The sequence below is a fragment of the Pseudoduganella namucuonensis genome, from assembly GCF_900116645.1.
GTDB lineage: Bacteria > Pseudomonadota > Gammaproteobacteria > Burkholderiales > Burkholderiaceae_D > Rugamonas > Rugamonas namucuonensis.
This window is the reverse complement of sequence record NZ_FPBO01000053.1, coordinates 1-40887: the sequence shown is the minus strand read 5'-3', so window position 1 is coordinate 40887 and position 40887 is coordinate 1. Positions and strand designations below refer to the sequence as shown.

At 55.6% G+C, this 40887-nt stretch carries 36 protein-coding genes, 1 tRNA gene and 1 pseudogene; 15 read left to right on the top strand and 23 right to left on the bottom strand.

Annotation, left to right across the window (positions count from 1 at the left end):
* Nucleotides 1-444: pseudogene (locus BM436_RS33205) on the bottom strand (transposase); the annotation flags it as partial.
* 694 nt (nt 445-1138) lie between these two features.
* On the opposite strand from BM436_RS33205, the gene BM436_RS33195 reads away from it, so the two are divergent.
* Nucleotides 1139-1309, top strand: coding sequence for a Fe-S-cluster oxidoreductase (locus tag BM436_RS33195; protein ID WP_229490975.1), 171 nt, complete (start codon nt 1139-1141; stop codon nt 1307-1309).
* Between the two features lie 243 nt (nt 1310-1552).
* Here the strand turns inward: BM436_RS33195 and BM436_RS33190 are convergent, their stop codons facing one another.
* Complete coding sequence (locus tag BM436_RS33190; RefSeq protein WP_093560934.1) at nt 1553-2533, bottom strand: aldo/keto reductase; 981 nt, start codon at nt 2531-2533, stop codon at nt 1553-1555.
* A gap of 214 nt (nt 2534-2747) precedes the next feature.
* On the opposite strand from BM436_RS33190, the gene BM436_RS33185 reads away from it, so the two are divergent.
* Both BM436_RS33185 and recQ read left to right on the top strand, forming a co-directional pair.
* Nucleotides 2748-3581 (top strand): undecaprenyl-diphosphate phosphatase, encoded by an 834-nt coding sequence (locus tag BM436_RS33185; RefSeq protein WP_093560932.1) that lies wholly within the window; start codon nt 2748-2750, stop codon nt 3579-3581.
* Nucleotides 3582-3588: 7 nt separating this feature from the next.
* Nucleotides 3589-5415: a DNA helicase RecQ gene (gene recQ / locus BM436_RS33180; RefSeq protein ID WP_093560930.1), complete on the top strand. Its 1827-nt coding sequence runs from the start codon at nt 3589-3591 to the stop codon at nt 5413-5415.
* 3 nt (nt 5416-5418) lie between these two features.
* Here recQ and BM436_RS33175 read toward each other — a convergent pair whose 3' ends face one another.
* A complete protein-coding gene (locus BM436_RS33175; protein WP_093560928.1) occupies nt 5419-6339 on the bottom strand; it encodes a helix-turn-helix domain-containing protein in 921 nt (306 codons plus the stop codon).
* 262 nt (nt 6340-6601) lie between these two features.
* Between BM436_RS33175 and BM436_RS33170 the strand changes: the two genes are divergently transcribed.
* A complete protein-coding gene (locus BM436_RS33170; protein WP_093560926.1) occupies nt 6602-7498 on the top strand; it encodes a DMT family transporter in 897 nt (298 codons plus the stop codon).
* Between the two features lie 22 nt (nt 7499-7520).
* Nucleotides 7521-9299, top strand: a complete 1779-nt coding sequence (locus tag BM436_RS33165) for an amidohydrolase (RefSeq protein ID WP_093560924.1) — start codon at nt 7521-7523, stop codon at nt 9297-9299.
* On the opposite strand, the gene trmB is transcribed toward BM436_RS33165, so the two are convergent.
* Nucleotides 9286-9966 carry a tRNA (guanosine(46)-N7)-methyltransferase TrmB gene (gene trmB, locus BM436_RS33160; RefSeq protein WP_093560922.1) on the bottom strand — a complete coding sequence of 227 codons (681 nt, stop codon included), beginning with the start codon at nt 9964-9966 and terminating at the stop codon, nt 9286-9288. The genes BM436_RS33165 and trmB overlap by 14 nt on opposite strands.
* Nucleotides 9967-10128: 162 nt before the next feature.
* Between trmB and BM436_RS33155 the strand changes: the two genes are divergently transcribed.
* The 3 genes from BM436_RS33155 to BM436_RS33145 all read left to right on the top strand — a co-directional run bounded on the left by BM436_RS33155 (nt 10129) and on the right by BM436_RS33145 (nt 13133).
* A complete protein-coding gene (locus tag BM436_RS33155) occupies nt 10129-10635 on the top strand; it encodes a hypothetical protein (protein ID WP_143133429.1) in 507 nt (168 codons plus the stop codon).
* A 100-nt stretch (nt 10636-10735) separates the two neighbouring features.
* Entirely contained in the window at nt 10736-12214 is a 1479-nt protein-coding gene (locus BM436_RS33150; RefSeq protein ID WP_093560918.1) for a DUF4214 domain-containing protein, read from the top strand.
* A gap of 31 nt (nt 12215-12245) precedes the next feature.
* Complete coding sequence (locus BM436_RS33145) at nt 12246-13133, top strand: substrate-binding periplasmic protein (protein WP_177307719.1); 888 nt, start codon at nt 12246-12248, stop codon at nt 13131-13133.
* 11 nt (nt 13134-13144) lie between these two features.
* Here the strand turns inward: BM436_RS33145 and BM436_RS33140 are convergent, their stop codons facing one another.
* From BM436_RS33140 to BM436_RS33095, 11 genes are all read right to left on the bottom strand, one after another.
* Nucleotides 13145-13387 (bottom strand): hypothetical protein, encoded by a 243-nt coding sequence (locus BM436_RS33140; protein WP_093560914.1) that lies wholly within the window; start codon nt 13385-13387, stop codon nt 13145-13147.
* Nucleotides 13362-13667, bottom strand: coding sequence for a hypothetical protein (locus BM436_RS33135; protein WP_143133428.1), 306 nt, complete (start codon nt 13665-13667; stop codon nt 13362-13364). The genes BM436_RS33140 and BM436_RS33135 overlap by 26 nt, the downstream gene beginning before the upstream one ends.
* A gap of 7 nt (nt 13668-13674) precedes the next feature.
* A complete protein-coding gene (locus BM436_RS37595) occupies nt 13675-13938 on the bottom strand; it encodes a hypothetical protein (protein ID WP_218164982.1) in 264 nt (87 codons plus the stop codon).
* 394 nt (nt 13939-14332) lie between these two features.
* The gene (locus BM436_RS33125; RefSeq protein ID WP_093560910.1) at nt 14333-16657 is read right to left on the bottom strand and encodes a glycoside hydrolase family 31 protein; all 2325 of its coding nucleotides are present in this window, start codon (nt 16655-16657) and stop codon (nt 14333-14335) included.
* Between the two features lie 28 nt (nt 16658-16685).
* Complete coding sequence (locus BM436_RS33120; RefSeq protein WP_093560908.1) at nt 16686-18257, bottom strand: GH39 family glycosyl hydrolase; 1572 nt, start codon at nt 18255-18257, stop codon at nt 16686-16688.
* A 151-nt stretch (nt 18258-18408) separates the two neighbouring features.
* Nucleotides 18409-19563 carry a helix-turn-helix domain-containing protein gene (locus tag BM436_RS33115; RefSeq protein ID WP_093560906.1) on the bottom strand — a complete coding sequence of 385 codons (1155 nt, stop codon included), beginning with the start codon at nt 19561-19563 and terminating at the stop codon, nt 18409-18411.
* Between the two features lie 99 nt (nt 19564-19662).
* Nucleotides 19663-19736: transfer RNA gene (locus tag BM436_RS33110), tRNA-Gly, on the bottom strand.
* 356 nt (nt 19737-20092) lie between these two features.
* Nucleotides 20093-21100 (bottom strand): hypothetical protein, encoded by a 1008-nt coding sequence (locus BM436_RS36665; protein WP_143133427.1) that lies wholly within the window; start codon nt 21098-21100, stop codon nt 20093-20095.
* A gap of 53 nt (nt 21101-21153) precedes the next feature.
* On the bottom strand, nt 21154-22785 hold the full coding sequence (locus tag BM436_RS33105) for a restriction system-associated AAA family ATPase (protein WP_093560904.1): 1632 nt from the start codon (nt 22783-22785) through the stop codon (nt 21154-21156).
* A gap of 2 nt (nt 22786-22787) precedes the next feature.
* Nucleotides 22788-24326: a restriction endonuclease subunit S gene (locus BM436_RS33100; protein ID WP_093560902.1), complete on the bottom strand. Its 1539-nt coding sequence runs from the start codon at nt 24324-24326 to the stop codon at nt 22788-22790.
* Nucleotides 24323-25810, bottom strand: a complete 1488-nt coding sequence (locus BM436_RS33095) for a class I SAM-dependent DNA methyltransferase (protein ID WP_229490970.1) — start codon at nt 25808-25810, stop codon at nt 24323-24325. The genes BM436_RS33100 and BM436_RS33095 overlap by 4 nt, the downstream gene beginning before the upstream one ends.
* Nucleotides 25811-26577: 767 nt before the next feature.
* Here BM436_RS33095 and BM436_RS33090 point away from each other — a divergent pair.
* On the top strand, nt 26578-26868 hold the full coding sequence (locus BM436_RS33090; RefSeq protein WP_093560898.1) for an H-NS histone family protein: 291 nt from the start codon (nt 26578-26580) through the stop codon (nt 26866-26868).
* Nucleotides 26869-26982: 114 nt separating this feature from the next.
* Here the strand turns inward: BM436_RS33090 and BM436_RS36660 are convergent, their stop codons facing one another.
* The 5 genes from BM436_RS36660 to BM436_RS33070 all read right to left on the bottom strand — a co-directional run bounded on the left by BM436_RS36660 (nt 26983) and on the right by BM436_RS33070 (nt 30015).
* Nucleotides 26983-27396, bottom strand: a complete 414-nt coding sequence (locus BM436_RS36660) for a hypothetical protein (RefSeq protein ID WP_143133426.1) — start codon at nt 27394-27396, stop codon at nt 26983-26985.
* Between the two features lie 120 nt (nt 27397-27516).
* Nucleotides 27517-28407, bottom strand: coding sequence for a restriction endonuclease (locus BM436_RS33085; protein ID WP_229490969.1), 891 nt, complete (start codon nt 28405-28407; stop codon nt 27517-27519).
* 255 nt (nt 28408-28662) lie between these two features.
* On the bottom strand, nt 28663-28956 hold the full coding sequence (locus tag BM436_RS33080) for a hypothetical protein (RefSeq protein ID WP_143133425.1): 294 nt from the start codon (nt 28954-28956) through the stop codon (nt 28663-28665).
* A gap of 111 nt (nt 28957-29067) precedes the next feature.
* Complete coding sequence (locus BM436_RS33075) at nt 29068-29301, bottom strand: hypothetical protein (protein WP_093560892.1); 234 nt, start codon at nt 29299-29301, stop codon at nt 29068-29070.
* A gap of 267 nt (nt 29302-29568) precedes the next feature.
* Entirely contained in the window at nt 29569-30015 is a 447-nt protein-coding gene (locus BM436_RS33070; RefSeq protein ID WP_143133424.1) for a hypothetical protein, read from the bottom strand.
* Nucleotides 30016-30495: 480 nt separating this feature from the next.
* Here BM436_RS33070 and BM436_RS36655 point away from each other — a divergent pair, with 480 nt between their 5' ends.
* On the top strand, nt 30496-30930 hold the full coding sequence (locus BM436_RS36655; protein WP_143133423.1) for a hypothetical protein: 435 nt from the start codon (nt 30496-30498) through the stop codon (nt 30928-30930).
* 12 nt (nt 30931-30942) lie between these two features.
* Nucleotides 30943-31668 (top strand): Lcl domain-containing protein, encoded by a 726-nt coding sequence (locus BM436_RS33065; RefSeq protein ID WP_093560889.1) that lies wholly within the window; start codon nt 30943-30945, stop codon nt 31666-31668.
* 25 nt (nt 31669-31693) lie between these two features.
* Here BM436_RS33065 and BM436_RS36650 read toward each other — a convergent pair whose 3' ends face one another.
* From BM436_RS36650 to BM436_RS36645, 3 genes are all read right to left on the bottom strand, one after another.
* Nucleotides 31694-32029 (bottom strand): hypothetical protein, encoded by a 336-nt coding sequence (locus tag BM436_RS36650; RefSeq protein WP_143133422.1) that lies wholly within the window; start codon nt 32027-32029, stop codon nt 31694-31696.
* 163 nt (nt 32030-32192) lie between these two features.
* Nucleotides 32193-33347, bottom strand: a complete 1155-nt coding sequence (locus BM436_RS33055) for a tyrosine-type recombinase/integrase (RefSeq protein ID WP_093560885.1) — start codon at nt 33345-33347, stop codon at nt 32193-32195.
* A gap of 639 nt (nt 33348-33986) precedes the next feature.
* A complete protein-coding gene (locus BM436_RS36645; protein WP_143133421.1) occupies nt 33987-34757 on the bottom strand; it encodes a hypothetical protein in 771 nt (256 codons plus the stop codon).
* A gap of 191 nt (nt 34758-34948) precedes the next feature.
* Between BM436_RS36645 and BM436_RS36640 the strand changes: the two genes are divergently transcribed.
* From BM436_RS36640 to BM436_RS36630, 4 genes are all read left to right on the top strand, one after another.
* Nucleotides 34949-35758, top strand: coding sequence for a hypothetical protein (locus BM436_RS36640; RefSeq protein ID WP_143133420.1), 810 nt, complete (start codon nt 34949-34951; stop codon nt 35756-35758).
* A 93-nt stretch (nt 35759-35851) separates the two neighbouring features.
* Nucleotides 35852-36589, top strand: coding sequence for a hypothetical protein (locus tag BM436_RS33045; protein WP_143133419.1), 738 nt, complete (start codon nt 35852-35854; stop codon nt 36587-36589).
* A gap of 132 nt (nt 36590-36721) precedes the next feature.
* The gene (locus tag BM436_RS36635) at nt 36722-39556 is read left to right on the top strand and encodes a plasmid replication protein, CyRepA1 family (RefSeq protein ID WP_143133418.1); all 2835 of its coding nucleotides are present in this window, start codon (nt 36722-36724) and stop codon (nt 39554-39556) included.
* Nucleotides 39557-40353: 797 nt separating this feature from the next.
* Nucleotides 40354-40752, top strand: a complete 399-nt coding sequence (locus BM436_RS36630; protein WP_143133417.1) for a hypothetical protein — start codon at nt 40354-40356, stop codon at nt 40750-40752.
* Nucleotides 40753-40887: the final 135 nt, after the last annotated feature.

Genomic DNA, 40887 nt, shown 5'->3' with positions numbered 1-40887 from the left:
CCGCCATCACGCACACGTTCGAGCGCGCCACGCCCAGCGCCGAGCAGACCGCCTTCACTGGCCGTCCTTGTCCAACAAGGGCGAGCGCGCAATCCACTTTTTTTCTCGAGCGAACTCGACTGCCTCCTTCAGGATCTCCGCTTCCATCGTCTTTTTGCCAAGCATCCGTTGCAGCTGCGCGATCTGCGCGCGGGCGGCCGCCAGTTCGCTTGCCGGCACCACCGATTCTCCAGCAGTCACGGCCGTCAGCGCGCCTTCGCGCTCAAGCTTGCGCCAGTTGAACAGCTGGCTCGCGCCGACGCCGTGCTTGCGTGCGACCAGCGATACGCTCATGCCTGGTTCGTATGTCTCGCGCACCAGCGCAGCTTTTTCCTCGGCAGACCAGCGCCGGCGGCGTTCCTGGCTCACGGTTACCACTTCGATCGTTTGCTTGTTCCTAGTCATATGCACAGTCCTATTTCTATCCGTAAGAATAACGCATAGGCCGTGTCCGGTGAATCAGGGGGCTATCTCACTGGCATACCAAGCGTTCGCTGATGGCTTGAACGCGGCGGGGAAACCTGTCCCCGAGAACAGGCCAGCAAGCGATACCGACACCGACGTCATTTACCGAGCATTAGACAATGCCGTGTTTACTTGGCTTCATAAAGCACGGGAGTCGCAAGACCCGCCCCTTCCATCGTTTCAGGCCGTACGGGCGGCTTTTCACCAAGGAGAGGCGGTCGCACCTACCTCCGGATTCCACGCCAATACGCATATCCAGATTTCGCTTCGTGACAATGCTTGCGTCATCGGCTGGTTCCTTCCTGCCGGCGCCGAATTGCTAACGGAGCATCAGTATGCCGAGGCAAAAGACAGGTTAAGTGCAGTACATGCGTCGAACAAGAAACCACGTATTCGTGCCGAGAACAGATAATCCCTTTAGGTGATGAACACTCAACGGCAAGCCGGTTGTCAACTAAAGGACGTCCGTTAGCAGAGCTTGGTCACAGCCTGAGTATTCGCCATCACAGCTAGCGAAGTTTCTCCGCGGCGCGGATTTTCGAACTTGTTCCTTCTGGGCCTCCGTCAGCAGAGAATCCACGCAGCCAGAGTAGCCACCATCGCAAGCGACGAAATTTCTTCGGAGTGCCGACCGGTGTACCGCTGCGTCCAGCTGGCGGACGGCAACCGCTGCCGCGTCTTCGGCAAGCCGGAACGGCCCGCGTTCTGCGGCGGCCTGCAACCGTCCGGGGAAATGTGCGGCGACAGCCGCGAGCACGCCATCCGCTGGCTCGACGAGCTGGAGCGGGTGACGGCGCCGGGCTAGGCGCCGCGGCAGCGCCTCAGTAGCTCAGCCGCGCCATTTAAATGGCTTGGGCTCACTAGTCCTCCTGCCTGCGATCCTGTCGCGAACGTAGGCATGAACTTCATTCGCCGCGTAACCCAATCCGCTCGCCAGCGTCGTTTCGCGGGCGGCTTTGGCATCGGCCAGAAACTGCTCAGCCGCGACAGTCGCGCAGGAGTGCCGCTCCGCAGGCGATGGGCTCTCGGTCGCCATAATATTCCCTCCTTAGTTGAACCCCGCCACCGCGTGCGGGATGTAGGCCGATTCCAGCAGGGCGACCTCGTCCGGGGTCAGCTTCACCTTGAGGGCGGCGACCGCGTCGTCGATGTGGGTGTTTTTCGTCGCGCCGATCAGCGGGGCCGTCACCACCGGGTTGTGCAGCACCCACGCCAGCGCGACCTGCGCCCGCGGAATGCCGCGCGCCTCGGCCACCCGCTTGACGCGCTCGGCCACCACGCGGTCGGCCGCCTCGGTCGCCGTGTACATCTCCTTGGCGATCTGGTCGGTGTCGGAGCGCTTGCTGGCCACGTCCCAGTCGCGCGTCAGGCGCCCGCGCGCCAGCGGGCTCCACGGGATCACGCCGACGCCCTCGGCCGCGCACAGCGGCAGCATCTCGCGCTCCTCCTCGCGGTTGATCAGGTTCAGCTGGTTCTGCATGCTGGTGAAGCGGGTCCAGCCGTTCAGGTCGGCCGTGTACAGCGCCTTGGCGAACTGCCACGCGTACATGGACGAGGCGCCGATGTAGCGCGCCTTGCCGGCCTTGACGATGTCGTGCAGCGCCTCCAGCGTCTCCTCGATCGGCGTGTCGTAATCCCAGCGGTGGATCTGGTACAGGTCGACGTAGTCGGTGCCCAGGCGGCGCAGGCTGTTGTCGATCTCGGCCATCAGCGCCTTGCGCGACAGGCCGCGCTGGTTCGGGCCCTTGCCCTGCGGGAAATACGCCTTGGTGGCGATCACCACCTCCTCGCGGCGCGCGAAATCGCGCAGCGCGCGGCCGGTGATCTCCTCGCTGGTGCCGTCGGAATAGGAATTGGAGGTGTCGAAGAAGTTGATGCCGGACTCCAGCGCGTGGCGGATCACGGGACGGCTGCGCTCCTCGTCCAGCGTCCACGGATGGCCGCCGCGCTCGGGCACGCCGTAGCTCATGCAGCCCAGCGCCAGGCGCGACACTTTCAGGCCGGTGCGGCCCAGGTTCACGTATTTCATTGCGATAACTCCTATTTTTCCATTTGCATAGGGCAGCACAATATACCCCGGCTCCCCCGGTCCAGATAGTGGTTTGTGGTGATAACACCAACAACGGCCGGTTGCGAACGCGATCACGCCGAAGCCGCGCACGGTTCAAGAGGAACCCATCGGCTCGTGGTAAGCTTCGACGCCGAATTTCCCTCCAACTCAACAACGCAAGCAAGCACACCTCATGGACATCACACTCGCGCTACAGGCCATCATCATGGGCCTGGTCGAAGGCTTCACCGAATTCCTGCCGATTTCCTCCACCGGCCACCTGATCCTGGCCGGCAGCCTGCTCAATTTCGTCGGCGAAAAGGTCAAGGTGTTCGAGATCGTGATCCAGACCGGCGCCATCCTGGCCGTCATGTGGGAATACCGCGCGCGCATCGCCACCGTGCTGTCGGGCATGTTCTCGGACCCCAAGGCGCAGAAATTCATCGTCAACCTGATCATCGGTTTCCTGCCGGCCGCCATCCTGGGTTTCATTTTCAGCAAGGCCATCAAGGCCTCGCTGTTCCACCCGATGCCGGTGGCGCTGGCCTTCATCGTCGGCGGCTTCGTCATCCTGTGGGTGGAAAAGCGCGCCAAGGCCAATCCGCACGCGGTGCGCGTGGAAACCGTGGACGACATGAGCTACCTGGACGCGCTCAAGGTCGGCTGCGCCCAGGCGTTCGCGCTGATCCCCGGGACCAGCCGCTCGGGCGCCACCATCATCGGCGGCATGATGTTCGGCCTGTCGCGCAAGGCGGCCACGGAATTTTCCTTCTTCCTCGCCATTCCCCTGCTGCTGTCCGCCACGGTATACTCGCTGTACAAGGAACGCGCGCTGCTGTCGGCGGCCGACTTGCCCGTCTTCGGACTGGGCCTGCTGGCCGCCTTCGTGTCGGCCTTCCTGTGCGTGCGCTGGCTTTTGCGTTACATCAGTTCGCACGACTTCACCATTTTTGCGTGGTATCGCATCATATTCGGACTGGTGGTTATCGCCAGCGCCCATTTCGGCCTAGTCAACTGGGCCGCCTAAAGAAGACATGACCAATCAGGACACCAGCGAACGCGCCCTCCACCTGCTCCAGACCGTATTCGGCTACCCGGCCTTCCGGGGCCAGCAGGCGGAAATCGTAGAACACGTCAGCAACGGCGGCGACGCGCTGGTCCTGATGCCGACCGGCGGCGGCAAGTCGCTGTGCTACCAGATCCCGGCGCTGGTGCGCGACGGCGTGGGCGTGGTGATCTCGCCCCTGATCGCGCTGATGCAGGACCAGGTCGACGCGCTGGCCGAGGTCGGCGTGCGCGCCGCCTTCCTGAACTCCACCCAGACCTACGAGGAGGCCAACCGCATCGAGCGCCTGGTGCGCACCGGCCAGATCGACCTGGTCTACGTGGCGCCCGAGCGCCTGATGACGCAGCGCTGCCTGGACCTGCTGCGGGATTCGAAAATCGCCCTGTTCGCCATCGACGAGGCGCACTGCGTGTCGCAATGGGGCCACGACTTCCGGCCCGAGTACATCAAGCTGTCGGTGCTGCACGAACACTTCCCGGAAGTGCCGCGCATCGCGCTGACGGCGACGGCCGACCACCAGACCCGCGCCGAGATCGCGCACCGCCTGCAGCTGGACGACGCGATGCAGTTCGTGTCCTCCTTCGACCGCCCCAACATCCGCTACCAGATCGTCGAAAAGGCCAACGGCCGCAAGCAGCTGCTGGACTACATCACCACCGAGCACGCGGGCGACTCCGGCATCGTGTATTGCCTGTCGCGCAAGAAGGTGGAGGAGACCGCCGAGTTCCTGTCCGAGAACGGCATCCGCGCCATGGCCTACCACGCCGGCATGGAGCACGCCAAGCGCGCCGCCAACCAGGCCAAGTTCCTGCGCGAGGAAAACATCGTCATGGTCGCCACCATCGCCTTCGGCATGGGCATCGACAAGCCGGACGTGCGCTTCGTCTGCCACCTGGACCTGCCGAAAAGCATAGAGGGCTACTACCAGGAGACCGGCCGCGCCGGCCGCGACGGCATGCCCGCCAGCGCCTGGATGGCCTACGGCCTGCAGGACGTGGTGCTGCAGCGGCGCATGATCGACGAGTCCGAGGCCGACGAGAACTTCAAGCGCGTGCTGGGCGCCAAGCTGGACGCCATGCTGGGCCTGTGCGAAACGCTCAGTTGCCGGCGGGTGCGCCTGCTGGACTACTTCGGCGAGGCCGCCATCCCCTGCGGCAACTGCGACACCTGTTTGATCCCGCCGATCTCCTTCGACGGCACGGTGCCGGTGCAAAAGCTGCTGTCGGCCGTCTACCGCGTCGACCAGCGCTTCGCCGCCGGCCACGTGATCGAAGTGCTGCGCGGGGTGGAGACGGACCGCATCAAGACCTGGCACCACGATTCGCTGTCCGTGTTCGGCATCGGCGCCGACCGCAGCGAGCAGGAGTGGCGCGCCATCCTGCGCCAGGTGATCGCGCTGGGCCTGGTGACGGTGGACCACGAGAATTACAGCTCGCTGAAACTGACGGACGCGGCGCGGCCCGTGCTCAAGGGCGGGCAAAAGGTGCAGCTGCGGCAGTACCAGAAGCCGGTCAAGCCCAAGCGCTCGACGTCGGCCGCCGCCAAGGGCTACGCGGAGACGGAGCTGTCCGGCAAGGAGCAGGCCATCTTCGACAAGCTGCGCTGGTGGCGGGTGGAGACGGCGCGCGCGCACAGCGTGCCGGCCTACGTGATTTTCGTCGACGCCACGCTGCGCGAGATCGCCAAGGCGCAGCCCGCGTCGCTGGACGACCTGCGCGGCATCAGCGGCGTGGGCGAGAAGAAGCTCGCCTCCTACGGCGAGGAGATCGTCGCGCTGATCGCGGAGATGCTTTAAGCGTTACGCCAAGGCTTGCCGGTAGCGTCCCGGCGGCGCGCCGGTGGCGGCGCGGAAGCGATGGCTGAAGTGGCTCAAGTCCGCGTAGCCGCAGGCATCGGCCACCTGCTGCAAGGGCAGGTCGGTGGAGACGAGCAGCGAGCGCGCCCGGTCCAGGCGGCGCTGCGCCACCCACGCCGACGGCGGCATCCCGAACGACACGCGGAACATGCGCGCCAGGTGGAACTCCGACATGCAGGCCAGCCGCGCCAGGTCGCCCAGGGTGATGGGCCGCGCCAGGTGCGCCTCGACATAGTCCGCCAGACGGCGCCGCACCACCGGCGCCAGCCCCCCGCGCGGGCGCGCGCCCGGATCGGTCATCGACTGCGAGCGCAGCAGCTCGCTCAGGGCCGTGTGCGTGATCTCGTTCACGCGCAGCAGCGCGTCCGGCCCCTGCCAGGGCGTGCGCACCAGTTCCTCGCACAGGCTCACAAGGCGCGGGCTCTCGAAATAGGTGCGGTCCGCCAGGGTCAACTCGCGCGGTTCGCGGTCCAACTCCACCACGGCGCGGCGGGTGAAATGCTCGGGCATGAAATACACGTGCAGCAGGCGCAGACGGTCCCGCACCACCCACTCGGACTCGTGCCAGTCCGGCAGCGAGCACAGGCGGCCCGGCGCGCCGTACCGTCCCGGCGCCCCGCCCCGTTCGGTGCGATAGCCGCCGCCCAGGTAGCAGGACAGCGTATGGTGTCCCGGCTGGGTATAGGAAGTGATCGACTCGTCCGTTTCCCGGTTCCAGATCGCCACCGCCAGGCCGTCGCCCAGCCAGGCGAAGCGCTCCAGCGTCGCGTCCGTGCCCGACATGGTCTGGAAAACCGCGTGGGATATCGCCTCCGTCCCAGGGGGCGGAGCCGCGTCGAGCGTGGAAGGGGGAGTAAAGTCCATGGCAAAAAGTCTAGCACGCCCCCGCCCCGCCCGCGCCCCGGTCCACCGAAATGCGCAATCCCAGACAACCAGCCTTGCCAAAATTACATCGGTGTCAGGCGCGACATTCGGACATTTGACTCGGCGTCCCCGTCCGCATGTCCGAATGTCGCGCCTGACACCGATGTGAGTTTGACAACTTGGTTTGCGCAAGGGGAGACAAGCGCGATGGGACGCGGAGGGGGATGCTGGGGACTTTCCCACCTCGCCGGGCCACGCCGCCATGAACGCTTTTCTTTATCTGCTCACCGTATTGATCTGGGGGACGACCTGGATCGCCATCAAATTCCAGCTGGGCGTGGTGGCGGCGCCCGTTTCCATCGCCTATCGCTTCTGGATCGCGGCGGCCGTGCTGTTCCTGTTCCTGCTGGCGACCCGCAAGCCGATCTGGCCGCCGCGCCAGGCGTGGCGCTATCTGGTGGCGCAGGGGGTGGCGCTGTTCTGCTGTAATTTCCTGTGCTTTTACTATGCCAGCCAGTGGGTGCCCAGCGGCCTGGTGGCGGTGGTCTTTTCCACCGCGCCGATCTGGAACGCGCTGAACGGCCGCCTATTCCTGGGCCGCGAGATCCGCCGCCAAGTGCTGGGCGGCGCGCTGCTGGGCCTGGCCGGCATCGCCATGCTGTTCCTGCCCCAGATGCGGGGGCACTGGAACGACAGCGGCATGCTGGCCGGCCTCGGCCTCGCCCTCCTCGGCACGCTGTGCTTCTCCACCGGCAACCTGCTGTCCAGCCGCATGCAGTCGCTCGGCCTGGCGCCTTGGCTGACCAACAGCTGGGCGATGCTGATCGGCGCCGCCATCCTCACCGCCGGCGCGCTGGCGCTGGGCATGCCCTTCTCATTCGAGCCCACCACGCGCTACGCGGCGTCGCTGCTGTACCTGGCCATTCCGGGCTCGGTGGTCGCCTTCACCGCCTACCTGCTGCTGGTGGGTCGCATCGGCCCTGACCGCGCGGCCTATTCCACAGTATTATTCCCCATCGTGGCGCTGACGATGTCCACCTTCTTCGAGGGCTATCACTGGACCGCCACCGCCGTCTGCGGCCTGGCGCTGGTCCTGGCGGGCAACCTGCTGGCCTTCATGAGGCCTTTGCAACAACCGGCGCTGGCCGGCGCGAAATGAAACCATCACCAGGAGTTTGCGCATGACCCTTTCCACCCGCCGCGTGCGCGCCCTCCTGCTGGCCCTGCTGTCCGCGCCCGCCTTCGCCGCGCCGCCGGCGGACACGGTCTACCGCAACGGCTACGTCTACACGGTGGACGCGCGGGACAGCGTGCAACAGGCGGTGGCCGTCAGCGCCGGCCGCATCGCCTATGTGGGCGACAACGAGGGCGCGCTGGCCCACACCGGCCCGGGAACGCGCGTGATCGACCTGCAGGGCCGTATGCTGATGCCGGGGCTGGTCGACGGCCATATGCACCCGCAATCCGGCGGCGCGCGCCTGCTGAACTGCAGCCTCGATTACGCGTCCCTCACGGTGCCGCAATTCCAGCGGCGCATCCAGGCCTGCCTGGAGAAGGACAAGAACCCGGACCCCAGGCGCTGGCTGATCGTCGTGAACTGGTTCCAGCAAGGCATGCTGCCGGCCGGCGTGGAGACCACGCGCGCGCTGCTGGACAGCCTGCCGACCAGGCGCCCCATCGTCGTGCGCTCCTCCTTCGGCCACTCGGTGCTGCTCAACACCGAGGGCCTGCGGCTGGCGGGCGTGAAGCGCGGCACGCCCGACCCGGCCGCCGGCAAGATCGCGCGCGACGCCCATGGCGACGCCACCGGCCTGCTGGAGGATTCCGCGCAGGACATGGCGATGAACCTGCTGCCGGCGCTCACGCCGGCGCAAAACCTGTCCGCCTCAAACGCCGCGCTGGAGGCGATGCGCAAGCGCGGCATCACCTCCTTCCTCGACGCCTACACCGATCCGGAAACGCTGACCGCCTTCCGCCAGCTGCAGCGCGAGGGCAAGCTGACGGCGCGCGCGCATTTCGCGGTGCTGGTGGACCACAACGCGAAGGCGCCCACCGCTGGCGTGGCGGAGGTGGTGAAACTGGCCCGCCGCTTCGACCAGGGCGCCATCCGCGTCGCGCCCTCGATGCAGGTGCGCCACGCCAAGCTGTTCATGGACGGCGTGATCTCGGCGCCCGCCTTCACCGGCGCGATGCTGGCGCCCTATCACGAGAACCAGGGCACGGCGGAGCGGCCGCGCTGGGCGCCGGGCGCGAACCAGGGACCGCCCAGCTATTTCTCGCCGAAGCTGCTGCTGGCGACCCTGTCCGCGCTGGCCAGGGCCGACATCGACGCCCACATCCACACCGATGGCGACCGCGCCGTGCGCGACACGCTGGACGCGCTACAGGCCTTGCGCGCCACGCCCCGCGGCAAGGCCATGCGCCCGGCGTTGGCGCACGATGAGATCGTGCATCCGGCCGACTTCCCCCGCTTCGCGCAACTGGACGCGACGCCGGTGCTGTCGCTGCAATGGGCCAAGCCGGCGCCGGACACGGTGGGCGCGCTGAAGGACTACATGGGGGAGGAACGCTACGCGCTGGTGGAGCCGCAGGCGCTGCTGCGGGAGGCCGGCGCGCGCATCGCCTTCGGCAGCGACTGGCCGGTCGATCCGCTCGATCCCTGGTTCGCCTTGAAGGTGGGCGTGACGCGCACGGCGGCGCCGGACGCGGGCGCGGAGTACGCCGGCCGGCTGGGCTCCCAGCCGGGCCTGACGCGGCAGGCGGCGCTGCGCGCGATCACGATGAACGCGGCCTACACGCTGCGGATGGAGAAGGAAGTGGGATCGATCGAGACCGGCAAGCTGGCCGACCTGATCGTCCTGGACCGGAACCCGATGGAGGTGCCGGCCGAGGACATCGCCAACGTCCAGGTGCTGCAGACGATGGTGGGCGGGAAGATCGTCTACTTTACTTCTTGGTGAACACCAGGTCCCACACGCCGTGGCCCAGCTTCAGGCCGCGGTTTTCAAACTTGGTCAGCGGACGGTAGGCCGGCTGCGGCGCGTAGCCCTCGGCGGTGTTTCGCAGGCCGGCCTCGGCGCCCAGCACCTCCAGCATCTGCTCGGCGTATTCCTGCCAGTCGGTGGCGCAGTGCAGGTAGCCGCCCACCGCCAGCTTCTTGACCAGCAGTTCCACGAACGGACCCTGGATCAAACGGCGCTTGTTGTGGCGGGCCTTGTGCCACGGGTCCGGGAAGAACACGTGCACGCCGGCCAGCGAGCCGTCCGGGATCATGTTGTTCAACACTTCGACCGCGTCGTGCTGGATCAGGCGCAGGTTGCCCAGTTCCTGTTCGCCGATCTGCTTGAGCAGGCTGCCGACGCCGGGCGTGTGCACCTCCACGCCGATGAAGTCCTTCTCCGGCATGCCGCGCGCGATGTGCGAGGTGGTGTCGCCCATGCCGAAGCCGATTTCCAGCACCACCGGCGCCTTGCGGCCGAAGGCGCGCTCGTAATCCAGCGGCGCTTTTTCATATTCGATCAGGAATTTCGGACCCAGTTCCTCCAGCGCGCGCGCCTGCGCGGTGGACAGGCGGCCGGCGCGCGTGACGAAACTGCGGATGCGGTGCTCGGTCGGGTCGTACAGCATGGCCCGTGCCGGGTTGGTTTGGGAATCTTTAGGCGTATCAGAAGACATGGGGGATCAGCAAAATTCAAAGGACGATCCGCCATTATACGTGAAGCGCTTTGCCTTCCCGGCGGGTGCTGCCTGCGATAATACGGCTTTCACCGCATCCGCACCTTGCCAAAAATGATAGACGCACTCCTGATCGCCCTCATGGCGGCCTCCCTGGCCGCCATGTACCTGCTGCTGAAAAGCGGTTTCCGCGCGCCCGCGGCGCCACCCGCGCCGGCGCCGGCCAAGGCCTACGAGCCCGCCGCGCCGGGCGCGCCCGCCAGGCACTGGTCGGACGAGGGCCGCCTGCAGACCGAGGTGCTGGCCGAATCGCGCTTCCACGCCACGGTGCGGGAACTGGCCGGCGAGCACGGCGACCAGGGCGCGGACACGCGCCTGCCGGCGGTGCTGGCGGTCGATGCCGCCAATCCCTATGAAGACAAGCCGGTGGCCGTGTTCGTGGCGGGCCGGATGGTGGGCTACCTGGGCCCCAGGGACGCGCAGTACTTCCGCGAGCAGCAGACGCGCCAGGAGATAGCGGGCCAGCCCGTGTCCTGCGACGCCGCCATCCGGGGCGGCGGCCTGTGGAACGGCAAGCGGCTGGCCTACGCGGTGTGGCTGGACATCGAGCCGGCGCGCTGAGGCCACGCGCCGGGCCGGCGCGCGCCGCCAGCGGTGTGGCTCGTCCCCGGATGCCGCTCTTATAATCGGAGCCTGGAAGGTACCGACGAGGAGCGAGGCCATGACCACCGTTGCGATCAATTTGAGCCAGGCGGCGCTGGACAATCTCGCCGCCCACCGCGCGCAATACGGCGCCGACACGCTGGCCAGCTGGTTCGACCAGTTCATCAAGGCCGGCTACCGCTTCGCCGCCGATCATTACTATTACGACAGCATCGCGCTGACGCCGCCCACCGGCACGCTGACCTATGCCGACGGCGCGCGCCAGACCTTCACCGGCCTGGCGCTGGACACGCCCGGCGCGGCCAGCGGCAGCTACACGGCGGCCACGCTGGAGGACACGGTCCCCAACGGCTACCGCCTGCTGTACGAGGGCCAGCTCAAGTTCGGCTACACCACCACCCCGGCGAACGGCGTGGCGATGAGCAACCAGGGCGGCCAGGTCGCGGCGATCACGCTGCAGACGATGGCGCCGGCGGGCGGCGCGCAGTACGACAACATCCTCGGCAACACCACCGCCACCGTGCGCGGCGCGCTCGTCTCGGACGGCCAGCGCTTCAGCGGCGCGGTCGGCGCGCTGGAAGCCCGCGCCGACAAGTTCCTCGTCTCCAGCGGCATCACCGGCGGCTTCCAGGTCTCCGGCGACGCCGTCGCCATCGGCCAGAACACCGCCGGCACCACCGTCGGCGGCACGCTGGCCACCTTCGCGCAGCGCTACGCGGACGGCAGCGCGATCGACGTGCGCGGCGCGCTGGCCGTCACGGGGGACACCGTGTTCGACGAACGCGTGCTGTCCAACGCCGCCCACTTTTCAGGCAATGACGACATCAGTGTCACCCTGCCCGCCACCCTGGCCACGCCGTGGGTGGTCATGTCCGGCGAGGGCGACGACAAGGTGACGCTGACCGGCGGCGGCATCCAGCTCTCCGTGTACGCGGGCAACGGCGACGACACCGTCGTCCTCGGCAACCACAACCACGCCGTCGACGGCGGCGCCGGCCTCGACACGGTCATCGCCGCCGGCGGGCGCGGCGCCTACGCCATCGCGGCGCGCGCCGGCGGCGGCTACATGCTGACCTCGCTCGCCGGCGGCGGCGCCGATACGCTGGCCGGCGTGGAGCGCCTGACGCTGGACGACGCCAGCATCGCGCTCGACATCGACGGCAGCGGCGGCCAGGCCTACCGCCTGTACCAGGCCGCCTTCGACCGCGCGCCCGACAGCGCCGGCCTGGGCTACTGGATCAAGATGATGGACAACGGCCTCGCCCAGCGGGAGGTGGCGCGCCACTTCGCCGCCTCGGCCGAGTTCCAGGAGCTGTACGGCGTACGGCTCAGCAATTCCGAACTGGTCAACAGTTTCTACCGCAACGCGCTGCACCGCGAACCGGACCAGGCCGGCTATGAATACTGGCTCGACGTGCTGAACCGCAAGCTGGTCACGGCCGCCGACATGCTCGCCATGTTCAGCGAAAGCCCGGAAAACCAGCACGCCATGGCCGCCGTGATCGGCAACGGCTTCGCCTACACGCCCTATGGCTGAGCGCGAAAAAACAATGGTATATTGCGATTCCATGTTTCCAATATTCAACTTCCGCCGCAGGGCGACACTGCTCTCCATGGCCGCCTGCGCCCTCGCCGCCGCGCACGCCCCGGCGTGGTCCGGCGCCATGGTGTACCGCTATTGGGACTGGGGCAAGACGCCCAGGCGCGATGACTACCAGGTGGCGGTGCTGGAACTGGCGCTGAGGAAGACCGAGCCGGCCTACGGGCCGTACTGGGTGGTGCGCGTGCTGGACAACCTCAGCACCTTCCGCGCGCGGCGCGAGGTCAATTCCGGCAAGCGCATGAACGTGCTGGCGGGCCCGTGGCGCGACCAGCGCGGCATCGGCCCGCTGGACCGCAATTTCCTGATCGACATCCCCATGCTGCACGGCCTGCTGGGCTGCCGCCGTCTGATCGTGCGCAGGGAGGACCTGCCCCGTTTCAGCCAGATCACCAGCTCGGCGCAGCTGAAGCAATTGAAGGCCGGCATGGCGCGCGGCTGGGTGGACGTGGACGTGCTGCGCCACAACGGCTACAAGGTGGAGGACAGCGGCAACCTGAACAATCTGTTCGACATGCTGGCGAACCAGCGCTTCCATTACCTGCCGATGAGCGTGATCGAGGTGGAGTCGGCGCTGGCCCAGCACCCGGGGCTGGCGGTGGTGCCGGAGCTGATGCTCTACTACCCCCTGCCCACCGTGTTCTACGTGAGCGACCACGAACCCAGGCTGGCCGAACGCCTGGAGGCCGGCCTGGCCATGGCGAAAAGGGACGGCACGCTGGACGAGTTGCTGGCGCGCCACTTCCAGAAGGAATTGCAGGAAGTGAAGAGCGGTCCCGGCAGGTATTTCGTCCTCGACAATCCCTTGCTGCCCCAGAGCTACGCCGCCGCCACGCCGGCGTTCCAGAGCCGCTAAGGCCGGGATTGCTACCGCGGCGGCGTTTTCTTCTTCTCTTCCGCGCCCAGGTTCTCGTCGATGTCCGGCGACGCCGACCGCACCCGCTGGTACGTGAGCGCGCCGGTGTTCGGCGCCAGCCTCGGTCCCGTGTAGAGCGGCGCCAGCTCGGCGATGTCCCGGTCGAACCGGATCGTTTGCTGTTCATACGTCGAGACCAGGGCGCCGCGCTTGAGCTCGCGCCTGTCGTTATCTAAAGCTGATGACCGAATCATTTGCGTGCATTCGAATGATCTCGGCCATTTTGGCGTCGTGCTTGTATTTCGCCGTAAGCTGCTTGAGCTGTCTCTGCGCAAGCTGACAGTGCTTAACGACGCCCCGCTCAATCTCCTGTTGTCGCTTCTCATCCAAGCCGCCATCGAACTCACCAGCGAAGTGGTCACAGGCGTCTGCGGTTTTGATGAAGAGTTGGACATCCTTAGGAATTTTCTCTTTGGCGAGCACCGCGCCGGAAGCCACCAAACAGGCGACAAAAACCGCTGTTCTGATCGTCATAATTTGCCTACCGTCCATCGTTCGACCAGTGGGGCTCATCCCTGCCGTTGCCAGCGTACTTTTTCACCCCATAGGTGGCGCCAATTTCAATGAGCTGCCGATTCATGCCGGTGCGCGGAGCCGTTTTGATCTGAACCAGTTTGCCTTTCGCATCCATCACGCTCACCGTGCCACTCCAGGAAAGTGTCATATCGATTGCCAAACCTACATTGTGCTGGGAACGCAGCGCGGGCTTGGTACGAAGCCTGCGCAGCGACATGACTTCGACCATATCCTTGGCCGCATTGATTGACCGGCGTTCCTCATCGCGTAGATGAAGTCGTCCACGGCCTGCCGAAAAGTTCCGCGTAGATCTCTAGTGTCATTGCTGCCTGAAAAGCGATTTCCCCATTTAGCGCCGCTCAGCTCCTTATTGCTCTGCCGTCGTGCATGGTTGGTTTGGGATGCGAGGCTAGCTGTAGTCATGTTGAACCTCCGTAGTCGCGAATGGGTGCGTCTGTTCGTGGAGGTTCAAGAATAGCTTGGCGACCAGATGCCGCCGTTGATTTGGGCCCAAAGAAGTGACGAACAAGGCGTCGCCAGCCGCGCCCGATGCGCGGCGTTGGACGAAGAGTTCAGCGGGTGGACAGCACTCCGGCCGCGCGCGCCGGAGTGCTCCGCCCCCTTTATCGGCCCACCACCTTGACCGGCCCCGGCACCTTGCGGCCGTCGCCCGCCGTCAGGCTGCCTGTGGCGTCGTTCCAGCGCAGCTTGGTGATGGTGGCCTTGCCCTTCTCGTAGTCGTAGGTCCGGCCATCGTCGTCGTACAGCGTGAAGTCGACGTCCTTGCCCGGATAGACCTTGATCTCGGCGATCGCCTGCTGCGTCGCGGTCGACTGGATGTCGGCGCCGATCGGCAGGATGGAACCGGCCTTGACGAACAGCGGAATCCGGTCGATCGGCGCGGCCACCTTGACCCAGCGCCCGCCGGCCAGCTTCTCGTTGGTCCAGTAGTTGTACCAGTCCGCGCCGGCCGGCAGGTAGACGTCCTTCTCGGTCTGGCCCTGCTGCGTGATCGGCGCCACCAGGAAGGCCGGGCCGAACATGTACTGGGTGCCGATGTCGGCCACGTTCGGGTCGCCCGGGAAGTCCATCCACAATGGCCGCATGAACGGCGCGCCGGTGTCGTAGGTGATCTTGGCCTGGCTATAGATATACGGAATCAGCTGGTAGCGCAGCGTGTTGTAGCGCGCCATCACCGCCTCCGCCTGCTTGCCGAAGGACCAGATCTCGCTTTCCTTGCGGTCGCCGTGCAGGCGCAAGGTCGGCGTGAAGGTGCCGTACTGGAACCAGCGCGTGAACAGTTCCGGGTAGTCGTGGTTGTTGCCCACCACGCCGCGCGCGTCCGACGGGTCCAGCAGCGGCGGCTTGGTGGCCGTCGTGGTGGACGGCAGGTTCTGCCAGCCGCCGATGTCGTTGCCCCAGTAGGCGATGCCGGAGGCGGTCATGTTCAGGCCGGTCGGGATCTGGCGCGCCAGCGCTTCCCAGGTGGGGTGGATGTCCGACGACCAGAACAGCGCGCCGGTGCGCTGCGAACCGAGGTAGGCGGCGCGCGACAGGATCATCACGCGCTTGTTCGGCTTCCACGCGCGCATGTTCTCGGCCATGCCTTCGACGTGCACCAGCGGGAACAGGTTGCGGTAGCGGTCGCCCGTGCCGATGGAGTAGTGGAAGCCGTCCGGCACCAGGTCCGGTTCGGTCTCGTCCAGCCACGGATAGTCGAAGCCCTTGGACAGGATGTTGTCGCGCGCCTTTTCCCAGAACCACTTGCGGGCCGCCGGGTTGGTGGCGTCGATCAGGCCGCCGGTGCGGTCGGAGCGGAACGGCAGGCCGTCCACGGTCTTGCCGTCCTTGTCCTTGAGCAGGTAGCCCTTGGAGTCGAGTTCGTTGAAGTAGCGGCCCGACGTTTCGAAGCGCGGCCAGATCGAGATGATGCTCTGCATGCCCATGTCGTGCAGCTGCTTGTTCATGCCTTCCGGATCGGGGAATTGCGCCGGGTCGATGTCCATCTGGCCCATGCGGGTCCAGTAGAACCAGTCAACCACCATGATGTCGAGCGGGTACTTCTTCTGGCGATAGGTGTTCGCCACGCGCATCACTTCCTGCTGGCTCTCATAGCGCGCCTTGGACTGGATCAGGCCGAAGGCGGCCTTGGGCGGGATGGGCGTCTTGCCCGTCACGCGGGCGTAGCCGGAATACAGTTCCTGCGGGTTGTTGCCGGTGATGACGAAGAAGCTGACGCGCTCGCCCACGTTGGACTGGAAGCCGGTGCGGCCGTTGACGGCGGCGATGAAGCGCGTGGCCGACGGGTTGTCCCACACGATGCCGTAGCCCTTGGACGAGACCATGAACGGCACGCACACGGTCTCGCCGGCGGGCGCGTCGTACCAGTGTTTGCAGTCGATCACGCGGCCGCGCAGGTCCAGCGACGACATCGATTCCTGGTTCTGGCCCATGCCGTAGTAGTGCTCGTCCGCCGGCGCGGAGAAGGAGGCGCCGACCTGGAAGGTCTTCTCGCCGTTGACCGTCTGCGGCGACATCTCCCAGCCGCCCATGTTGAGCACTTCCTCGCCCTTGGCGTTCTTCACCTGCAGGCCGACGCTGGCCAGCGACGGGGCAAAGTATTTTTCGCCCTGGCTGGGCACGCGCGGAACGGAGGGCGGGTTGACGCGCAGCGTCATGGCCGAGGAGGTGAAGACGTCGCCGTCCTTGCCGCCGCTGTGGCGGAAGGCGCTGTTGTCCGCGTTCCCGGCCAGGATGCCGTAGCCGGGGCCCTTCAGGACCTCCGCCTTGTCCACCGCGATGGTGACGTGCACGATGTTCGGGCCATAGGCCTCGATGGATACGAAGGCGCCGTTGCGGTCCAGCGTGGTGAGGGGGGCCGCGAAGCCGGCCGGCGCGGTGGTAGCCACCAGCGCGCCGATAATGGCGCGCATCGGAGTGAGTCTCATCTATATCCTTTTTTTATCGGTCAGGTTGTTATTTCGAGGCGTTCAGCTTGAGCAGATACACGTCGTTTTCGCGCAGCGGCAGTTTCATGCTGAGCCGCCCGTCCGCGCCGACGCTGACTTTGCGCTGTTCCTGGGGCTTGCCGGTCGCTTCCGCCTTCAGGGCGGTCACCTGCGGTTTGCTCAGCTGTTTCGGCGAACCCATGCCGATAAAGGCGGTGTAGGCGTCGTTGCGCTTATAGCCGACCTGGGAAATATCCAGCGTGTAGCGGCCCGGTTTCAACCCGCGCATATTGACCGCGACCTCGCCCTTGTTTTTCGGCGGCAAATCCTTGATGAAGAATTGCTGGTTGTTGATGCCTTCCGGAAGGGTATGGGTGTAATCCCACAGGACCATCTGGACATTGCCCTTGCCATCGGTGGTGGCGAACGAATGCTTATCCTTGTTTTCCAATTCATTGGCCGCCAGCTGGTTCATGAATTGATAGGCGAAATAACCCGGCTTTTTAATACCCTGCGTGTTCATCAAACCGAAACCACCGTGAAACGCCTCGAAACGCGGACCCGGCTCTTCGAATATGTCGGTGAACACCCAATAGGACATCGATTGCGCGGCGGTGCCGACCTGTTTCAGCTTTTGCAGAATATAGGCCGCCTGGTGATAACTGTCGTGGGTCGGATCGGCCGGGGTATAGGAGGAACTCCATTCGGTATAGTGCAGCTCCAGATTCGGCATGGCCGACTCCGCGATTTCCTTGCGATTCTTGAGCACGTCGCCGCTGACCGCTTGCTCATCCTTGTTCAGCACCGTGCCTTTCGTGCCGAATTCGTCGAGATAACCCTCGCCCACGCCGTAGGTGTGGGTGCTGACGAAATCCAGCGGCACCGCGTTCTTGGCGCAATAGGCGATCATTTCGGGAATCCAGGCCGCGCCGGCCGTGGCGGGGCCGCCGACCTTGTAGCTCGGGTTCACGCTTTTGACGGCGCGCGCGGCGTAGGCGTACAGCTTGAAGTACTCATCCTGCGTGCCGGCCCAGAAGCCGTCCAGATTGGGCTCGTTCCACACCTCGAAGTACCAGCTGGCCACTTCCTTGCTGCCATAGCGCTCGGTCCAGTGTTCGGTCAGGGCCTTTACCAGCTTGCCCCACTTGTCGTAGCTGTGCGGCGGGGTGACGTTGCCGCGCCACCAGAAGATGGTCTTGCTGCCGCTGGCCAGCGCCTGCGGCATGAAGCCGAGTTCGACGAAGGGTTTGACGCCGATGCTGAGCAGATAGTCGAACAGCGAGTCGATGTACTGGAAGTTGTAGCGTTCGTTGCCCTGGGCGTCCGTGCCGCCATAGACTGCCATGTCGTCGGTGAGCAGCCCGTGCATGCGGATGTACTTGAAGCCCGCGTCGCGCTTGATCTCGGCCAGCTGCTGCTGCCAATCCGCGCGCAGGCCCTCGTTCGCGCGACCGGCGCCGACGGCCAGGTTGAAAGTTTGGGGGAGCTTGCCCTGGACCCGCTTGACGTCGACGTCGACAACGCGCTCCTGCCCCCAGCCGTGCAGCGGCAGGGTCAGCAAGGCGCTCAGCGCGAGCATGGCTATTTTATTAACACTCATTTGTCTCTCTCTATTGGTTGGAACAAAGCCGAACAGCCGTCCACACTACCGGGGCGGGCCTGCCTGGAGGTAACGTTTGCACTGAAACTTCTACAGAAATGCGAATAGTTGAAGAATTCGGGACGCAAGTGTTAGCGCGCCGGGGTCTCCGCTACTTGCCGCTCAGCGTGCGGAAGGCCTTGGGCGTGCACCCGTATTCCTCCTTGAACAGCTTGTTGAAGTAGGAGACGTTCGCGTAGCCGACCGAGTAGGCGATCTCCGCCACGCTGGCCGTGTTCGTTTCCGCGAGCAGGCGGGCGGCCTCGGTCAGGCGCAGCTTGTTCAGATACGCGCTGAAGGTGAAGCCCAGCTCCGCCTTCAGGATGTCGTTGATCTTGTTGCGGTTCGCGCCGGTCTCGGTCATCACCGCGTCCAGGTCCAGGTCCGGCTTGGCGTAGCTGGTGGCGATGAAACGCAGGATGGCGGCCTTCTCCTTGTCCCGGTGCGGCTCCAGCGACAGCTGCTGGTAGGCGACCAGCGGCAAATCCCGCTGCAATTTGTCCTTCACGTCCGAGATCAGGGCCAGCGCGTGGCGCCGGAAAAACCACAGGCAATAAGCGCCCCACGAGATTATCAGGAACATGGCGAGCGAATAGAGATAGGAGAATTCACGGCCTTTCAGCGTGATCTCGCTTAACTCCACCGTCGAATCCACAAACGATGGGCTCTGGAATGTGCTGCTGAAGGCGATCCTCGGCACTTTATCGAGTTTATATGCCTGCCGCGACAGATTGAGCTTGAACATGTCGAACCACCATTGCGCCGTTTCCAGGCGCGTCAAATCGAGTTCGGTGTGCGCGCCATCCTCGTCGCAAGAGAAAAAGGCCGACGGCGTGCGGAAACTGACCAGTTTATCCGGCTTGGTGACATTGGGATCGAAAGTGGGAATACCCAGCATCAGCGTATTGGCCGGGGCGCATTTGGCATTGAGCGAAATGGAGGTGTAGCGGGATAAATCGACCAGCACCGGTTTGCCGTTTTTATCCTGGAACACCAGGGCGGCGGTGGCGTACGGATGGACGGCGGTCTTGGTGAGGATGAACCGGAATCGCAGCCGCGACGTGGCGTCCACGATTTGAATCGCCGAGTTTCCGCCGCCATCGAGCGCGTCCGAACTTCCCTCCCCGCGCCAAGGCATGGAACTGTCTTGCGCGGGCAACAGGGGAAGACGCAAATGGCTGAGGCTGACGCACCAGTAGCCGACAAGAAGGCTCACGCCGGCGAGGGACACGAAGGCGATCAGCGCCTTCTTATAAAATTCTTGCATTTTTAATCAGAGGAGCGCTGGGGCGGCGGGCCGCGCATGTGGCGTACATTGCGATCGCTGGCCTCACATTCAGAGCGTAGGTGCTTGACTTGATTTGACTGGAGCGGGTGAAGGGGATCGAACCCTCGTCGTAAGCTTGGGAAGCTTCTGCTCTACCATTGAGCTACACCCGCGACACCCGCATTCTACGCGGGATTGCACGCTGTTGACAACATTGCAGTATGGTTGCTGTGATGGAAAATGGGATGGCCGATTTCACCGAGGTGTGATGGCCGCACAGCACCACCTACACATCGCGCAGTAGCTGCCGAGATTGAGCAATTAGTCGACAACCGTGGCGTAGGCCACAGCGGTATGCGTGAGGGCAAGCTTGCGTACGAGCTTGTAGCGTGCGTCCATGCTGCCGCGCAGCTTGTAACCGAAGGGGTTCTTGCCGTGTTTCTTGTTCCACTCGCGTCCACGTCTTTCTGGGCAAGTTTGAGCAATTTCCAGTCCTGTGGCATCGTGCCTTCAAATTAGCAATCAGCAATTAGTTAGCGGGAACTCCAGCCAATCCACACATTACTCCTCTTACTCGCTGACATCCAGTCCTAAAACGATTGAGGAAAAATCGAAAAACCGCCGCCTTAATAAACGCCCGATCATTGAAGCCACAGTCGCCCAAAAAACCACCATACGCTTCGATTGCTGATGCCACCGAATGATGATCAGTTAAGACCTGCTTACTTCGCAAACACCAGCTTCTAAACTCCCCCATCCACTGCTTTATAGTTTCCTCATTCAACACGTCGTCCCTATAGCGTTTTCGCAATGAGAAAACCTCATCCCAAGTAGATACCTCTTCACTCAGATCGGAAAAATCAATAACCCACTCAGCGACTAAAGGGCCCACTAACGTATTGTTTATCTTGCTATTGTCCAACGATAAAATCTGCTGCCCAGCCAGATAGGGATCAAAAACCATTCGACGAGTTCCATCCGCTCTCCACATGACATCTTCAGAACGTTTGTACTGCGAGTTGCACTTCCCCCCCATCGGGACCAGGTTTCTAAGGTTCGCCGCGGCAAATGGATATTTACTCTCGGCCAAATAGTGATCAAGTGCTTCGCGCTTACTGGTAGGTGCACTAAAGTACTCAAAACCGCAAAATGGACAGACCTTACTATCAATTTTTTTATGAATTAACCTATACTGACGATCACGTATTCCAAAGTCTGTAAGCAGGCCAAACGCGAACTCAAACAGCTTTTTTATCGGTTCTTGAATGCTGACCGGGAGATCAGTAATTTTTCCGCAATTTGTGACAGCAGGAAGAAGCGTATCGATTGAGTTTTGCTCATTGAGCATTAGCAAAACATCTAACCTTTCCGCGCTAGAAAGCTTCGATACGCTTTCTTTGTAAGTGAAAAATCTATCTTTAAGTCCGTATTTTGCCTTAACTTTTCCCCTATACTTCTGCGGCAAAAAATCTGGCCACTCAGCCAATACCACTCCATCATCAATACTTTGATGAATTATTCTAATAGCATCGATCAAACACTCATGAAGCCAATTCTCTAAGGTAGAGTCTAACGGGTATCCAAAAAGCATTATTTCCCCGTCTTTTCCACAGCTATTTGCCTGAGACGATCTGCCAACAGCACTTTCTCAACAGAGCTTCCCAAATTGACCATTTCATGTTTAATATATTCAGCATCAGTTGACTCCATCAACTCATCAATTTTTGATCGCGACTCTTGAGAAATCGGTGGACTAACATCAAAACACTCCGATAAGATAGCATCAAAATTGGCTCCAAAAGTTTCAATATCTGGGGGCGCAACCTCAATCTTGCCAAAATCGGATTTTCTCCTGAATAACAAGACCTTCTCCCTGGACAAGTCCGATGGGACAAAAGGTGCATGAGTAGTTAAAAGACAATCCTGTTTCGCAGCGTGTGAATCGTCGCGTCGTTTTCCTTGTGCAGTAGGCAAATCAAGGAGCTGAGACAAGAATTTCACCCTCCAGCGGGGATTAAAATGTGATTCGGGTTCGTCCAATAAAAATAATACCCCTGGGAACGCAATCATACTAAACGTTCCTAGCAGCTGTGCAAGTTGGTGTTCACCATCAGATAGGGAAACATAATCTACAATCGAACCAGTTTTTTCTGAACGAAATCTTACACGCTCAAAACGAAATACCTTATCCTCATCTTGCGGCTCAGGAAGACGAGATGCAAATCGTCGCGCTTTAGTGTCTTTACTGAACCGTACTCGTGTCTTCTTCGGAATAGCGAGATCATTTAGCATTGCAAGCTTATGCAGAGCCGTATAAAGATCAAGGGCGGATTTCCAATGTTCTTTAAAAGCCCGTATAGTTGCTTCGTTCACAAAGAAATCAAAAATATAAGTTTCGGTATCTTCATTAAAACTAAAGCAAGTAGCGCATTTTTCCAAACTTTTAAGATACTGTTCTAACTCATCAGTAAGTTGAATCCCTTTGCGCAGAGGAGGTGGCTCTCCTTTTCGTCTTGGGTGTTTAGGAACGGCACTATGAGCTAGCTGAATTACGCAACGAAAGGAGTGCAGATGAGTAACACGAGCATGCGAAAGAATTTCCGTCTGATGCTTGTTTTCACCCAAAAGCAGATTTGCAACCAATACTTCTAGATGAGTACCGTAATCTATTAACATTAGTCGCGTCTCGGGCAAAAAGGTCTTGTTACTTTTCCCATTTGCCATATCTGCTACATCTTTTGCGTACCCACTTCTGCTGATCAAAAATGGAAGACTCAGAGTTTCATTATCTCCCGACGAATATCCCACTATTAGAGACGGCAAAATTTCCTTTGCACGATGCGATTTCAAGTCGCACTTTACTTCATCTCCATCAGTGAGTTCATATAGATCAAGAGAAGTCCTACCAGAATCGTCCTTAAGACGGGTTGCTTTTATATGGCAATCAGCACCATTCACTGACATCAAATATTCTAGCTCAAAGAGTATTTCTGGGTTACCCTCAGATCGCTCCTCATCTGGGACAATTGCATGAAAAATGGACTGAAAAATCTCAGCAATGAGCTGCAAAAATTGTGACTTCCCAGCACCGTTTGGGCCAATTAAGCACAATGGATCAAATGACGAAACTGGATCAAAAATATTTCTAAAATTTAAATCCAATCCATCGAGCAATCCACCGCAAGTGTCTGCCGCAACAATATTCAATCGAATTAGCCGCATAATCAGATTCGCTCCAAACGTATTTCACGACTCACAGTGTCAAAAATTTGCCTGATTGGAGGCGAATCGGAGTCTAAAAAATCGAATACCAATTCTTTTAGAGACTCATAATCATATCCTGAAGACTCCAGCAAATCCGCGAAAGTGAATTTCTCTGAGGATTGTTGGTCAATTATCTCTTTTAACGACTCTTTTGTGGATTTCATTTTTTTACGCTTTTGATAAGATGACTCTTTAGGCACATCTGAAACTGAAGCATAATACGATTCAATTCCAGCCAAAAGAATTTCCGCCGGCTCATCCTTCTCATTTTGCGGAAGTAGTCCTCCGCCAAATGCTTTTGACAATAAAGAAGGAATTAGCTTATCAAGCCTATCTAGAGTCGCCTTGTATCTCGATTCAATGTTCTCGCCAAAATCCAATAAAATCTTTACCCGACGACATATTTCTATTTGCTCATCCAGCGGAGGAAGACAAAATTTAAATCCAGCCAATTTTTTTGCATTTATATTGGACTGACTTACACCATCGGCCTTTACTTGCCAACAAAAATCACGCCCTTGAGGGCTACCTAAACAATAGTTCAAATATTCGGGATCTAGTGCGTCACCACAACGAATGCGAATGAGGTATCCGGCATAAATTGCCGCTCTCTCCCCTTTATACACAGCAGTTTTACCAACCAATTCTGGGCTATTGGTCCGATTAAATAGAACATCACCGGATGATAATTTATATTTCTCAATCTCAACCGGATCAGACGTAAAAACCAATTGATCCCAATTTAGCTTACCTTGCTGAATGTTCCCCATTCGCAAAACTGGGATATCCCCTTTCTTCTCGGACTTCGAAGAAGTGCCATAGGAAAAGTCTTCGACAACACTACCCAGCTCAACTTCCGTCCAATCAAATATCCGAATATTATTTTTTCGCCACTTCGCGCTTAACGAGCCGCGAGTTGCCGCTTCCAAAACAGCTTGTCTATAGCGATTAAGAATACCGGGAATTCTATTTAATCGTTCCCGGCTGCGCCCCGCGAGCTCCAGTATAGAATCTAGTTTTTCGGTGATTCTTAACTGCTCCGCATACGGGGGAAGTGGGACTTCAAAATTCCTAATATCATCTAATCGAATTCCCTTAACCGTTGTACCGGTCCCCAATAGCTGAATTTCATTCCACTTGGATCTCCAGAAGTATTCGATATATGTTTTATTAATACCCTTCTTTACGTTCAAAACTTTCAGGTCTTGATTAAATGCAGTGGCGAAACGCGGCCTTACTATTTTCCCCAAAGACATTCGCACAGAAATAATTAAGCTGTCTTTCGGAGCCAACCCACTTGGCATCTTAAGCAACGCTTCTTTAGATATTTTATCAACTGTCTTATTGGGGAAACGTTCAGTCATATCTTTGACAGTCATAAAAGGTATGCTGCCGCGGAAGTTAGACGAATTGGCTTTGGAAGGAGTACTGCCTCCAACTATGCTTTCCAACAAATTTCCCAATTTAACGACGGCCCATCCATTAGGCAATTCTTTCATTGCACAATATCCTCACCAAGATGTCCAAGGATGGAATTTAAATCTAACAAGGCCGCTTCAAGCTCATCTATTGCCTCTTGCGCTAAAATTGCTGGCTCGGGAAGGTCTTCTGCATTTTCCACGTTGCTGTCTTTAATCCAGATAGCATCAAGCCCACGTCCCTCATCAAGTAATTTCTCAATATCAAAGCACCGAAAACGTCCATCAATCCCCGTTTCTGTTCGCGGCGAGTTTCCAAGAGGGTCATCACCGTACGCATCTTCGAAATCCGAAAAATGCTCCCGAGAAAATGGATCTCTCTTATTGAATTTTGGCATATTCGTGCGCATGTCATATATCCAAACCTTAGTTGTGCTGTTTTTCGCGTTGTCACTTACTTTATTGAAAAACAGCACGTTGGTCTTCACACCTTGCGCATAAAAAATCCCTGTTGGCAACCGAAGTATAGTGTGCAACCGACACTTATTCATCAAATCATTACGAATTTCGGCTCCCACGCCCCCATCAAAGAGAACGTTATCAGGTACAACAACTGCAGCACGCCCGCCATTCTTAAGAGACCGATATATATGTTCCAAGAAAGCCAATTGCTTATTAACAGTGGAAAACAAAAGATCTTCTCTTGTCGCACCACCGCCTCCCTTCGCGGTTCCAAAAGGTGGATTGCTTAATATAACATCGGCACGAGGTAACAATGTTCCAGCGCTACCTAGAGTGTTCCCTAAGCGAACGACTCCTTCACCATCTCCATCGATGCCATGAAGTAAACAATTCATCAATGCAAGTCGACGTGTCTCAACAACAAGCTCCATGCCTATGTAAGCATGCCTCTTCTGGAAGTTCTTTTCCTTAGTACTGATTTCCTTGGCCTGGTTGCCCTTAGCCCTAATATAAGAAGCCGCCGCAATTAGAAAACCACCTGTACCGGCGGCAGGATCTTGAATTACTTCGCCCACTTTAGGACTTAGTACCTCAATAATACTATCAATTAAAGGGCGCGGAGTAAAATATTGTCCAGCCCCAGATTTAATTTCACTTGCATTTTTCTCTAAAAGGCCTTCATACACGTCCCCCAAACCATCTTTTTTTACACTGAACCAATCAATAGCATCAATGCCTGAAATTAGTTGCTCCAAGTGTCTTGATTCCTTTATTTTGGTATGAGCATTAGAATATATCTCCGCCAGGACGCGATCTGAGCTCTCGCTTAGTAGATTTAGAATTTTTCGGTAACGAAGCAAGACATCATCGTTAGAAGGAGCTGCAAGCTGCTTCCATCTGGCGTACTCCGGAAGTTTATGTTCTTTTAAAATTCCGTTTTCTATATTTTCAGACTCCATTTTTATGAATAGCAATAAAACCAATTCAGATACGTAGTCAGAATAATTTATTCCGTCATCACGTAGAATGTCGCACATGCCCCAGAGCTTTTGGACAATATCATTATTTCTCATAATAATTCCTGTATTCCCAATAATCTTCATTGGGGAATTTTTAACCTATGGCTTCGCCGTAAACTATTGAGTACTCCGCCTCGAGAGGAACCTATAGACTGGTAGGCGCAATTGCGATGAAGTTTAGGGAGGCTCGGCTGCGCGAATCTCAGCTACATCCAAGTTCAACTCTACTTTTTATACTATGCAGCAGCTGACGAATTGCAATCTAGACGGAGGGTTGCAGCAATTGCATCAACTGTGCAAGAAGTTGCCGGTTGACGCCGATCGCCAGTCTACGAAGATATCCTACGTTTGTCGATGGGTCATTGACTAATTTACTATCATTAGTGCAGTGATAGCTTGCAAAGCTGATTGCCAGGGTGGGTAGCCAGCCCTCTCGGCTAAATTGGTTGCAATCCTGCAACTTACTGGCGGACACGGCTCTGCGCCCCTTCAGACGTGCTTGGGCGAATGTGGCAACAAGTGATCATCGGCCTTAGCCCGTTGTTCGCATAGGCTAACAGTTTATCGAGGCCGCTTTGGAAGTTAGCATGCCATGCCATGCCTAGCTAGCTACACGCATGAACGAGCCGATAGTTCAAGAAGCAATCATGCTTTGGGCTCAACTCCGTTGTGCTCTCGTTTCTCAATATAACACGAGCGGAATTACACCCGCTATTTCTGGTGTTACTATAAAAATTCTAGCGATGCGACTCGTCGATCAGATTTTAGCTAATATGAGGTCTAGTTTAATTTGTGCAGGGCAGCTGTGCTCACGTATAATAATATCCTCATCACACATCAAAAGGAAGTCCATGTCTACCTATCAGGAATACGCCGCCAAGATCGCCGAACTGCAACAACTCGCAGAAGCAGCCCGCAAGAACGAGATCGCTGGCGCAAAAGCACAGATCGCCGAGATCATGAGTGAATATGGCTTGAGCGTTGCAGACCTGGCTGGCACGACCAAAGCGAAGAGTGCGAAAGAACGCGTGCCGGTAGCCGCGAAGTATCGGGATGATGCCACTGGCGAGACCTGGACTGGTCGTGGACGCTCACCGAAGTGGCTGGAGGGCAAAGACAAGGATCAGTTTCTGATCAAGTAAATACTGTAGCGCGTACAAGGCGCTTGCTCACCTTTTGAGGTGGCGAGCGTCCAATAAAAATCATGGGGGATTCTGATTTCTTCTACAACGTTGAATTGCTTTGGTTTCCTAAAATTAAAAAGGCGTCCATTTTTTGGCAAGAGCAGGCACTAACGCATTTGATGGATCGTATTCATTTGCTGCCGCCCTAGCCCCTGCGCGGTAGCAGTACAGTTTTTCCCCGAATTTCTCCTGCAAGCGGAGGCCTAACTTCCCCTCACGCTGAATAATTTTCCGCGCTCGACGGTATGCCTCAACTGTTCCTCTACCAAACTCGGTCGCTCCCAGGATAATAACTGAAAGAAAAATGGTTAGCACGCCAATTTCTAACGCAAAGAAATTCTTGGTTGAGCAAGAAAATAATATGCACAGAATTCCGACAACGAGCAATCCAAAAGATATTTGGAACCACATGTTGTATCTAAACGGAACAAGCCAATCAGTCGTAGGCCCTTTGAGCCATTTACTGCGCCTTCTTTTTCGTTCCATGATTTTCGAAATGCTCCGGATCAAATCTTCCCCTCAATATTGTCGAATTATAGGTAACGCGGCGCACGCGTCGTTAGCGGCATTCGCCTAGCGAAGCTAGTTGCAATTCAGGTAGATAATTCAAGATCCCACATCGTCAAAATAGTCAGAATCTACCCGTTTTACAATATAGCTAGCCGCCGGCGACACACCAACATCAAAATCTATCATCAGATTTGCAAGATGCTGCCCATCGATTAAAACCACTTTAGTTTCGATGTGCGAGACATAGTTCATCGCGTCCTTTGTGTATGTCGAGGTCGTAATAAACACACCTTTCCTTGCACGCTGCCCCTGCAATGCCCCTACAAATTTCTGTATTTCTGGACGACCTACCGAGCCTTGCCATCGCTTTGCTTGCAAGAATATAGTATCTAAACCTAAACGGTCTTCTTTGATGATGCCATCAATTCCTCCATCTCCAGTCTGACCAATTCGCTCACCCGCATCTTTCCTCGACCCTCCATATCCCATTTTCACTAACAGCTCAACAACCAGTTGTTCAAAGAACGTAGGAGAACAGGTTAATATTCGTGTCAGTAACTCTTGCGCGAGCTGATCGCGTAATCCCTGATAAGCCAATTCAATCGCTTCTTCCGGTGTGGTTGTCTCTGGCGTCAGATCAACAGCAACTTTTACTTCATTAGTTGACTTCGACACATCCTGAAATTCAACGAACTCAGGCCATTGCTCCAAATATTTCTTATCAATCTTTGACGGGTTTGACTTCAAGGTTTGTAAGCCCCGAGCAGTTATTTTAAACACGCCCCGTTTCGGTGACTCAAGTAACAGCGCCTTCTTCAGATAAGTTCGAGCCCAGCCAATACGATTTTTGAAGATCCCTTGCTGCCCACTTGGCAGCAATTCCGCCCGTTCTGTAGGAGTTAGCTTGAATTCCAGAGCAAGAAATTCTTCAGCATCTCGCAAAGTATGCTCCTTGCCATCGCCAAGGTATTTCAGAAATGGAAGCATGCAAGTTTGATAATCAGGTATAGACATAGTGGGTTGCGTCGAGGTGGTTCCGTATGCTGCCACGCCCAGATAGGCAAAGCAATCTTCTTATACGATTTTCAGGGGCACGTCTTAGATCGATTCTAAAACGCTTAGAATCAATTTCATTTCTCATCTGCTCACTGATGCATCTCAGCTGCGCTCCACGCCTTAGAGGCGCTTCTAATCGATTTTAACGCGTGGTCTGAGATCGCTATCTAACGCATTGCAGAGAAATTACGCGAGGCGGATCGCCTTGCATAGTTTCCCACTGTCTGGGCATCTCTCCTTCGTGGCGGTGAACCTGCCCGTCTCAACCAGCGCATCGATTACATAGTTGTCAGCGAGTTTGGTGTCCTGCATTTTTGGGAAGCGATTGCGCAGCCACACATCGAGGGATTTGGGCTTGGTATGGTTTGCAAGCGTTTTGATTCTCTGGCCTTGGACCATAAAGTTTTTGCCAGATGCCTTGATGTGGTCGATCAGCTCTTGCTCATCAAATCCCAGACCTGTGTACCGAAGTTCAATCATAGAAATCGTCCGCGTTTCGTGCATGGCACGATATAAAATTGCAGACGATGATAGCAGAACAGGTGGCGTGCTGGGCTGCGAATGCAGCCCCCGGATAGATGCTTGCAAACGCTAAGTTTCTCGCGTCTGCTCGTCAAGAATGGCACGAATGATATTTGCGGCCAGTTGCCTGTTGGCTGGGGTCAGCTGGGCAAGCAGCCCAGTGATGCGTAGGATGGCCGGATCGGGCTGCGCCACAGCGGGCGCTTCGGTGTGCATAGCTTGGTTGCGCAGCGTTGCGGAGTGAACTATTACGGCCTGGCTCTCCGGGATGGGTGTCGTATAGAGGGGCTTCTTCTTCGTCATGCGAGGCTTTCGTTCGTTGATGGTACTGCTACCGTCAATGCGAACGCTGGGAACCTCAACGCAGATATGCGCTCTCCCCGGCCTCCTGCATGCAATTTCTTTTTCTGCCTGCCGGACACGGGGCGCCCCATTCCGACTTCCACTGGGCGATTTCCGTTTTTATACGCGCCTGTATCAGGACACTTTTAGCACCAAAACTTTGGGCGCGTTTATCGCCGTTTCCCCTGCATCCATAAGGGTTACTTTAATACGCGCCGATGTCGTAATCTATTCGTCTTCGTTCTGGCTGGCAAGAACGCATCGAACCATGCTCTCGACCAGGCGGACGTTCTTCGGAGACAGTTTCGCCAGTAGCTCTACGACCGGGACGACAGCTGCCTGATTTTTCCCTACCACTACTGCTACGCCGCGCTCGCCGGGAGTGTGGACAGCATCGGCAGCTTTAACCGCTCGACGCCGGCCAGTGCCGAAGCGAAGCCACTGCTCGGAAACCTCCAGCCAACCAGCCAGCGCGACCAGCTTAGCTTGTGTTGGTATCGCCTCCGCAAACAACCACTTCCTCACTGTCTGCGATGCGATCTTGTTCCCTGGGTACTTTGCGTTGAACTCGGCAGCGATGCGCGTAGGGCTGGTGATCGGCATGCCCATGCGTTCAAGCTCCTTCTTCAAGCGAAGGCTGAACTCTTCGCGCAATTTTTCGTTGGTCGTTTCCATGGATGAGGAACGTACCTACTGAGACAGTAACTCTACAGTTCTATAATTTTTACACGACAACTCATAGTTACCGTAAAATATTCCTTGAGTGCAATTCCGCTGGGGTCACAGGATGAAATCCGTTTACATACTGATGTTGGTTTCTGTGGCGATCACCACCGCTTCCGCCCATGCGCAGAAGCAACCGCGCTCAGTCCTTCGGTTCGCAGAGGTGGTCACAGTCACCCCCAATTACATGCAGGTGCCGTGCGACACGTGCGGTGGTATGCCCGATCTCCGGTTCGCAGGTACTACGTTCACCTACCGATGCGACGGCGAGCTATACGAGAACTGGACGGCATCGCCACTTCAAGTCGGCATCCGCGTCCAAGTGGCGGGTTGCGGAAATCTGGTAGTCACGAAAAATCGTAAAGCAGTCGTCGAAGGGCGAGAAAACGTTGATAGTAAGTAGCGGCGACTCACAACTAATTAGGAGAATTGATGGAAGCAACGAATGAAACTCTGCCCGTTAAGAAAATAGCACTCAAGCACAAAATAATTCTTGGCCTATTTTGCATTGCTGGCATTGGCATGTGGGCAGAATCCGCATATCACAAGAAAGCGATTGAAGGGCATTGGCTATGCTCTCGCGCTGATGGTTCAACTGCTGGGGCTTTTCAATTTGATTCAGATGGAAATTTTTTAGAAACAGATTCTCGCACAGAGCAATTTTTTGGTGATTATTCTGTCAAAGGAAGCACTATCACTACGAAAATAGTAGGATCTACAACACACAACATATCCTACAACGAATCCAATCCCCTAATTACCACGTTTGATTTTATAGAAAAAAAGGGCGACCGGTTATTGCTTAAAGCTTGGCCGATCAACAAGCCGATGGGCGTAGCTTTGTCCTGCGTTCCATTCAACAGCTAACTAATCGACTCCATGAAAAAGATAATTCTGTTCATTGCCATGTTTTCGGTTTACTCGATCCAAACGGCAAACGCTGCACAATGGTCTACAACCACAGGAACTATGTATAGTTGGGAAGATGCGTACCGCCATTGTGCGAATATGCGCGCCGCAGGACGCTCCGATTGGCGGCTGCCAACAGCTCTGGAGTTGAATGATAGGTACAAAAATTCAATGTCCAAACCAGCCTGGAACCCAAACGGATCTCAGATTGATTGGTTGTGGAGCATTTCGAAAAAAGACGGCGGCCCATACTTCTTAGTCAACGTAAACAACGGAGCGCGCAGCTGGGACAACAATCGTCGTGCATTTTTGACTTGCGTATCGGACTCAACCATTGATCCGAATTCGTGGTTGGAGGATGCCGACGGCGCAAAGAAAATAAAAGATTGGGCCAGAGTAGTAAAAATAATAGCTCCGGAAGCAAAGAAAAATAATCCCGAAGCGCTTGTCTTTCTAGGAAAGCTTACCTTCGATGGCACTGGAGTACAAAAAAATGAAGATGAAGCATTCAAGTTGTACATGGCCGCAGCTAAGCAAGGTCAAGCTATCGGACAGCTTTCAATCGCGGCGCTATACGAGCTTGGACGCGGTACAGGCAAGGACATAAAATCTGCAATTTACTGGTATGAGAAAGCAGCTGCGCAAAATGAACCGGGAGCGGCCGATGCAGCGGCAAGATTGCGCAACGCTCGCTAGTTTCTGCAAGTTCATCACAAGTAAATTACGTAGCTGGTGAATAAAACGACAGAGCAATCCTTGTGAACTTGGAATCGCCATCAGCCCCCAAGAGGAACTGCGTCAGCTTTTTGTAGTCCTTATCATCTGACTGGCACTCTACATCAATAAAAAGCTCGCCGCGATAAGACGAGTAGCCAGAAATAGTTGGGTCGTCGCCGCACTCTTGGAACGGAATTCCCATAACTTCCAACCAAGACATAACGTGCTTTCGAATAGGGTTTTTCCCATACTTCGATCCCGAGCCAGGAAAAGACAGAAGTAGTACTCGACGTTTTTTCTCTGTGGCGATTTCATCAATAGTGGGTATTAGTGCTGGCATATGTAGTCCTCTTAAAGACTTATTTATCCACACACAATCATACCCAAAGCAGCAATTTCCGTTCTACCCCAGTGTGTCACAGCCCCATCAAAAGCCACTAACTTTTCGCTAAAATAAAGGATAACGCCTGTACCTACAGGCGTTATCTTTTTTCATGTCAATACTATTTTTGCGCACCGGAATTCTGAAGCGAATCGATGAGGCTAACCGCTTTTCGACTGGCGTCGTTCGGCGCAAGGTGCGCGTAACGCTGTGTCATCTTCGAATCGCTGTGGCCAAGCAGAACAGAAACTTCAAACAGGCTGATACCATTCTTCACCAGCTTGGATGCGTAGCTGTGGCGCAACGTGTGCATCGTCACCTTCCCGCCCTTCTCGCGCACAACATTCTCGTCGTTGAGACCGGCACGATCCATCGCCTTCTTGATGGCTTGCGCTGCATAGCCCCGCGCTTTCCCCGCCTTGTTCTCGAAGACGTGCCGCGCACTAGATTGGCGTTCAGCAAACCGGCGTGCCATGACTTCCTTCAAGCGATTAGTCATGTACAGCACGTCCTCGTTGCTCACCTTGCTACGATAAATGTTCAGTGTGCCAGCTTCCAAGTCAACACTCGACCAAGGGATGTTGGCCGCCTCCGAATAACGGCAACCAGTATCCAGCAGCATAATCACAAGATCATAGTTGTCCTGAACATTGCGCTGCATCTCAGGCGTGCGCTCGTCCACAGCTTGGATGCCACTCCTGACGGATTGCGGGTCAAGCTCGCGCAACAGTGCAACTTCGTCGTTCGGATCAAGGTAGCGCAAGCGATAGGTGGTCTTTAGCTGTGGGAAGACGACATCACGAGCGGCCTTGTATCCGAGCTTCTGCATTTCGCGCAGTGTCGAACTAATCAGCCCAATCTCATGCTTGATCGTCGCTGGTTTATCGCCCTCCGATTTGCGTTTTGCTACCAGCCGCTCGACATGTTTAGTTTGAATCTCATGCAAGAGTAGGTTCGAAGACAACCCGTAGCACGGATTTTCTTTCTTGCTCTTGGGATCTCGCTTACTACCGAACATCTTGCGAGAGATCGACTCCATGCCTCGGTAGTAAGAATATTGCTTACGTGGCTCTAGATACTTTAGCACGGCTTCGCGTAGGCTAATTTCTTCGGCTTCGCCAAGAAAATTCTCGCTATGAATCCTGTTCCGCATTTCCCGTTCTACCTGCAACGCTTTCGTTTTATTTGCAGTGCCTGTGCTTCCGACGTACTTCTTGTTATTTTCCTGAAATGAATAATACCAGTTACTGCTGTTTTCCCTTTTGTGCAAACCCATAATTTTCTCCGTTGAATCAATATAAACAACTACATCATCAGCTATTTATATTCATAGTTCAACGGAGGTATTTCACCCCATACTCAATAACCCGCACCATTTATTATCCGAAAATAGCAAACGAAAATCTGCGTCCATTACTGACTTCCCAGCTAGGAAAGTTACTGGCTTCCCTATGAGGAACAAAAACTTCGAGTTCAAAACCAATAGTTGCAATAAACACCACTCGCCAGATGGGCACCAGTGATGTTACAAAGTGATGATCCATATTAGGACAAGTCCAGACTTTGTAACGCCACGACGAGCGTCTAATCGATTCCGCGCAAAAAACGTAATAGAACACATGCACGGCGCCACAAAATGTTGTCATTTTGAAATTCACCTGAGCATTCACACTTATGAATGGATGTCATATTGATAATTAGGCGCCTGGAAATTACTCTGTTGCAACCTATTACAGCAACTACCTAGCCTCCCGAGCAAAACAGTGATCAGTCTCCCCCATCCCCTGGTTCGGGTCAAAAAGCTTTCTAGCTTCTTCCTCTACGCGAAGTCATTCCTTCAAAATTGCTGATTACTGATTTGTTTTTATTATATTGTTAGAAGGCACAGCTGGCAGTGTTTGTTCATTCGGCCAACTTATACGACCTCAAAAACATTGTTCACCGAATTCTTAACTTGCTCAGTTGCCTTTTTTAACCGTTGGCTAACCAACACCGTCATCATTCTTCGTTTGTCTTCGCCAAGTTTTCCCTGTTCCCTTGAATTTGTCACATGGTCCTTGCCGGCTGGAAAATTTTCGTCTAATGCTAGCTGCTCACCAATTTTCCACAGCGCCCAGCCAGGATTTTCCCGACGCATGTCGTAAATGCGTAATCGTTCTTCTAATTTATCCAACTGCGGATAACCGCTGAATTTGTATTTCGCTTCACTGACATATGTTGGCCGCCCACTCGTTTTACCGGGAAATCGTGCATCAAGCAGCATCGAGAATTGGTAACTTATTTCCTGCTTCGATAAGTCCCTCTTACCGAAACGAATGGGGATAGCTACAACCATAGTGTCGTTCCAGTTTATTTTTCCCAATTGAGATGCGTCCCGTATCTCACCTAAATCATCAGGTACATGTGGCTCTCTGAAGAGGCCATCACCAAATTGAAAAAACCACTCTTCAAAGTCGTCTGTTCGAACATCTCCCCAGTCCAAATATAGCGCGGCGTACTCGCCTTCACCGCCACGTTCGCAGCATTCCTTGTATCCAGAATGTCGTTTTAGATACTGGAACCACCAATAGTAAGGACTACTCTGCGGCCTCGGCTCATCACCGTACACATCTGGGTAGCCATACAGATACGGTGAAGGACCTTCGTTCGCATCTCTATCTGCGAGATTGAATGGTTCTGCTAACACTTTAACTCTCCAATTAAATTGTGGATTTTCATCAATTCTGTCATCGGGGATACTGCATGGGTCGAGACAAAGTTGCACGCGTCGTGGAAATCGGCCGGTTTTCACGACGAAAAAGCACTACATGATGCCACTCAATGTTGACGTGGCGCAACGAAAACCTACTGCGCATTGCAGCAAATGGAAAGGTCACAATGAAGAACATCAAACCAGCACCACAACACGACGTAGCCGTGAACACTCCCGCTGCCAGCACGAACGAGGTGGAGATGCCGAGACGTGCAACCCAGCCCGGCATCGACGAAGGCAACCAACATGCCCCAATCGAAAAGGTGGCATCCACGTCAAAGCGCAGAATGATTCCCACAAATACCGAACACTACCCTCGCAATGACGATCCAAGTCTGCCGCATGTATTGCCAGCGCCGCAATTTACGCATGCTACTGGCGATAATCGGACTCCTGAAGATATCGTCACGATCGCAACGAATCTTCGTTGCGCCGTAAAGGCTGCGTTGGAAAAGGGGCTGCATCTTAAATTTACCGAATCCGGCGGAGAGATGCGCGTCTACTACAAGCAAGTTGTCGATAAAAACATCGGCATGCATGCCTTTATTAAGGATATGCAAGTTGCATACTTCCCAGAGTGGTGCGTTGGCCATATTAAAGACGACGAGGGCTACCTCCGCACTAATCAAAAAGGTTGGCCCGTGATCGACCAATATGGTGACGCTGATGAAACGAGAGGAGGAATCGCACACGCTCGTGAGCCATTTGCCTCACGCCTTTGTAGTATCGCCGATATTGTCTATGACGTAAGCCGGGCACTCTGCGACGAGTACGAAAGCTGGCTGCTGTCCGAACTGGGAATTAGCGATATTAACGAAGCGCTTTCGACGGATCAGCTGTATCTCGCACTGGAAAATCTGCTGCTGCAAGTTTCAGAAATTGCACCTCGCATTAAGCAATTGATCGAGGAAGAAGCAGTCGCTAGCGCCGCATAACCCGGTAAGCCAGTAACACAACGTCACCCCACTCAAGGAGTGACGTTCCTAACGATGCGGCGCCCTCGTCGCAAATATTATAAAGATACAAAAATGAACGACTTCACAACTCAAGACCTCACTGCAATCGCTACCGCTCAAAATGTAGCTGAAAATATCAGCGGCATCACTCCAGTGGTGCTGAATCAACTGCCAGAAGCCCAGCATGATGGCGCGGCGACTGCTATGCATATGCCGCAGCCGGAAATCCATATCCAGCAACCCTCCGCCAGCGTTGTAGTGAAATCCAAGCAGGAGGAGCGCCGTGACCTGTCCGCACTTGTGGATATTGTCCGCTGCCTCTCTGAGTCGCGTTGCGCAAGCGTAACAAACAGCGCTTACGGCAGGACGTACAAAGGGACGTTCGACGTGCGCTTCGACAACCCAGACGAAGTCACCCCTAAGACCCTCAATGCATTCTTGTCAAAAGGGGTGTTGATCTTCTTCCCTGACGATATCACTGATTATCCTTCGATGAAGAAATACTGCAAGCAAGACGGCGGCATCAACTTGTCCGCCCTGTGCACCCGCAAAAACCGTCCCGCAAATATCAATGAAGCAGAGTGGGCCTCACTCATGAGCATGTGGGCAGCGGTGTCTACCGTGCTGCATGTCAAGGGGATCGATCCGATCTACACGATATTCACCGAAGCACTGCGCTCGTTGGGCCATGGAGGGCCGAAGATCAACCGGAAACTCGGGGGTGGCCTGGCGTCCGTACAAGGCGCGCAAGCACCAATGCAAGACGTGCTGAAAAAGCTGATTTCGATGCTGGAAGAACTCGCTAAATAATTTACACGGAGCGATATGGCGACGAGGCCATATCGCTCCGTGGAGACCCTTCGACCACAGTCCCCATAATACTTGAGAGAAGCTATTTCTCGGCACTCAGAAAACTTGCAAATCAACGCCCACAGATAACCCATGAAAATTTCCATCAACAAAAAACTTGACTATAAACCAGAGAACGGCGACCCTTCCGTCTTTTGGTCATTGGCCCATGAGTTCGTCAACGTGGACATCAACATCGATGAACTTGCAAAACACATCAAACTGGGACATCCGTTTTGCGCACAACACCATCCAATTCGAAATTCGCAAAATTTTACCTGTGCGGGGTATCTTGCTGTCGATATTGACAATGGCATGACTCTTGCCGATGCGCTAGAAAATGATTGGGTGAAAAAATATGCAGCACTGGTCTATGTTACGTGGAGTCACACAAAAGAACACAATCGCTTTCGCATAGTATTCGAGCTCGCCAGGATAATAACTGACGCCCAAGAAATGAGAGCTGCATTCATTGGGTTAATACGGAAATTTGGGGGCGATGGTGCCTGCAAAGACGTGTGCCGGATATTCTACGGCAGCAAAGATGGCCAGCAATTCATGTTGGGCAATATGTTGCCAGACGAAATTCTGGATGAGTTAATTGAGATTGGTAAAACAAAGAAGATAAGCGCAGAGTCCGGAGATGAATCGGGAAATTGGATGAGTGCCGTTCGCTCTAATCGCCATCTCGACGCGGACCACGCCGTGAAAACTGCCGAGGGCAGCATTGAACAGGTGACGACATTGTCACGAACGGCGCGGGTGCACTGCCCGTTCCATCTCGACAAGCACCCGAGTGCGTTCATCACTGTATCGAGCAATAACATCAAAGGCGTGCACTGCACAACCTGCGATGAGACGTTTTGGCCGAAGAGCATTTCACGACGCAACTTGCAGAATTTCGATTTCTATCAAATTGATGATGAGTTGAACAAAATTGAATACTATGAAGATCCATACAACATTTACGGTGAAGACTCCCCAGCAGAATTTTTCTCAAATGATGACCGCGTTGTAAGGTCTGGAAATGAAAAGCGTCTGGCAAATCTTGAGTTGATGCCGGGAGTTATTCTGGTTCGTAGCCCGAAAGGCTCCGGAAAATCGTATCAACTGGCCAAAATCGTAAATCAGTGTAAGCAACTGAATAAATCAGTACTATTAATCGGTCATCGCCAGTCACTGATAGCGGCACTTGCAGAAAATCTCGGGCTTGCATGCTATCTTGACAAAACTGATGCCGATGGTGAGCGCATATCCGTGTCGAAATACTATGCAATATGCCTGGATAGCATCCCACTGCGACTAAAGCTTAATCTTCATAAATTCGATGTTGTCATTATTGATGAATCTGAACAAGTCTTCTCTCACTTGACATCTGACACGTTGGCAAAACAGCGTCGTGACTGCTTCTTGAAGATGGAACGATATTTGAGGAATGCAAGCACAGTAATTGCGTGCGATGCAGATTTGAGTCATTTAACACTGGCAGTTATCAGCAATGCACGTGGTGGTGAAATGCCAGTGAGGTTTTACGTTAACCGCCACAAACAGTCACAGCGAAACATCGAAATCTACGACAGCCAAGACCAGCTGCTCAGCGAATTAATCTCTGCGGTTAACTCTGGAGGAAAGTACTATGTAACGTGCAACTCAAAGAAGAAGGCAGATCAAATTGCAAAGGCGCTCGAAGAATCAGCTACCCGTGAAATCAAAATTCAGTTGATAACGAAAGAAAATTCTCAGGACAAGGAAATTAGGGGTTTTGTTAAGAACATTAAGACAGAAATCCTGGAATTTGATGTGGTGATTTCATCGCCTTCCCTCGGGACTGGGATTGATATTACTTTTCCTGACGATGAAATTTTAATAAATGGAGTGTTTGGCTTCTTCTTGCCACGCATCAACACGCACTTTGATATTGATCAGCAATTGTGTCGCGTAAGACATCCTGGATTCGTGAAGGTATGGATTTCGCATGAACGATTTTCTTTTGAAATTGAACCTGAAGCAATCAAAAGGAACATTGTTGAAAGCGGTTCGTTTACGGACTTTCTCATTGGATACGACGACAATAACAACAAAACCTATGACATTGATGACTCACTGCTTTCGTTGCACGCCGTGGTGTTTTCATTAGGCCGTGCATCAAAGAACAACATAAGAACGCATTTCATCGATCTTAAGAAGTATAACGGTTGGAATGTAATTGAAGTTGCAACAAACAAAAAGGAAGCGGCATCCGGACGCGCAGCATCAAATGCCGCGAAAAAGGAACTGGCACGCATGCGAGCTCAAATGATCTGTGATGCCGAGAAAATTACTGAAACGCAGGCGAGAAATCTGCAAGAAGCAACGAATAGAACTGCATTCGTCAATGCAAAGATTGATCGTTTTTGGATTGAGCGGTTTTATGGCGAAGAGATCTCACTTGAGCTTGTTGAGCTGGATGACGAGCAGAGGTATCAAGAGAAAGTAAAAATGATGGCTGTGTACTTGAGTGATGATGACCAATCAATTGACTATGACAAACCACAGCAGAGCAAGTTTGCCGCGGATCGTAATTTTAGCTATTTCAAAAAACTCCTGCTGCGGAAATTGTTTATTGCAGCAAAGCTTGCGGATAGCGAGGGTAATTTTATTGAAAACAAACGCATCTGCAATGATGACTTAGACGAATTTGTGAAAATTTGCGATGAGAAACGAGGTGAGATCGAGACGCTGCTAAAACTGGACGTGCGAGGCGATTTGCATCCGAAACCGATGAACCAACTTGGAAACTTTTTAAAACTTATTGGTTGCAGCTGGGTCAAACCAATTAATTCAGAAAGTAAAAAGGGACGGATAAGATATTATTCCATAAATCAATACTCGCTGAATCTTGCACAGAAGTATGCAAAAAATCGGTTGAAGAACAGGCGTAGGCAATGACCTCCTTGCAGGAGGTGACGATTGCGCGCTAATCCTGGTGTGTGTCCCACACACCAGGATGTAGCATACACTAGTGGATTCAATTCGTTAATGGCCCAGATTGCCGCTAAAGAAAACCAATTCTCGGCCCAAAATAATTTCCGTATAACATATTTTAATTTCTGTTAGTGACTGAATTGATCTGTTGTCCGCAAACCTCCCTGCCCAAGTCCCATATCATACCGCCGAAGCTCCGGATAACATATGTTGATTATATGTTAGTGACTAACTTGATCTGTTATACGCAAAGCCCAACCACTTCAGCAGACTACACTCGGAAAAAATTTTCACGTATAACATATTTTAATTTTTGTTAGTGACTGAATTGATCTGTTATCCGCAGCTAGTCCTAACCTCCCCAATCCTGTCCGCCCGCGATCCGGGACAACAGATGTTGATTTTGGTTAGTGACAGGACTGTTCTGTTGTCCGGGGGAACCATAGGGGTGGGTACGTGTAGACAGTGTATGCCTACGAACATGCAATTTCAGCAACACCTCGACATGTCAGGTACGCTTGAAGCCAATTAAGCTTCTAACGTAGCTCCGCAAACCCCGCATTCATGCGGGTCTTACGTGAATGCTCTCGCAGGTGTGATGAGAAATGAGATGGCTGCTCAGCGAAAAGTCGCCTTGGAGCGGTGATGGTCTACTGTGCGATGCGGTGAGGTAGCCCAGCCTTGGCCTGCGAACTGGCCGTTGCCTCTTCGTTGAAAACTGTTGATGGTGAAGGCTCCTTAACCACACGAGCGCCTACATCATGAACGCGAAGACTACCGCAACCGATCTGCCCAAGACAACGAACGACCAGAAACCGGCATTACCTGCTGTTGCGACCGCGCCGCAAACTGTTGCGCCTGCATCGCCAAGCGCAGCTGGACCGATTAAAAACGCCTCTACGCCGATTTCATCGACGCCGACGGCGGATATGACGGGGACGGAAGGAAAATCCGTTACTGCCGATTCTCCTGCGGCCAAACCGGAGAAGAAGCCGAAGCCGCCGACGAAGATGGAAATCGCGTCATCCATCTACCTGCGCATGTCCGCACAGAAGGACATGACCCGCAAGCAGATCGTTGAACAGTTCGTCGCCGAAGCCAAGCTAAGCGCAGCCGGTGCAAGCACGTACTACCAGCTGATCAAGGCAAAACTGGGTTGAGAAATGGTTTGCACGCCAGTCTGCTGTACGGGCTGGTGTGCCGCTGTGTAGCACTATCCATACCCGCCACTTCAGTCCCCCATGTTGTTCCGTGCGACCAGGATCATAGATGCTGCTATGCTGACTTCTTTCTGG

Bases quoted from the DNA above. Each gene is read 5' to 3' on its own strand.
- BM436_RS33190 (WP_093560934.1), bottom strand. From the start codon at position 2,533: ATGAAATACGTGAACCTGGGCCGCACCGGCCTGAAAGTGTCGCGCCTG.
- BM436_RS33185 (WP_093560932.1), top strand. From the start codon at position 2,748: ATGGACATCACACTCGCGCTACAGGCCATCATCATGGGCCTGGTCGAA.
- recQ (WP_093560930.1), top strand. From the start codon at position 3,589: ATGACCAATCAGGACACCAGCGAACGCGCCCTCCACCTGCTCCAGACC.
- BM436_RS33175 (WP_093560928.1), bottom strand. From the start codon at position 6,339: ATGGACTTTACTCCCCCTTCCACGCTCGACGCGGCTCCGCCCCCTGGG.
- BM436_RS33170 (WP_093560926.1), top strand. From the start codon at position 6,602: ATGAACGCTTTTCTTTATCTGCTCACCGTATTGATCTGGGGGACGACC.
- BM436_RS33165 (WP_093560924.1), top strand. From the start codon at position 7,521: ATGACCCTTTCCACCCGCCGCGTGCGCGCCCTCCTGCTGGCCCTGCTG.
- trmB (WP_093560922.1), bottom strand. From the start codon at position 9,966: ATGCTGTACGACCCGACCGAGCACCGCATCCGCAGTTTCGTCACGCGC.
- BM436_RS33155 (WP_143133429.1), top strand. From the start codon at position 10,129: ATGATAGACGCACTCCTGATCGCCCTCATGGCGGCCTCCCTGGCCGCC.
- BM436_RS33150 (WP_093560918.1), top strand. From the start codon at position 10,736: ATGACCACCGTTGCGATCAATTTGAGCCAGGCGGCGCTGGACAATCTC.
- BM436_RS33145 (WP_177307719.1), top strand. From the start codon at position 12,246: ATGTTTCCAATATTCAACTTCCGCCGCAGGGCGACACTGCTCTCCATG.
- BM436_RS33140 (WP_093560914.1), bottom strand. From the start codon at position 13,387: ATGATTCGGTCATCAGCTTTAGATAACGACAGGCGCGAGCTCAAGCGC.
- BM436_RS33135 (WP_143133428.1), bottom strand. From the start codon at position 13,667: ATGACGATCAGAACAGCGGTTTTTGTCGCCTGTTTGGTGGCTTCCGGC.
- BM436_RS37595 (WP_218164982.1), bottom strand. From the start codon at position 13,938: ATGGTCGAAGTCATGTCGCTGCGCAGGCTTCGTACCAAGCCCGCGCTG.
- BM436_RS33125 (WP_093560910.1), bottom strand. From the start codon at position 16,657: ATGAGACTCACTCCGATGCGCGCCATTATCGGCGCGCTGGTGGCTACC.
- BM436_RS33120 (WP_093560908.1), bottom strand. From the start codon at position 18,257: ATGAGTGTTAATAAAATAGCCATGCTCGCGCTGAGCGCCTTGCTGACC.
- BM436_RS33115 (WP_093560906.1), bottom strand. From the start codon at position 19,563: ATGCAAGAATTTTATAAGAAGGCGCTGATCGCCTTCGTGTCCCTCGCC.
- BM436_RS33105 (WP_093560904.1), bottom strand. From the start codon at position 22,785: ATGCGGCTAATTCGATTGAATATTGTTGCGGCAGACACTTGCGGTGGA.
- BM436_RS33100 (WP_093560902.1), bottom strand. From the start codon at position 24,326: ATGAAAGAATTGCCTAATGGATGGGCCGTCGTTAAATTGGGAAATTTG.
- BM436_RS33095 (WP_229490970.1), bottom strand. From the start codon at position 25,810: ATGAAGATTATTGGGAATACAGGAATTATTATGAGAAATAATGATATT.
- BM436_RS33090 (WP_093560898.1), top strand. From the start codon at position 26,578: ATGTCTACCTATCAGGAATACGCCGCCAAGATCGCCGAACTGCAACAA.
- BM436_RS36660 (WP_143133426.1), bottom strand. From the start codon at position 27,396: ATGGAACGAAAAAGAAGGCGCAGTAAATGGCTCAAAGGGCCTACGACT.
- BM436_RS33085 (WP_229490969.1), bottom strand. From the start codon at position 28,407: ATGCTTCCATTTCTGAAATACCTTGGCGATGGCAAGGAGCATACTTTG.
- BM436_RS33080 (WP_143133425.1), bottom strand. From the start codon at position 28,956: ATGATTGAACTTCGGTACACAGGTCTGGGATTTGATGAGCAAGAGCTG.
- BM436_RS33075 (WP_093560892.1), bottom strand. From the start codon at position 29,301: ATGACGAAGAAGAAGCCCCTCTATACGACACCCATCCCGGAGAGCCAG.
- BM436_RS33070 (WP_143133424.1), bottom strand. From the start codon at position 30,015: ATGGAAACGACCAACGAAAAATTGCGCGAAGAGTTCAGCCTTCGCTTG.
- BM436_RS36655 (WP_143133423.1), top strand. From the start codon at position 30,496: ATGGAAGCAACGAATGAAACTCTGCCCGTTAAGAAAATAGCACTCAAG.
- BM436_RS33065 (WP_093560889.1), top strand. From the start codon at position 30,943: ATGAAAAAGATAATTCTGTTCATTGCCATGTTTTCGGTTTACTCGATC.
- BM436_RS36650 (WP_143133422.1), bottom strand. From the start codon at position 32,029: ATGCCAGCACTAATACCCACTATTGATGAAATCGCCACAGAGAAAAAA.
- BM436_RS33055 (WP_093560885.1), bottom strand. From the start codon at position 33,347: ATGGGTTTGCACAAAAGGGAAAACAGCAGTAACTGGTATTATTCATTT.
- BM436_RS36640 (WP_143133420.1), top strand. From the start codon at position 34,949: ATGAAGAACATCAAACCAGCACCACAACACGACGTAGCCGTGAACACT.
- BM436_RS33045 (WP_143133419.1), top strand. From the start codon at position 35,852: ATGAACGACTTCACAACTCAAGACCTCACTGCAATCGCTACCGCTCAA.
- BM436_RS36635 (WP_143133418.1), top strand. From the start codon at position 36,722: ATGAAAATTTCCATCAACAAAAAACTTGACTATAAACCAGAGAACGGC.
- BM436_RS36630 (WP_143133417.1), top strand. From the start codon at position 40,354: ATGAACGCGAAGACTACCGCAACCGATCTGCCCAAGACAACGAACGAC.